Below are 41,835 nucleotides of genomic sequence, written 5' to 3'. Positions count from 1 at the left end.
GAGTGCTCGACTCCTATGGGATTAGCGGGAAGGCTAAAGAATCTCGCCCCATGGAAAGCGAGCATCCTGTTGTGGAAATCAACATCACTCTACTCCTTTATGAAAATTTGGTAAGTTAATTGACAAGGTTGTTTTTCAACAGCGTGGAAAAAAGCTCACTAAATTAAGTGAGCTTTTTTATGTTCCTATACTTTTTCTCATATTACTCCAAATTACTTCTTTATTGTTTTTCTCTCAATATATTCAACAATAATATACATCAAAGCAGCACATACACTTATGATTAATACGCTCATTAGAACAAGAGTGAAATTAAATACTTGGAAGCCATATACGATTAAATAGCCAAGACCGTTTTTTGAAACTAAGAACTCTCCGACAATCACTCCTACCCAAGCTAATCCGACATTTACTTTTAATGTTGAAATGACGGTAGGTATACTAGCAGGAAAGATGACATTTTTAAAGATTTGAGTTTTTGTAGCACCAAAACTTTTAATCACTTTTACGTAATTTTCATCTACCTGTAAAAAGGCTTGATAAATTACCAGCGCTGTTATGACAAAGCTTATAATGATCCCCATTGCGATTATGGACGAATATGAGGGGCCAAAAATGACGATAATGATTGGACCAAGAGCGACTTTTGGCATGGCATTAAAGACTACTAAGAATGGATCAAGTACCTTTGAGGCAAATGGATACCACCAAAGTATGATTGCCAGAATGATCCCAAGAATTGTTCCTAAAATAAATCCAACGAGTGTTTCAGTGATAGTTGTCATAGCATCATGATAAATAGAGCCATCTCCTAATTTTGCACGGAGTAAATCGAAAATTTTAGTAGGTGAACTAAACAATAATGGATCAATTATTTTTCGATGACTTAAAAGCTCCCAAGCTATAAAAAAGATAATTATAATTAATAGTTGGACGAAAAATATGAGTAGCTTTTTGCGTCGATTTTTTTTGATGATACTGGCGTGATAAGATTTTAGTTCGTCATTTACTTTATCCACGTTTCTCCAACTCCTTCCAAATCGCAGAAACATAAGAAGAAAAGAGTGATTGGTGTCGTGTTTCAAAAGGAGAGCGAATACGTAATTCTTCTGGTAAATTGAAAATTTTTGATATTTTTGTAGGAGCATTTGTTAGTGTAATAACCCGATCACACATAGCTACCGCTTCTTCAATATCGTGAGTTACTAAGATAGCAGTAGTATTTAACTTCTTAAATAAATTGAAAACTAATTCTTCAAGCTTTACTTTATTCTGATAGTCTAGAGCGGAAAATGGTTCATCTAATAATACAATTGATGGGCTTGTAGAAAGAGTTCTCACTAATGCAACGCGTTGTCTCATCCCACCAGATAATTCTCTTGGATACGCATTTTCATAATCCTTTAATCCAACTTCCTTTAGCAATTCTAGCGTTCGATTTTTATTTTCTTCGGTATCCTTATCTAGAATCTGAAGACCTAGAAATATATTTTCTTTAATTGTTTTCCAAGGGAATAAATAGTCATGCTGAAGCATGTAACCAATTTCTCCCGATTTTATATCATAAGGCTTACCTTTAAACTTTACTGAACCGTCATATGGTGTAAGTAATGAAGAAATGATCGATAAAAGTGTGCTTTTTCCACAGCCACTTGGACCTAATACAGATACAAATTCACCTTTTTCAACTTCAAATGTTAAGCCATCCAATATTTTAATTGCCTTTTCCTTCGATAAAAATACATGAGAAATATCATTAACTGTTAGATAACTCATTTTGTTAACCTACTACTTCTCCGTAGATTTTTCGGCAAATTTTGTATCAACTAAAACTGAGTGTGGAACTTCTTTTGGTAATACACCAGAGTTCTTCATAATCTTTTGAAGATTATTCCACTCATCTTCTTCTAATATTGGATTTGTTGAATAAGAATTTTGAGACTTATAACGATCGATAACTTTAATTGAAATGTCTAAAGGTGTATCTTTAAAGAATGGTGCAACGCTTTTTGCAATCTCTTCTGCAGAATGAGTATCAACCCATTGTTCAGCTTCATAAATTGCATCTGTAAATTTTTGAGCTGTTTTAGCATTCTTCTTCAAATAACTTTCTTTTGCGATAAAAGCAGTGTAAGGAACTTTTCCAGACTCCAAGCCGAATGAAGCAACAATTTTACCTCTTCCTTCTTTTTCCATAATACTTGCTGTAGGTTCAAACAATTGAACATACTCACCAGTACCTGAAGCGTATGCATTCGCAATATTTGCGAAGTCAATATTCTGAATAAGGTTCAAATCTTTATGTGGATCGATCCCATGTTTACTTAAGACATATTCGCCAACCATTTGTGGCATTCCACCTTTTCTTTGACCTAAAAATGTTTTGCCTTTTAGTTGATCCCAATTAAATGGTACAGTTTGATTTCTAGCTACTAGAAATGTTCCATCAGTTTGAGTCAATTGGGCAAAGCTTTTTACTGGATCATTTGCGCCTTGAGCGTATACATAGATAGTTGTTTCTGGCCCAACTAATCCGATATCTGCACCGTTTGACAATACAGCAGTCATCGTTTTATCTCCACCAGCAGTAGTTGTTATTTCAACATCCAATCCATGCTTTTTGAAGATGCCTTCACTAATGGCCACATATTGAGGTGCATAAAATAATGAATGCGTTACTTCTGCAACTCTCACTTTTGTGGTACCATCTTTAGGTTTATCTTTCGAACATCCACCTAAAATAGAAGCAACTAATAAAAACAAAATAACGAGCCATTTGATTTTCATTTAATCCCTCCTAATCGAAAATATACAATTAGCCTATGCAATAGGAGAAAATGGGTGAATGCGGAGTACTGACTGTGCTAAAATCGCCCGGTTATCTAGGGTGTACAGGATAAGCTGGTTAAAAAAGAAAAACCGCTCTTACTTCCTTTTTAGGAAATTAGAGAGGTTTTTATCTACTCTTTGAAAAATAGTTTCTAGTATCTTCACGTATTTCGTTAGGCAAAACACTTTCTAATTCTTTGTTTAACCATGACAGTGTTTTACTGCGTAAATACTCATGCATTTTTTCTTCGGCAGAGAGCATGACTAAATTAATTGTGCAGGTGGCACTAGGAGTGCAACCTTTTTCTCTAAAAAGATAGCCGTTATCTTTAATATTTTTACATTGAAATATAGGCTTAGAACCTTCAATTGCTTCAATTACATCCCAAAAAGAAATTTCTTCTGGAGATTTAGCTAGTTTAAATCCACCTTTAACTCCTGGAACTGAACTGACAATACCAGCCTTAGATAGCTTGCTAAAAATCTTTGAAAGATATGTATCTGAAACACCTTGAAAGAAGGAAAGGTCTTTTATTCCAATCGGAGAATCTTCTGGAGTGTCAATTAGATAAACAAGGCAATGAAGTGCATACTCAACTCCAACGCTATACTGCATTAAAACACCTTCTTCATAAATGAGATTATTTTTAATTAATCTTAGAAATGTTTTATTTCTTTGTCAAACATTTACTTTTTAGGAGCAATTCTAAGTTAAAAGAAGTTTGACAGAATGAAATAAACGTTTTAATATGGATAATATAAATCGGCGATTAAATTTGTCGCTAATTTATGTATTTCCAAAAACGACATTTAATTTAATTATTTTTAGAATTTACTTTTTTAGGGGGAATTAAAATGGAAAAACAAATTAATTATTCAAAATTAGCACCAGAAGCACTTAAAATAATGATGGAAATGGAAAAATTTATTAAAGCAACTGGTATAGACCATAAACTTCGTGAACTTATTAAAATTCGCGCTTCACAAATAAATGGTTGTGCATTTTGCCTTGACATGCATACTTCTGAAGCGAGAGAAATAGGAGAAACTGAACAACGTTTATACTGTATTAGTGCATGGAAAGATTGCGATTTTTACACAGATGCAGAAAAAGCAGCTTTAGAGTTAACTGAGCATATTACACAAATTTCGAATAAAGGTGTATCTGAAGAACTATATAATCGTGTAAGTAAACACTTTAACGAAGCAGAATATGTAAATCTTGTATTCATAATCAATCAAATTAACAGTTGGAACCGTATCTCTATTTCTATGGGGAATAGACCAGCTGAAAAATAAGAATCTAATGAAAAAATAAAAAATGAGCCGAAGATTGGCTCATTTTTTTCAATTCTTATTAATATTTTGTACTTTTAAAACATCGCTTTTTATTAATTTATTTTTATTAGAATAAATTTTTATAGTGTAGAGACCATTGTTATTTTTAAGATAATTTTTCTGATTTATTGTCATATTTGAGGTAGCTATAGAACTAGAGATATTAAAAACCGCTCTACCATTTATAATTTCGTATACTTCATTATGATTTATTTCTTCAATATTGATTCCAAATATTGATTGGACTTTTTTAGGTAGTAGGATTTCTATTCGAGCATTTTTTATATCGTTTTTATAACGATCTGGTACTGATAAGGCCAAATAATATTCAACTCCATAAAGTAATTGATTATTCGTAGAATCTTTGATTTCATAATACCTTTTGGATAATGATTCAATAATGGGTTCACTTTCTTTAGAAGATAGTGAATCATGCTTATCTAATTTTTTAGAAGAAGAACTAGTATTATATAAAAAAAAGGTAGTTAATAAAATTGCAGTAAATGAAAAAATCAGGGTTAATATCTTTAAGGATCTCATTTTAATCCTCCATTTAATTCGATTAATAACTGGTGATTATTAATGATGTTCAGTTAAATTTAATGATACTTTAATCTTATTCTTTAAATGTAATGAATTTCCTTTTAATTAGTTATTTGAAGATTGTTAAATAAAAAAGGCTGCCAAAAAGTCATAATGATGACTTTTTGGACAGCCCTTACATTTTACATTATTAGATTATTTTAAAGGTCCACCAAGTTCAGCTAATTTTGCATCAAAGCCTTCAAATTTTTTGAAGTTTTCTTTGAATTTAGTTACTAATTCAAGAGCTTTTTGATCATAAGCTGATTTGTCTTCCCAAGTTGTTGAAGGAACTAATACGCTATCAGGTACACCAGGTACATGGGTTGGAATTGCTAACCCGAAAAACTCATCTTGTGTAGTTTCAATGTTGTTTAAATCACCTTCAAGTGCAGCGTGAACCATTGCTCTTGTGTAAGAAAGATTCATACGTTTACCAACGCCGTATTCTCCACCAGTCCAACCAGTGTTTACTAAGAATACATTTACATTATGTTTTTCAATTTTTTCACCAAGCATTTTTGCATATTCTACAGCTGGAAGCGGTAAGAATGGTGATCCGAAACATGTTGAGAATGTTACTTGTGGAGAAGTAACACCACGCTCAGTACCTGCTAATTTACTAGTAAATCCACTTAAGAAGTGGTACATAGCTTGCTCTTTTGTTAATTTACTGATTGGAGGTAATACTCCAAATGCATCAGCAGTTAAAAAGATAATTGCATGTGGATGTCCAGCAACGCTCGGCTCAATGATATTTTGAATTGCTTGCATTGGGTATGCAGCACGAGTATTTTCTGTTAAAGTTGTATCATCATAGTCAGCTAAACGGCTATCAGATTTAACAACAACATTTTCTAAAACTGTACCAAATTTAATTGCAGAGAAAATTTGTGGCTCTTTTTCAAATGTTAAATTGATACATTTAGCGTAGCAACCGCCTTCAATATTGAATACACCATTATCTGACCAACCGTGCTCATCATCACCGATTAGCTTACGATCTGCATCTGCAGATAATGTTGTTTTACCAGTTCCTGAAAGTCCAAAGAATAATGCTACATCGCCTTCACTACCAACGTTAGCAGAACAGTGCATTGGTAATACATTATTTTGTGGTAATAGGAAATTCATGATTGAGAAGATAGATTTTTTCATTTCTCCAGCATATTCCGTACCACCAATTAAGATAATTTTCTTTTCAAATGATACAATAACAAATGCCTCTGAATTTGTTCCATCAACTACAGGGTCTGCTTTAAATGTCGGAGCAGAAACAATTGTAAATTCTGCTTCATGCGTTTGAAGCTCTTGCTCAGTTGGGCGAATAAATAATTGATGAGCAAATAAGTTGTGCCATGCAAATTCGTTAATTACTTGGATAGGTAAACGATATTCAGTGTCAGCACCAGCAAATCCTTTAAATAAGAATAATTCGTTACGATCTTTTAAGTAGTTAAGTACTTTGCTATATAATTTTTCGAATACGTCAGCAGAGATTGGTTGATTTACTGAACCCCAATCGATTAAACTTTCAACAGATGCCTCTTTAACAATAAATTTATCTTTAGGTGAACGTCCAGTATATTTGCCTGTTGAAACGCTAACTGCTCCTGTTGACGTTAAAATTCCTTCTTGTCTTGTTAGGACTTTTTCAACTAACTCAGAAACGCTTAGTTGGTTATACATTTGATTACTAATAAGTAATTCGTTTAATTCAAAGTTTACATCAACTGTCTTCATATACTAATACCATCCTTTAAATATAATTTGTCTGCCATGTAGGTATCTCGATAAATAGTATAACACATTTATTTTAATAGTGTATACTATTAGTTAGCAAAATGTGTTATGAATTTGATTAAAAAATAAATTTGAGTAAAATTTACTTATTAAATGAAGTAAGTTATTTAAATGTAAATATAATAATTAGTAATTTCCCATTAAATAGAAATGAATGTAGAGATAAAGTTATTGTAGAATTATGTCTATGTTATGATGAAAATTGTTGACAAGAAAGTGAAATTTTAATATGATACTTTTCATACGGATACTCTCTTATCCCGAGTAGGTGGAGGGATACAGGCCCTACGAAGCCCAGCAACCTCACTTTTAGTGAAAGGTGCTGAACCTGATGCAAGACTTTTTTTTATGTCTTGGACGATAAGAGCGAAAGGCAAATAACCAAGAAACCTTTCCTCATGTAATATTTGATAAGAGGAAGGCTTTTTTTTTGCTCAAAACTTAAATACAGTGGCAATTTCGTAATTTACACTGAGTTATCTTTATCTTAAATGGGAAACATAGGAATAGGAACAAACTTTTTATTCTTATGTTGAGAAAAAAGAGATCCGTCAATTCAATTTAGGAGGGGACTCAATGTCACAACGTCGTTTATTTACTTCAGAATCAGTTACAGAAGGACATCCAGATAAAATCTGTGACCAAATCTCAGATTCAATTCTTGATGCAATTTTAGCAAATGATCCGAATGCTCGTGTAGCAGCGGAAACTTCAGTTACAACAGGTTTAGTACTTGTTGCAGGTGAAATTACAACTTCTACTTATGTAGATATCCCAAAAATCGTTCGCGAAACAATCCGTGAAATCGGTTATGACCGTGCAAAATACGGATTTGATGCAGATACATGTGCAGTTTTAACTTCTATCGATGAGCAATCAGCAGATATCGCTCTAGGTGTAGACCAAGCGTTAGAAGCTCGTGAAGGTAGCATGACAGATGAAGAAATTGAAGCAATCGGTGCAGGAGACCAAGGTTTAATGTTCGGTTTTGCAGTTAATGAAACACCTGAATTAATGCCACTTCCAATTTCATTATCTCACAAAATTGCTCGCCGTTTAACTGAAGTTAGAAAAAATGAAACAGTTTCTTACTTACGTCCAGACGGTAAAACTCAAGTAACAGTTGAGTATGATGAAAACAACAAACCAGTTCGTATTGATGCTATTGTTGTATCAACACAACATGGTCCAGAAGCTACTCAAGATCAAATTGAAAATGATATTAAAGAACTTGTAATTAAACCAGTTGTACCAGCTGAGTTAATTGATGAAAACACAAAATTCTTTATCAACCCAACAGGTCGTTTCGTTATCGGTGGACCTCAAGGGGATGCTGGTTTAACAGGTCGTAAAATTATTGTTGATACTTACGGTGGATATGCTCGTCACGGTGGTGGCGCATTCTCTGGTAAGGATGCAACTAAAGTTGACCGTTCTGCTGCTTACGCTGCACGTTACGTTGCGAAAAACATCGTGGCTGCTGGCTTAGCTGATAAAGCTGAAGTTCAATTAGCATATGCAATTGGTGTAGCTAAACCAGTTTCAATCGCTATTGATACTTTTGGTACAGGTAAAGTTTCAGAAGAAAAATTAGTTGAAGTAATTCGCAACAACTTCGACCTACGTCCAGCTGGAATTATTAAAATGCTTGACCTACGTCGTCCGATTTACAAACAAACTGCTGCTTATGGTCACTTTGGCCGTACAGATATCGATCTTCCTTGGGAGCGTACTGATAAAGCAGAAGTTTTAAAAACTGAAGCAGGTCTATAATAAAATGATTAAGGCTGAATATGGCATATGCTATATTTAGTCTTTTTTGTTTTGGTTCGAATCACACTGTTTTCTTCTACATATAGGTATACTTAAAAATCATTTTTCATAGGTTTTAATGACTAAATTAAAGTTTGTAATGGAGGAACCTATGAAAGCGATTATATGTACAAAATATGGTCCACCAGAAGTTCTTCAAATAACAGAAGTTGAAAAACCAAAAATAAAAGATGATGAAGTATTAATAAAAATACATGCAACAACTGTGACCGCAGGAGATGTAAAACTACGAAGTTCCGATTTTCCGTATATGTATTGGCTACCTTCACGTCTTATGTTTGGCCTTACTAAGCCGAAAAATAAAATACCAGGTTGTGAACTTGCAGGAGAAATAGTAACAGTTGGCAAAAACGTAAAAAATTTTAAACCAGGTGATCAAGTTTTTGGATATAGTGGATTTACTTTTGGGGCAAATGCTGAATATATCTCTTTACATGAAGAAGGTGTTCTAGCTAAAAAACCAATAAATATGTCGTTTGAGCAAGCTGCAGCTGTTCCAGTTGGGGCGCTTACTGCATTACAGTTTCTAAGGAGAAGTATTATTCAAAATGGACAAAAAGTACTCATTTATGGTGCTTCAGGAAGTGTTGGAACATATGCAATTCAGCTAGCTAAATATTTTGGTACAGAAGTTACCGCATTATGTAGTACATCAAATTTAGAATTTGTAAGGGCTTTAGGGGCAAATGAAGTAATTGATTATACAAATGAAGATCTGGCTAAGAGTAAGAAAACCTATGACATTATTTTTGATACGGTAGGTAAAAGCTCCTTTTCTAATTGTAAAAGATTGCTTAACAAAGATGGCGTCTATTTATTAAGTGCTGTATGGAAGCTTTCAGTTTATTTCCAAGCAATTTGGAGTAATTTGATTGGTAATAAAAAAGCCATATTTGGTGTAGCAAATATGAACTATGAAGATTTAAACTATATAAAAGCACTTATTGAAGCGGATAAGTTAAAAGCTGTTATTGATCGACAGTACCCGCTTGAACAAATTGTTGAAGCACATCGATACGTAGAAAAAGGGCATAAGAAGGGGAATGTCGTTATTAATATTAGAGGGAGTTAAGACTGTTGACAAATTCTCTCTTTCTTAGTTGCTGTGGCTTTATGTGCTTTACTATTACCATAAAGAAATCCCTCAAAATGACCTTTTGAGGGATTTCTTTTATAGATTTTCATTTTGTTGTCTGATTTCTTCTCCAGCTAATATTATATTGGCTGTTTCAATTTTACGGTGCTCATCCACGGAATGGCCTGGATTGAGATTATTAAGGTCTGCTTGTATTTTCATTTGCTCTTCGTTTCTGATGGGGTTATTTTTTTTGCTCAATTTTATTACCTCCATTTAGATAGTAGAAAGTAGGTGAAACTCTCGTTGTTTTAGTCTTAACGAAATGACTAACTTCATTCAAATTTATAGAAGTAATCGATTTACTCGCTTAATTCATTTATTAATTTTTTAAAAGTGAGATAAGCAGGCTTAATAGTATAATCATCCTTCATAATACCAAATTGATGAAATAGGTCGTCTTTTGAACTATCGGCATCCCTTAAACCAAAAAATTCATAATGAGTAATATTTAGTTCCTGACGCAAAGAATAGATTGTTCGAATAATTACCTCAAGTACGTTCGATTGTTGCTCATATGACCTTTCGATTTGTATAAATGGATTTTTCCCGGTAGGCCACCCATTCTCTGTAATGTGGATTGGAAGAGTGGAAGGGAAACTATTACGATCCAATGTTTTTCGAAATTTACGAAGTGTGTTTTCTACTGAAACAGCAACTTCCTCTATTTTTAATGGTTCCTCAAATACATCCACATAAAAATTATGACCTACATAATCAATTGAATGAATTAATTCATCCCCACCCATTTTTATTAAATTTTCCCAAAAAAGTGGAACTGTCTTTACTCCCTCAGGAACCGAGCCGAATCCAACTTTAATCGGTAAATTACTTTTTTCAATTTCTTCTTTTACAGTTAGAACCCCTTGTACAAGCGCTTCTAATACATATGGTTTGGAACCATCCATAAACGATAAATTAGGCTCATTCGTGATTTGAATTGAATCAAGGAAGGTGCCATATTCTTTAATAACTTTACGAACAAAATGTAACCAATAGTCCAGTGATAGACTTTGATCCATAAGACAGCCAATTGTTAAATCGCCTAATAAACCTGCGTTTTTATATCGATTTAAAGCGTTAAATACTCTTTCTTCTGTTTCAGGTCCCATATAGACAGCATACATTCTTGGTAAAAGTTGAGTAACATTACCCTTTAGCTCTTTAAGAGCAGATGCTATTTTTTCATAATTATCATCAGGACCTGTAGCTAATCCTATAGGTGTACCAGCTACACTAAGGGGATAGATACCAAAAGTTAATCCAGTTGAATTCATCTACTTTACTCCTTTGTTAGATAGTAAATATCTATTTACTTATTAGATTGGTTTAATTTATATAATTGTGATATTATCGAATTGTATCTCCGGTAAATAATAAACTTTTATTTACTATATGTCAATTTTGAAATTTTTTCCTAGAAAGGTTTGTAATAAAATGAATTCAAATCCAAATCAAATTGCAGAGAAGTTTATCCAACTACTTCCTCTAGTTTTTAATAAGTTTAACAAGCAGGGCACTAAAAACTCTTTAAAGAATAAGCAGTCCGAGTTAACTCATTTACAAAGTCATATACTAGAAGAGCTGTTTCAAACAGTAGATGGAATTTCAATTACAGAGTTAGCTCAAAATATAAGCATTTCTAAACAGCAAATGACGCCATTAATTAAGAAATTAGAAGACAAAGAATATGTATCAAAAATTCAAGATCCGAATGATAAACGGAGTGTAAAAATTATACTTACTGAAAAAGGTAAAAAAGTTGTCACAAAACGATGGGGAGATTTTTATCATATTTTTTGTGAACGAATAGGTCAACTTGATGAGGAAGACTTACTTGATTTAGACTACTCGATGCACAAAATCATAAGAATACTTGGGAAATTAGAATAGAGAGTATATAGGTTTTATTTTTTGTTAAATTATAGAAATCCTTGAACATTCCTTACTAATCATTTATTATGTTTTAATATAACAACATACAAAAATTGTATAACCTCATTGATATGGTATGAGGGTCTCTACCAGGAACCGTAAAATCCTGATTACGAAAAAGAATGTAATTTTATTTACATCCTTCTTCGTAATCAGGATTTTTTTTATTTTTTACACAATTAAGAAAATGACTATGGAGGAAAAATAATGAAAACAGTCTATATAAATGCAACATTTTTTACAATGGATCAAGAAAATAAAATCTTTGAAAACGGTATGATGATTGTACAAGATCAATTCATTACTTATGTCGGAAATCATTCTGAAGAGTTAATGAAGGATGCAGAGCAAGTTGTTAATCTTCAAGGGAAATGGGTAATGCCAGGACTTGTAAATACACATTCTCATATTCTTATGACGCTTTTACGTGGTATAGGAGATGACATGCTACTAAAGCCTTGGTTAGAAACTAAAATATGGCCAATCGAAAGACAATATACAACTGAAATTGCTTCTGTAAGTGCACAGCTTGGTATTTTAGAAATGGTTAAATCGGGTACGACAACATTCTCAGATATGTTTAACCCAAATGGAATCGATCCAAATGTTGTCATGGAGACAATTGGTGAAACTGGAATTAGAGGAGCATTTTCATATTCAATATTTAGCTTTGGAACTGAAGAAGAGCAAAGATTGAATCTTAAAGGTGCTGAGCAATTTTCAAAAGACTACAAAAGGTTTGCTGATGGCCGTCTAACAACGATGGTTGCACCTCATAGTCCATATGCATGTACACCAGAAGCTCTAATCGAAAGTGCACGTATTGCAAAAGAAAATGATTTAATGATGCACATTCATGTATCCGAAACAGATTATGAAATTCAAGATATTGAAACGCGTTATGCAAACCGACCTGTTGAACATCTTCGCAAATTAGGTGTATTTAATCAGCCGACAGTAATGGCTCACGGTGTAGTTCTAAATGATGAAGAAAGAGCGATACTAAAGGAATATGATGTACGAGTTGCTCATAATCCAATTAGTAATTTAAAGTTAGGTTCTGGGGTTGCTGATGTGGTTAGTTTATTAGACGCCGGAGTAAAAGTTGGTATAGCAACGGATAGCACCGCATCTAATAACAATCTTGACATGTTTGAAGAAGTGAGAATAGCAGCACTGCTACAAAAAGGAATGTATAAAGATGCTACGAAATTCTCAGCGCAAACTGCATTAACTTTGGCTACTCGAGGTGGAGCAGAAGCTATAGGAATGGGACATACTGGCTCACTTGAAGCCAATAAAAAGGCAGACTTTATTACAATTTATCCATTTGATAAAGAGCATTTACAACCATTAAGCAATGCCTATTCTCACTTACTATACGCTGCACGTGGTAGTGATGTATGTGATGTTTTCATTGATGGGAAAGCAATCGTAAAAGACCGTATTAGTTTAACAATTGATGAAGAAAAAGTAATTGCAGAAGTAAATCGATTACAGAGTAGATTTGCTTAGAAGTAAGTATACAAGGAAGAGCAGGAAAAGGATTTTCCTGCTCTTTCAACTTTTAAAAATATCGATCATTAATAATTTTTAAGTGATGCAACTCATGACCAGCAATAATATAAGCAATAGCACGAGGTGTCGTTGGGTGATTTAGCACATTACCTTCATTTTCTAATGTTTCATTAGATAAATTCTCTAGCATAGATAAAGTGGCTTGACGAACAGTTTGATATTCATAAATAATTTGCTCTAGTTCAAGTCGGTTAAAATTAGCATTTTCATTATAGGCATTCTCATCAAACGATGGTAAAGGAGTGTGATCACCTCTTGCAATTGCCAATAGACGATAGCACATTATCCTTTCAGTATCGACTAAATGTCCAAGAACTTCCTTAATACTCCATTTTCCTTCCGCATATCGATATTCAGATTTTTCTTTCGAGATTGCTTTAAAAAAACTGATTGATTCCTCTAATTGCTTCTTCAAAATAGTTTGTAAGTCACCTTCAGGAACTAGTTCAATATAACCTTTAAAATGTGGATTATATTCGTTTGGATTTGGTCTGGACATCAATTAATCACCCCAAAGTTTTTATTTAAGATCAACAAAAAAGAACACGTAGTACAATAAGAAATTATATCGTATGGTAAAATTATGTAAATAGAAGTTTGAAAAATAAAAATATTAAGGATGATTAGATGAATATTCAACTGAAGCAACGTTTTAAGCAATTTGCAAAAAATGAATGTGAAAATTCTAGTAGATTATATGAATATTTATCATTAAAAATTGCAGAAGACGAAGAGATACATGATTTATGTGCTTTTGCGCAATGTGGTCAGCCTATTCCAAATTTATTATTAGGTGCGATTCATTATTTATTAATGAACGGTAATCATCATCGGTTAAAAGAGTTCTATCCAAGCCTAGTAGAAACACCAAAGAAATTAGAAGATTCCTATCCATATTTTCAGGATTTTTGTAGAAAATTTAGAAACGAGATTATTCAGCTTATTCAAACGAAAATTGTCCAAACAAATGAAGTTAGACGTTGTGCTTATCTTTATCCATGTTTTTCTTACATTTATCAAAAGGTTAATAAACCAATCTCGTTAATAGAGATAGGTACTAGTGCTGGACTTCAACTATTATGGGATCAATATAAGTATTCTTATAGCTCAAGTGAAACTATTTATGGGAATAAAAAATCCAATGTTCTCATCAATTCGGAGGTAAAAGATAATGGCCCAACTATTCTCGCATTATTAGGCAAAGCGCCTCCAGTTGTTGATCGATATGGAATAGATTTACACGTAAATGATTTATCAAACGAAGAAGACTATTTGTGGTTAAAAGCCTTAATTTGGCCAGAGCATTTTGAACGAAGAGAACTATTTGAAAAAGCTGTTAGCTGTTTAAAAGAAAATGAAATCAATTTAATTGAAGCAAACGGAATTAAAATACTTCCAGAAGTAGTCAATCAATTATCAAAAGATACAATTTTATGTATTTTTCATACACATGTCGCAAATCAAATACCGGTTGAGGGGAAACAAAGTTTACTAAAAACGATTGAAGATATTAGTAAAAATAGGGATGTGTTTCATCTATATAACAATATTTGGGATCGAATGCTACATCTTGACTATTATATTAATGGCATAAAATATGAAGAAATAATTGGAGAAACGGAAGGTCATGGAAAATGGTTTGAATGGAGGATTTAGTAAATGGAGATAAAAGGGATCAATCATTTGTTGTTTTCTGTATCTAATCTTGAAACATCGATTGATTTTTATCGAAATGTATTTGATGCAACTCTCTTAGTGAAAGGAAAAACAACAGCATATTTTGATTTAAATGGTATATGGCTCGCTTTAAATGTAGAGGAGGGTATACCTAGAAATGAAATTCGTCAATCATATACCCATTTGGCTTTTTCAATAGACGAAGACTCATTCGAAAAAATGTATGATAAATTAGTTCAACTTAAGGTGAATATATTGAATGGTCGTGACAGAGATAAACGAGATAAAAATTCAATTTATTTTACTGATCCAGATGGACATAAATTTGAATTTCATACTGGTACAATGCGAGATCGGATTGAATATTATAAGCAAACAAAACCACATATGGATTTTTATATTTAGTCGTTGGATAGAAAGTTTATCTAAACTTTCTTCAAAAAATATCTTGAATTAAAGATATTTTTTGATACAATATAGGTAAGAGATCGGTAAAATGAAATAGAAAGTATCGTGTTAAACAAATGGATTTATAAGATATCTAGATAGGTTATTTTTTGGTAAATATCTCGAATTAAAGATAAAAATAAAAGGAGCGATAAACAATGTTCGAAAAAATCAATAGTAAACAATTAGGTCACGCTGATCACGGTTGGTTAAAAACAATTCATCATTTTTCATTTGCAAATTATTATGATCCAAGTAATATGAACTTTGGTGTATTAAGAGTATTAAATGATGATTTAATTAAAGCACACAGAGGATTTGGTACTCATCCACATAGTGATATGGAAATTATATCGTATGTCATTAATGGGAACTTGACTCACGCTGATAGTATGGGGAATAAACATGAAATTGGACGTGGCGATATACAATATATGAGTGCAGGAACAGGTGTTTATCACAGTGAACACAATATGGGCAGGGATTTATTAAGATTAATTCAATTATGGATTATTCCTGACAAAGCCGGTCATACTCCGAATTACGGAGACTTAATTTCAGATTGGGAAAAGAGAGAAGGAAAATGGTATCATATGGTATCTCCGGTTGAAGGGAGTGCCCCAATTAAAATTCACCAAGATGCAAATATTTACTCGCTTGCATTAAATGAAAATGAAGAAATTTCTTTTGAAATGAAAAAGGATCGACAAGCGTATTTAGTCTTATTAGAAGGAAATGCCATTGTGAATGGAGAACTATTGGAAGCTAGTGATGCTGCAAAAATAATTGAAGAAGATATTAAAATAAAATCAAAAGATTTTTCACATTATTTAGTAGTAGAAATGAAAAAATAATAGATGAAAAGATCTATTCAATGGAGGGGAAAATGGAATGAAAACAAGTATTAAATGGGATGGTAAATTAGCTTTTTCAGGAATAGCACCATCAGGCCATGAAATCAAAATGGATACTGCCGAGTCTTTAGGTGGAGACAATAGTGCACCTACACCAGTTGAACTTTTAATTAATGCGGTCGCAGGTTGTACAGCAATTGATATCGTATTAATCCTTGAAAAAATGAGATTAAAACTAACTTCATTCGAAATTGAAGTAAATGGTGAACGAGCTGAGGAGCACCCTAAACGTTTTACTGACATTCACTTGCATTATATATTAGGTGGAGAGTTAGATGCAGAAAAAGTTCGAAAAGCGATCAAATTATCAAAGGATAAATATTGCTCAGTAGCTCATTCTTTAAACGCTAACATTACGGCAAGTTTCACTTTAAATGGAACGAAGGATGAGGAAGTACTTTAATAAAATGTAGCTGTCCCTAAAGTAAAACTACTTTTGGGGCAGCTTTTTTAATTGCAATTTAAAAAACCAGCACATTGCTGGTTTCAGTGTGTAGAGAAAGTACTTTAAACTTGATTTTCAGACTGATTGCAAGCGCTTGTCTTTCGAGGCGCGAAGCCTAGTGAGGAGCGGAGTTACCCTAGACGGTAATGAGCACCGCAGAAAGGCGAAGTAACGAAGAAAGCGAGCGTTTGGCGGGCAGTCTGAAACCAGCAGATTGCTGGTTTCTTTACTTACTCTTCATTATCTAATTGTTTTTTTACATAAGTAGGAAGCATAAAGCACCCAACATGTAGATCGGTATTATAATATTTTGTTTCGATCCCTAGCTTATTCCATTCATCAGCTTTAATGTCTTTAATTGGATCGTATTTTTTTGAAGCAAATCCGAATAACCAATGACCGGATGGATAAGTTGGCATATGGAATTGATAGACTTTTGAAATCGGAAAAGTTTCTTTAATTTTGGAATGTGCACGTTTCATTTCGTGCGCGTAACTAGCGTAATATGGACTTTCGTGCTGATTAATTAGAATACCTTCTTCACTTAATACCCGTTTGCAATTGTTATAGAAAGCAACTGTAAAAAGCCCTTCACCAGGTCCAATAGGATCAGTTGAATCTACCAAAATCAGATCGTAATAACCTTCATCAGCTTCTTGTACGAATTTTAGGCCATCTTCAAAATATAAGGTTAATCGATTATCTTGATCTAATTTTGAGGCTGTTAAAGGTAAGTATTGTTGGCATAGCCTTACTACTCGTTCATCAATTTCTACCATATCAACAACTTCCACACCTGGGTATCGTAGTACTTCACGAGCAGTTCCACCGTCGCCACCACCGATAATTAGTACTTTTTTAATATTTGGATTAACGGCCATTGATACATGCGTAATCATATCATGGTAGATAAATTCATCCTTTTCAGTCACCATCATATAACCATCTAGAGTAAAGAATGTTCCAAATGTTTCACTTCTAAAGAAATCGATTTGTTGAAATTCACTTTTTTCAGAATGAATATGTTCTTGAACCTTTATGGAGAACTTCGTATCCTCTTGGTGATTCTCTGTATACCATAAATCCATTAAATTTTCCTCCAAACTTCGATCGACGACCTTTATGATATAAGGATCATCATCATCGTTGATTGTGATCGTTCCTTCTGATTTTAAATAAAGATAATGCTGAATTAATTCAGTTGAAATTAGTTCACCCGGTATACAAAGTGGGATACCAGGAGGGTAAATCATGATGGATTCACCACTTATTAATCCACTAGCATCATGAATTGAAATAATACGTTTTGGATGATAGTACGCTTCTCTAGGAGTCATGACCATTTTAGGATTTTTTAATGCAACACTTATATCTGTTTCAAGTTTCGGAAGTTTACCATAATATCGGTCACTAATATCTCTTAATGCATCAATTAAGGTTTGAATGGTGTCTTCATTATCACCTAGCGAGATAATTGCTAAAATGACATTAGGTTCGGCAAGTTCGATTTGAATTTTATATTCTTCTGCAAGCATGTCATATACTTTAAAACCAGACATGCCTAAATCTGAAACTTTAACGACGAGTTTTAACTCATCGTAATCGAATACTCCAACTCCATTTCGATATGTATCTTGCGTAATACATTTTAATCCTTTTATGGAGTTAATTTCTTCTTTAGCTTTTCTTGTTAAATTGAGTAATTTTTCAAAACGCTCTTGACCTTCTAAGACTAATTTCTTTCTTGCAACATCGATTGAACACATAAGTAAATAGGAAGCAGATGTTGTTTGAAATAAATTAATTGTAGATCGAACCCTATTTTTAGTAATGATCCCATCGTTATGTAGTAGAACTGATGCTTGTGTTAAAGCACCACCAGTTTTATGCAAACTAAGGGTAACAAGGTCAGCACCAAGAAGGGCAGCGTTAGTTGGTAAATCAGGGTGAAACGAAAAGTGAGCACCATGAGCTTGGTCTACTAAAACAGGAATCCCCTTGGAATGACCGATGTCGATAATTTGTTTTAGATCTGAAGTTGCTCCAAAATAGGTCGGATTTATAATCAGGATGGCTTTAACATCCGAATTTAAGTCTAGGGCATGAAGAACAGATTTTACAGAAACACCATTTACAATTCCATACTCATAATCGATTTCTGGTTCAATAAATACTGGTTTAGCACCTGCTAAGATTAATGCATTTATTGCGGATTTGTGTACATTCCTTGGTAGGAGAATTTTATCGCCATGTTCAAGGGCGCTCATAATCATATATTGAACGCCAGAAGTCGAACCATTTACTAACATATAAGCGTTATCTGAATGAAAGGCATCTGCTAATAAAGTTTCGGCTTCTTGGATTACACCTGTTGGATGCGATAAGTTATCAACACGCTTTGAAGAATTGACATCCATTTTAAGAGCCATATCACTCCAAAGCTCTCTTAATTCCTCGAGTGAATTACCTCTTTTATGCCCAGGAACATCAAAGCTTGTTATATCTTCCTTAGCATAACGGACTAATTCAGTTAAAAGCGGTGTTTTACTATGATCCATCATCCATCAATATCCTCCACATCAGGACCATTCCATAAATTTTTACCGTAAAAGATTTCGTCCATCTCATACTTCACTTTTTCTTCTATTTGTGAAATTTCATCCGCGTCTAATTTTTCTTTTGTGTAGCCAAAAAGGTAATTATCTAAATTAAATTGTTTCAACTTACATTTCGTGTGGAAAATATTTTCTTGGAATACATTCACATCAATCATTTGATACATGTCCTTTATTTTTTGAGGAATGTAATTTTGGATTGAGTTTATATCATGATCAATAAATAATTTATAACCGCTAACATCACGAGTAAATCCTCGAACTCGATAATCAATTGTCATAATATCTGCATCAAATTGGTGTATTAAGTAGTTTAAAGCTTTTAAAGGAGAAATTTCTCCACAAGTAGATACATCAATATCTGCTCTGAATGTACTAATTCCATCATCCGGATGATATTCTGGGTAGGTATGAACAGTAATATGACTTTTATCTAAAGCTGCTACTACTAGCTCCGGTAATGGACCAGGTGATTCGGAAAAAGTTTCAGATGAAGGGTTATCAACCGGACCTTCTGAAACGAGAATTGTAACACTTGCTCCTTGAGGATCATAATCTTGTTTTGCAACATTTAAAATGTGAGCTCCGATTATATGCGTAACTTCAGTTAAAATTTTTGTTAAACGGTCAGCGTTATATTGTTCATCGATGTACTGTATATATGCTTCACGTTCTTCTTTTGTTTTTGTAAAGCAAATATCATACATATTAAAACTTAAAGATTTCGTTAAGTTATTAAAACCATAAAGTTGAAAATTATTTGACGATGAAATATTCATCTATTGTCCTCCTAATTTTGCAAAATTAAAAAAGTACGTACGAAAAAGTAAAAGCGACTGTACAATAGTCGCTAGTGTAACTACTCAATATATATTGTTTGTTTTTGAATTATTCATTATTCACGTAAGTTGATGATTGAGGAGTTACTAATCAATCTTATCCTTTGTTGTTTTATTTAAAATATTCAGATAATAAAAAACATGAAAATTTTTTTAAGCCTTCTTAGATATGAGGATTGGTGGTTGTGGTGTAAAGATTAGTTCAAATTCCATTACTAATTTTTTAAAGATACTATTCCAATCCTGTGTTAATGCATAATCTCTTGCTTTTTTTGACATATGCTTCAACATCTCGCTTCCATGTAAGCAATCCTCAATTGCCTGGCAAAATGAAGATGTATTTTGTGGCTCACAAAGGACACCAGTTGAATAATCTCTAATTATATTTTTAACTCCGCCTGCATTTGCACCAATGACTGGTGTTCCACATGCCATTGCTTCGAGTACTACATTTCCAAATGTTTCAGTATCAGAAGGAAAGACCATTAAATCAGACACACCATAAATCTCAACTAAGTCCTTCTTTTGAAGATAGCCTGTATAAATAATTTGATCAGTACCAGTTTTCTTGATCATTTCTTCTTTTTTTGGACCATCTCCTACGATTAACCAAGTTAAATTTTTGTTAAAACGTTGTTTAGTATAGTTTATTATTTTCGATAAGGTTTCTAAATCTTTTTCAGGTGCAATTCTTCCGACAAAACAAACCGTATATTTAGACGTAATATTATATTTTTGTTTAATCTCATTATGATTCAAAGTTGGACGAAAGATTGAACAGTCAACGCCATGTGTCCAAATTGAGAGATTATTAAATCCCTTTGTCACTAAATGATTGAATGTATCCTTGGAGGGAACAAATATTTTTTGAGTAGGTTTATGAAACCAGTCTAAATACTTCCATAAAATATTTTCTAAGAATGTTAAGTTATAGTACTGAAGATAATGATCAAAATTTGTGTGGTATGAAGCAACCAAAGGGATTTTCATTTTTTTAGCAATATGAAGACCGCTCAATCCAATTGTAAATGGCGTAGCGATATGAATAATATCTGGATTAAATTCTTTAAGCGTCTTTTTCATTTTAGAAAGGTTTGGAAATGAAATTTTACATTCAGGATAAATTTTAAATGGCACAGACTTTAATCTTGTTACATCTTCAGTTGAAGATAAACCGTAATCCTCAGGAGCAAACACATGGTATGAGTGGCCATGATCTTTTAAATAATTTGTAAATCGATTTAAAGTTTTGGCAACACCATTCACTTGAGGAATATAGGTGTCTGTAAAAATAGCTACTCTCATAACTTCTCCTCCTTACAAATGATAGATAAAAAATTGAGAAATAAATGTAGTAAAGATACCAAGTAAAATTCCGAAAAACACATCTGATGGATAATGTAAGCCAAGATAAATTCGAGAGAAAGAGACACACAAAACTAAAGGTAGTAAAATAAATGCTGTAAATGGTAAATAAATCATAATTGGAAGTGCAACAGAAATAATTGCCGTTGTATGACCAGAAGGGAAGGAATGATCTTTTAAAGGATTTTTTAACACAAAAGTACCTTCTAGTTTAAGATAAGGTCTTTTACGTGGATAAAAACGTTTAAGAAAATGAACAGGAATATGGCTAAGAGAAAGGGTACAACAACATAAAATTGATGCTTCATGCAATTCACCTTTGGAATAAAGTAATAAAATTAATGCTGATGCAATTGTAAAAGTAGCTCCACCAAGATGTGTAATATTACGGAAGAAAAAATTCAAGTAACGCTTCTGGAACAATGAATTAACGCGATAAAACAGTTGACATTCATAAGTGTGTATCTTTTGAAGAATAGCGCTCATTTTTCATCCTCCATTAATGCAGATATTTGTAACTTCATTATAAAAAGGGTTTATGGATTTAAATAGAATCTTTTGTAAATGAATAATTTAGATATGTAAATTTTTATTAAACGGATAAGCGGGGAGGGTTAAGGTAGCTGGGACAGTCACATCTGTCTGAGAGTGCAAAAGACAGCTAATTCAAGATAAAATATTGAGCAGAAAGCAAAAAAAATGAAAGAATTAACCCTAAAATAAATTCAGGGAAAATAAAAAGAGAAGGCATAAATTCCTTCTCAGTGTGGAAATACAAAACTTGATTTTTATATTGTTTTATAGAAAAATCCTCAATTTCAATTATTTTGACTGATTTTCTTCTTCTACCTTTTTATAGAATTGTCCTTTTTCAATATATTCTCTACGAATTCGATCCATATCAATGATGTCTTCCTCTGTTAATTCACGTACTACTTTAGCAGGTCTACCAAACGCTAATGTGTTAGGAGGTATTATTTTTCCTCCAGGAACTAAGCTACCTGCACCAATCATTGCACCTTCACCGATTTCAGCACCGTCTAAAACGATTGATCCCATACCAACTAATGCATTCTTTTTAACTGTACAACTATGTAAAATAACACTATGTCCAATTGTTACGCCATCTTCTAAAATTAGAGGGCATTTTGGACTTTGGTGGAGAACAGATAAATCTTGAACATTTACATCATTTCCAATGATTGTATCATTAACGTCGCCACGAATTACTGCACCAAAAAATACACTACTATTTGCTCCAATTGTGACAGAACCGGTAACAGTTGCAGTTGAAGCGATAAAAGCTGATGGTTCGATTTTGGGTTGCTTCCCTTTGTATGGTAATATCATACTATACCGTTGCCAAGAAAAATGAGATGATTGTTTAGTTGAAATTGTCTAAACAACAAGGCAACGTAGTTCACCTCCATAATATTTACTTCAATATGAGTATAACTTATTTAAACAATATGTAATAAATGAAAAATAGGGAGGAGTGAAAAAATGTCACTACCTAAAAATCCGATCCAATTAATGCCGAAAGTTTATAAAGCTGTTTTTCCTTTAGTGCATCAGGAATTGAACTATTGGAGAAATTTTGCAATGACAATCCCAGATCCAGAACTTAGAAAACAAGCATTAATGAGTATCGATACAAAAACATTCCATTGTGAAGGTGGTGCAATTTTAGCATTACTTTCTGAAAAGAATTTGAAACCAGTAATAGAATTTATCGTTGCATATCAAACGATTAGTGATTACTTAGATAATTTATGCGATCGAAGTACTTCGCTTGATCCAGTTGATTTTGAAGCACTACATGAGTCAATGATTGATGCAGTAAAATGCCAAAAATCCGATCAAATGTATTATCGCTTCCGAGAAGAACAAGACGATGGTGGATATTTAAGCGCACTAGTTTCAAAGTGTCATAGTAGTTTAAATCAATCGAAGCATTATGAGGGAATTAAAGAGTACTTAGTTCAACTTGCTGATTATTATTGTAAGTTACAAATACATAAGCATGTAAAAAAAGAAGAGCGAGTGCCTAGATTAACAAAATGGTTTGAAAAATATCAACCAGAACTTTCTGACTTAGAATGGTATGAATTTTCTGCGTGCGCAGGTTCAACTCTTGGGATTTTTTGTTTAGTTTCTTATTCATTTAATGAAATGATTACTGAAAAATTATTTGAACAAGTCTATAAGAGTTATTTTCCTTATGTACAAGGACTTCATATACTACTAGATTATGTAATTGATCAAAAGGAAGACGAGGAAGGCGGAGATTTAAATTTCTGCAGTTATTACCCGTCTAAAGATGTCATGTTAAATAGGATTGAGTATTTTTCAACGAAAAGTGATCAAGCCTTAAAAGATTTAAAAGACTATCGTTTTCATCGAATGATATGCCAAGGGTTACTAGGCATTTACTTAGCCGACAAAAAAATGGCAGGACCTGATGAGATGAAAAGGATAAGAAGAGGGATTGTTAAGAACGGTGGCTTAACATCATTCTTTTTCTATGGAAATGCTAAGTTATATTTTAAATTAAAAGAGTTAAAGGCGAGTAATAGAAGAGTGAAGGAATCGGTTTAAAAGGTAAGCACCACGCTGGCAAATAACTATGAAAACTGAGTGTTTGTACTCAGCAAAAAAAGGATCGTTAATTTCAAACGATCCTTTTTTGCGTTTATTAATTTATAGCTTCACTTTTTTTATTTAAAGTTTCACTCTTTTCAGAGAAAAATAACTTCATAAGTGGTGGAGTTACAATTGTTGTGATTAATACCACTATAACAAGGATCGCAAACATTTCCTTAGTTAATAGATTATTTGCTAAACCTGTTGATGCCATAATCAGTGCAACTTCCCCACGTGACACCATGGCTGAACCAATACCGAGTGAATTTTTAGTTGGAAATCCCGCTAGTTTTGCTCCTAGTGCTCCACCAATTAGTTTCGTTAAAATAGCAATGATACTTAAAATAATAATAGTTGGAATCGAATGACTTAACCCCGTAAATTGAACTGATACTCCAATTAAAGAGAAAAAAACAGGTACAAATACAGAGTAAGCAATCGTTTCGACCTTTTCAAAAACTTCTTGTTTAAACTTAGTAACAGATATCGAAATTCCAGCGATATAAGCTCCGATTATTGCAGCAATCCCTGTTTGATCTGCAAAAGCTGAGAATAAGAAGCAAACTATTAATGCAGCAGAGATTAGCGTTTCTGATACATTTAGTTTTATAAACTTTTTTAGGAACCAAGGGACAATCTTCCAACCGATTAATATGGCAAATGTAAAAAATATAAACTTTTTCAATAAAAGAATTGGTAAACTAACGGCGCTACCACTGAAACTCATTACAAATGCTAATGCTATGATGACAACAATATCATCAATTACGGCAGCACCTAAAATTGTTGCTCCATCTTTTGTTTTAAGTTTACCCATTTCTTTTAAAGTAGCCACCGAAATACTTACACTAGTTGCAGAAAGAACCAGCCCTAAAAAAATAGCTTCAAATTGACTTAAGTTTATGGAGATTCCATAAAGATAACCTGAGAGTAATGGGAATAGTATTCCGAGTACCCCTACATAAGATGAAGCTTTCCCAGTTCGTTTAAATTCATTAAGATCAGTTTCTAGACCTGCAATAAACATAAGTAAAATGACGCCAATTTCGCTCATTTCATGTAATGTTTCTGTTTCAGTAATGATTCCCAGAACAGCTGGCCCTAGTATAATCCCTATTAATAGCTTTCCTAAAACTGCAGGCTGACCAAGCTTTGTACTTAAATCCCCAAAAACTTTAGAGGCAATTAATATAATCGCAAGTTGCACATAAAGCATAAATTCATCTCCCGTCTGATCGCAAAAAAAGAACCTGCCACGATAGGGTAAGTAAAGTATTACATACTTATCCCTATCGTGACAGGCTCCTCCGAACAATGCATTAAATTTAATCTAAGTATAAACTATATTTGAATTAGAAAACAAGCCTAAGTATTAAAGTGGTAACAATTACATAGAAAATTAGTTTAATAGAATTAATAAGATAAGTGAAATAAAATAAGCAAAATGAAGGAATATAAACGATATGGCACTTTTAATTTTTCGAAAAAACAACATATGTTTTAGTACAAAAGAGTGTAAAAAAATTAAAATCATACTCCCGAAGAAGCCATAAAAATACCCATAAATTACCCAAAGAGTCATCTGATTTACTTGTGAAGATTCTGTATGAAATCCTCTATATAATGAAACAAGGTAAAAAATTGACCAGTAATTGATGAACGCAATTAATCCAATTAATAATAATATCCAATTCGAATTCCGTAAAATGAACTGAAAAACATTACGAAATATTTTATTCAAATTGTTTAGGTTTGTAGTCAACTCTTCACGCCCCTAGAGTTGGTTTATCTCAATTAACTACGAACTTGTTTGTATGAACAAATCAATTAAGTGGTTATATCTTTACATAATATTCAGTTGATTCCATGAATACGCCGTAATTAGATATTATTAATAATTTTTTGTGAATTTGGGGATATGTTCTTAATAAAAAAATGAACGTCTGTTTAATAAAATTCATTACTAAACAAGTTATTTAAACAAAGGCTCTGTTAAAGAAGATTGTTGATATTCTTATTGAACTAACTGGCAGTTTAGTTGAACAATGAAAGAGGAGAAAACAACTTTTTATAGAATTAATAATTGTAAAAAATTGGTAAAAATTATTTTTCGAGATGGACATACAATTATTTTAAATTTTTATACCGGAGGCTTTTATGGGAGAAGAATTATTTAATTTAGGAGGATCAAGTGAAGAATAAAAACACATTAAAAATGGTAAACTGGGTTATTTTTATCCTAGTTATGTTTGTAGGGGCTGTTACAGTAATCCTCACAGTCTATGAATTAAATACTAGACCTCTTACCACTTTTGGTGAAGAGGCACAATCTCGTATGGAATTTCGTTGGGGCTTATTACATACAATCATTTCGATTGCGATACTAGTCATTTCGACTTCATTAGCAATAGGTTGGAAACGATTATTTCCTTTTAACGTACCTGTTGCGATAATAATGGCTGGCTTTTGTTATGAATTATTTTTTCTAACATTCACCGTTGGATGGATTGGTATTCAAGGGATGGTTGGTTTTTTTATCGCTTTCTTTATAGGGATGATTTTAATAATATCTTATTTCGTTTCCAATCTTATTGAACGTAGTAAGAGCATTAAAGGTTAACTTATTCCATTTTCTTATTCAACTAACTAATGCGCTAGTTACATAAGAAAAAGCAGAATCTTCTACATGGAGATTCTGTTTTTAAAATAAAGGTTAAGTATTACGATTATACTTTGTTGCTCTTTTAAGTTCTTCAACTTCATCATTAGACAATTTTTCTTTACCAGTAAAGTGATCAATTATTTTATACAATCATTAGTGAGAGGAGGTTATTTTAATGACTGAAAATACGAAACAGGATGGTTTATTAAAAGGTGTAGTAAAAGGTCTCATAGAAGGATTAACATTTGGTTCGGTTTTAGATCCAGATATGAGCCAAAAAAAAGTTGAAGAAACACGTGAATTTTCTACAAAAGAAAAAACAGTCTTTTTTAGTACGTAAAAATCAACATTTTATTTTAACAGAGCCTAAACAAAAAAAGAGGCCCAATAAGTATAATGACTTAAGGGGCACTCTTTTAAATTTAATTTTTAGTTGGTTCAATTTGAGTAAATATATCTCGATGAACTCTTTTCATTTCTTCAAAAAATTGCTCACGTTTAATATTATTATTATCTAATATTTCTTTAAATGAATTTGTTTTACCTTTTTGAGCGATGATATTTTCCAAAGGTTTATTTGAAAGTTTTGAGACAACTGCGATAAATATTAATTTCTTCATTTCCATTTTATGTTGCTCTACAGCTTTATTTATATTAGCTTCAGGTTGGTTTAAATAATTTGAAATATACTTAACAACTTCTTTTTTGTGGTTTTCTAACATTTTATTTGCTTTGTGATGGTGATGATGTCTATGATGCTCACCATCATCAGTTGTCGCATCATGATCATGATGTGGATGGACATAATAATTTGCTGCCGCGATGTTTTCGGCATTTACTGTGATTGTACTAAGTGTAAAAAGACTAACTACTGCACCTGCAAAAATTGCTTTTTTCATTTTGAAAACCTTCTTTCTTTTTTTTGATTTTTTTATCTTTACCAATTTTTCAAGAAAAATTTACCATTAATGAAATTTTAATGAATTTTTAAGGTGTTTATAATGGTTATGAGGGGATCAGAATAAAATTCTATAATTGTACTTTTGAATAATTGGGGAGACAACATAAAAAAACTGTCTAAAATTAGACAGTTTTTTTTTTAAGCTCTTTTTTCAATTGCTAATATAAAAGGAGGATTATTTGCTTGATTAATAAATCGATAAGTTAATACATGAGCCAAGTCTTGGGGGATGTTTTGAGCAAAGTTCATTAATGCATCTTTTTCAATTTCTCCGCCTTCATGTCCATGATAAATCACTACTACGATAATCCCTTCTGGGGCCATCATTTCAAGTATTTGTTCTATTGATGAAATGGTAGATTCGGGTACTGTTACAACTGATTTATCACTACCAGGTAAATAACCAAGATTAAAAATTGCACCTTTTAATTTCTCGTGTAACGAAGCTGGGATTGCTTTTTTTACTTCTGCATGACTTGTTTGCAAAAGTGTAACTTGATTGCTTAAATTTTCATTATTTATTCTTTCAGTCGTCTTTTGAATCGCTAGTTCTTGGATATCAAATCCGTATACATGACCAGTTTCACCAACCAATTTTGCTAAAAATACTGTATCATGACCATTACCTATTGTGGCATCAATGGTAATATCACCTTCTTTAACAGTTGATTGGAGAAGCTTTCTAGCATACGGTAAAATACGATCTAGAATCATGTTAATTCTACTCGATTATTTGCGTATTTACCTTGCCAGCTATTTCTGCGTTCAAACTCACGATCAATTGCATTTAGTACTTCCCATTTCTTTAAGCTCCACATTGGTCCGATTAATAAGTCAGGTGGACCGTCTCCAGTAATACGATGTACGATTACATCACTTGGAATGATTTCAAGTTGATCAACGACTAAGTTAATATATGCGTCAAAATCCATGAATTCAACTAGTCCTTTTTCATATTGCTTCATCATTGCAGTACCTTTTAATAGGTGAAGTAAGTGAATTTTAATTCCTTGGATATCAAGTTTAGCAACTTCCATTGCAGTTTCCATCATCATTTCTGGAGTTTCAAGAGGTAAACCATTAATAATATGTGAACAAATACGGATGTTGTGCTTTCTTAATTTTTCTACGCCTTCTACGTAGGTTTTATAATCGTGTGCACGATTAATAATATTTGCAGTTTTTTCATGAACAGTTTGTAATCCTAGTTCAACCCATAAATAAGTTCGTTTGTTTAAATCTGCAAGATATTCAACAACATCATCTGGTAAACAATCCGGTCTTGTTGCGATTGATAAACCAACAACACCTTCTTGCTCTAAAATTGGCTCGAACTTTTGTTTTAATACTTCTACTGGTGCGTGAGTATTTGTATATGCTTGGAAATAGCCTAAGTATTTTCCGTTTTGCCATTTCTCATGCATTTTATCTTTTATTTTATGAAATTGAGTTACAACATCTTCAGCTCGATCTCCTGCAAAGTCTCCTGAACCAGATGCGCTACAAAAAGTACAACCTCCAAACGCAACTGTACCATCTCTATTTGGACAATCAAATCCTGCGTCGATTGAAACTTTAAAAACTTTTTCACCAAAGTGTTGTCTTAAGTGATAATTCCATGAATGATATCTTTTATGATCTATTGTATATGGAAAAGGATTGTTTTTTGTCATTCCTCATCCCTCCCTTAATTTAAGTCAATATTATCGATTTTATCATGCTCTATTAAGAAAACCAAATGGAAAAACCTTTCTTATTTGTAAAGAAATTATTGTACTCTGATTGAAAGGTTCGGAAATACTATCCTTGAGGTAACCTACATATCGGATACTTCATTAAAGTCTCAAAGGAGGTATTTTCTTGGGAATAACAGATCGCAATTTCGGACAAGAACAAGTACAACAAGCGCAACAAGCCTATGATTATGCAGTGCAACAATTAGAAATTGGCATGCGACAAGAGCATTTTAACGGAATCGAGTATTCTGAAGCACAGGCAGGGCTTGAACAAGCAATTATGCAGTTAGAAAAAGTTGAAAACCTTGCAAATTTAGAAAATAGAGATGAATTTAATCGTTTACGTAGACAATTAACAAAGCTACAACATCAAATGATTATTACTCCGCACTAAAGGAGATTAGAATATGCAAGAATACGTTCAAGAATATGCAATCCTTGGGAGGAATCCAAAAGTGGTAAAAAAGAAATCAAAAAGTAATAACCCTGAACAAACAACAAAGAATCAAACGAAAACAGAATTCTCAGGTGAACTTTCAGCTGTAGATCAAGTCAAAATGAATAACGCTAAAAAAGGTCAACCACAAAGATCAAAGCAGGGGTAAGGTAGAAAAAGGGAAAAGGAAGGCATGCCTTCCTTTTTTTATTTCATTTGGTAATTTTTGGGTTATGTGGTGCTTTTCTAATATTTTCTAGGTTTTTTGGCCTTGTTATCTCTCCTCACTCAAAGCATGCCTCTTGAAAGTAGGTCGATTCTCCTCTACAATTAATGAGTTAATGAGATAAAAATAGATAAAAAGGGACAGCTTTGAGGGGAGTAAGGGATGCCAAAAAAACTATGGTTTTTGTTAATCGGTATGATTTTAAATGTAACAGGTAATTCTTTTTTATGGCCATTCAATACAGTATACATCCATATATATTTAGGAAAGTCCTTGTCTGTTGCGGGGCTTATTTTAATGTTTAATTCATTGGCCGGTGTATTTGGTAATATGCTAGGAGGCTGGCTTTTTGATAAATTTGGGGGATATAGGTCAATCCTTACTGGTATTAGTATTACGTTTTTGTCAATATTAGGTTTGGTTATTAATCATTCTTGGGCATATTATAGTTTTTTCTTCGTAATATTAGGATTTGGTGTTGGTATTGTATTTCCATCAATGTATGCAATGGTTGGAGCGGCATGGCCAGAGGGTGGTCGTAAAGCTTTTAATGCAATTTATGTAGCTCAAAATCTTGGCGTGGCGATTGGTACGGCGTTAGGTGGAGTTGTTGCTGCCGCTAATATTAATTATATTTTCTCCGCTAATTTGCTATTATATATTATTTTCTTCTTAGTCGCTTTATTTGGATTTAGAGATATTGGAGTACCTAATGAAATAAAAGAAACTTCTCAAGTGGAAAAAGCAGAAAAACAAAAATTTTCATTTACTCCTTCAATGAAGGCTTTGATGATTGTTTGTTGTGCGTATGTTTTATGTTGGTTAGTTTATGTGCAATGGCAAACTACGATTGCTTCAGAAATGCAAAATCTACACATTGGCTTAACAAAATATAGCCAATTATGGACTGTAAATGGTTTACTTATTGTTATAGCTCAACCTGTAATATCAACTGCTATTCGCAAATATGATTTAAGTATGAGAAAGCAAATGTTATTTGGAATTGGATTCTTTATCGTTTCGACTATTTTTGTAAGTACTGCTGAACAGTTCTCAATGTTTATGACTGGTATGATCATCTTAACGATTGGAGAAATGTTCGTATGGCCTGCAGTACCAACAATTGCAAACATGCTTGCTCCAAAAGATCGTATAGGAATGTATCAAGGGATTGTAAATAGTGCAGCGACGGTTGGAAGAATGTTAGGACCTGTTATAGGTGGAGCACTCGTTGATACATTTAATATGAGAGTATTATTTATCATTTTAGTTGTCTTTTTATTAATAAGCATGGTTTTCTCTGTGCTCTATGAAAGATTAGCTAAAAAAGTAGTAAAAGCTGAAAATCAAACTTTTGCTTCTTAAAAATAGGCGATGTATAATTGACCTTTTTCTTTGGTTATAATAAAATGGTATAAATTAAATCTAAATGATCGGCAATGATTGGGAATAGTAGTGAATATGAAGAGGTTTAGAGAGTTGACGGTTGGTGAAAGTCAATCCATTCTATTCATGAACTCGCCCATAAGCCACATTTGTGAACGGTTTTAACCAAGTAATAAATGTCGTGTTCCACGTTACGGAAACAAGTGAATGTATTTTTACATTAATTTGGGTGGTACCGCGGGAAATCCTCTCGTCCCTTTTGGGACGGGAGGATTTTTTTATTTGTAGACCGCTAGGGCCACAGCCGAGCCATTTATACATGAAAAAAGGAGGCAATAATATGAGTTTTAATCATGGTTCTATTGAACAGAAATGGCAGAAGTATTGGTTAGAAAATAAAACGTTTAAAACGACTGACGATACAAGCAAGCCGAAATTTTATGCACTTGATATGTTCCCTTATCCATCTGGAGCGGGATTACATGTGGGTCATCCAGAAGGGTACACAGCTACTGATATCCTTTCAAGAATGAAAAGAATGCAAGGCTATAATGTACTTCATCCAATGGGGTGGGATGCATTTGGTCTACCTGCAGAACAATATGCTTTAGATACTGGGAATGATCCAGCTGAATTTACTGAAAAGAATATTAATACTTTCCGTAATCAAATTCAGGCACTAGGATTTTCATATGATTGGGATCGTGAAATTAATACGACTGATCCTAATTATTACAAATGGACGCAATGGATTTTCCTAAGAATGGTTGAAAAAGGATTAGCTTATGTAGATGAGATTCCAGTTAACTGGTGCCCAGCTCTTGGTACAGTTTTAGCTAATGAAGAAGTAATCAATGGGAAAAGTGAGCGCGGAGGACATCCGGTTGAGCGTCGTCCAATGAAGCAATGGATCCTAAAAATCACAGCTTATGCTGATAGATTATTAGAAGATCTAGAAGAATTAGATTGGCCAGAAAGCTTAAAAGAAATGCAACGCAACTGGATTGGCCGTTCTGAAGGTGCTGAAGTTTACTTTAATGTTGATGGATTCGATGAAAAAGTAACAGTATTTACAACACGTCCTGATACATTATTCGGTGCAACTTATGTAGTATTAGCTCCAGAACATGATTTAGTTAATCAAATTACAACAGCTGATCAAAAAGATGCTGTTGAAGCATACATCGATTCAGTTAAATCGAAAAGTGATCTAGAGAGAACTGATTTAGCCAAGGATAAAACAGGTGTTTTCACAGGAGCATATGCAATTAACCCTGTAAATAACGAAAAGCTTCCAATTTGGATTGCTGATTATGTACTTGCAAGCTATGGAACTGGTGCAGTTATGGCAGTACCAGGACATGATGAGCGCGATCACGAATTTGCAGTTAAATTTAAATTACCAATCGTTGAAGTTGTTGAAGGTGGAGACGTTCAAAAAGAAGCTTACGCTGGAGATGGCAAACATGTTAACTCTGATTTCTTAAACGGTTTAAATAAACAAGAAGCTCTTGAAAAAATAATAGATTGGTTAGATTCTTCAAAATCAGGTGAGAAAAAAGTTACGTATCGTCTACGTGATTGGTTATTCTCTCGTCAAAGATATTGGGGAGAGCCAATTCCAGTAATTTTCTGGGAAGATGGTACTATGACAGTTGTTCCTGATGAGGAATTACCATTAATTCTTCCAAAAACAGAAGATATTCGCCCAAGTGGTACTGGAGAGTCACCATTAGCGAATATTTCTGAATGGGTTAATGTAGTTGATCCAGTAACAGGTAAAAAAGGAAGACGTGAAACAAATACAATGCCACAATGGGGCGGAAGTTGCTGGTATTACTTACGTTATATTGATCCAAATAATAACGAAGCAATCGCAGATTCTGAATTACTAAAGCATTGGTTACCAGTTGATGTATATATTGGGGGAGCAGAGCATGCAGTTCTTCACTTACTATACGCTCGTTTCTGGCATAAATTCCTTTATGATTTAGGTGTAGTTCCTACAAAAGAGCCATTCCAAAAGCTATTCAACCAAGGAATGATCTTAGGGGAAAATAATGAAAAAATGTCTAAGTCTAAAGGGAACGTTGTAAATCCTGATGATATCGTTGCTAGCCATGGTGCTGATACATTACGTTTATATGAAATGTTCATGGGGCCATTAGATGCATCAATCGCTTGGTCAGAAAATGGATTAGATGGTTCTCGCCGTTTCTTAGACCGAGTATGGCGTTTATTTGTTACAGATAATGAAGAGCTTTCAGATAAAATTGTAGAGGGTGCTACTTCTAGCAGTCTTGAAAAAACATATCACCAAACAGTAAAGAAAGTAACAGAGGACTTTGAAGGTTTACGCTTTAACACTGCAATTTCACAAATGATGGTGTTTATTAACGAAGCATATAAAGCTGACCAATTACCAAAAGAAATGGTAGAAGGTTTTGTAAAATTAATAGCACCAGTAGCTCCTCATATCGGTGAAGAACTTTGGAGTAAGCTAGGTCATAGTGATTCAATTGCATATGCTACATGGCCAGCATACGATGAAGCTAAACTTGTAGAAGACGAAATTGAAATCGTAGTACAAATTAATGGTAAAGTAAAAGCGAAATTACTTGTTGCAAAAGATGCTTCTCGTGAGCAAATGGAGCAAATTGCATTATCAGACGATGCAGTTAAGGAACAAGTTGAAGGCAAAACTGTTCGAAAAATCATTGCTGTACCAGGTAAATTAGTAAATATTGTTGCTAACTAAATAGTTAATTCGAAAAAACCTCTTTTGAGGTTTTTTCTTTGTTTACTATTGATTTTTTACCACCCAAGTCCTTTTATGGGTAAGTAAATTTCGAGATATTACTTTTCTACTAACTTATGCACCCTTTTTGCGAGTTAGTAAATTTCATCAATTTGCTTAATTACTAATTCATCCTCGCCATCAAGGTGGAAAGAATGAAACGTACTTTTTGCATAGAAAATAATTAGTTGTTAAGATGTTGCTATAAAGAAAGGATGAGCAATGATGAATACGATTTCTGCAAATGAAGTTAAAGAGCGTTTAGAATCAGGAGAAACGCTATTTTTAGTAGATGTACGAGAGGACTATGAGGTTGAGTATGGGAAAATTCCGGAAGCAGTTCATATTCCAATGGGGCAAATTCCTAGCAAATTAGATGTTTTTAATAAAGAATTTGAATACATTTTTATTTGTAAGGCAGGCGTTCGAAGTGAGAATGTTTGTGAGTATTTAAATGAGCTAGGCTATAAGGCGATCAACATGGAAGGTGGAATGATGGCCTGGGAAGGCGAGATCAAATAAAAAAATTTATCTGTATCGATATTTTGTCTACCTACCTGAAATCCAACGTTTTTGTTGGATTTTTTTATTTATTTGGTTTAATTTAGGCTAATGTTTTTTAATATAAGGAATATTAAGCACGTGAGTTGTGACATATATTAAAGTAGAACCTCATATATTTTTTCATTGAGGTCTTTGCTTGTTAGAAAGGAGGGGGTTGATTTGCCTAAAACATTAAAAATTGATATTACCGATAAAATAATTGGTAAATTTAAAGATGGGCATATGGAGTTGTATTCTTCAAAGTATTTAATTGGAAAGTTTTACTTTAAAGACTTAAAACAATCTTTCCAATTGGCAGATGGGTATGTTGAAGAGGATGGACGATTCTATTTATTAGTGAACTTGCAACACGAACAATCGAACGCTCGCCTTTGACCTTAAATTAGGGACGGTGGATTTGTGCCAAAGAAAAATATAATAATTGAAAAGCATAAGTTAAAACTAGAAAATCAGTTTGATTGTTTTTCGAATACAACTATGGCAATAAGCTTGGCGAATAACAGTTTTACTTTTATAAAGTTTCTTAAGAATCAATCCTTATGCTTTTCGATATGTAAAGATTATAGGACCTAGCGAAAAAATGTATTCGTTCGGTCCTTTGTTTATTTCTTAAAAATTAGTTTGAGAGTAATCCGCAGCTGATGCTCCTGCTAATCTACCAGTTACCAAAGCAGCGGTAATATTATAGCCACCAGTGTAACCGTGAATATCTAATATTTCTCCACAAAAATAAAGGCCATTCATGATTTTAGATGACATTTCTTTTGGATGAACTTCCTTTGTTGAGACGCCACCACCTGTAACGAAGGCTTTTTCAATTGAAAGAGTTCCGTTTACTATAAATGAAAAGCCCTTAAATAATTGGACAAGCTCTCTTAATTTCATCGTAGCAATTTCATTACAAGGAGTTGCCTCATCAATTCCACATTTTGAAAGCAGAAATAGTAAATATCTTTCAGGTACATAACCTTTAAGAACGTTCTTAATCGCTTTTTTAGGTTCTTCTTTTAGAATTCTGTTTACGTCTTGAAATAATGACTCCTCGTTTTGCTCTGGGAAACAATCAATCGCAACTGATACATTTTTTGTTTTAAACTTTTGTTGTACTTTATATACAAATTGGCTACAACGTAGTGCGGCAGGGCCCGAAATTCCAAAATGAGTAAAAAGCATGTCCATTTTATGGGCGATCACTTTTTTGCCTTTTGGATTTAATACACTTAATTCAATGTCTCTTAATGCAAGGCCTTGAAGTGATTTATTTTGAATAAAATCTTCACTTGAAGTTATAGGTACTTCTGTCGGAAAGAGTTCAGTTATTGTATGACCAGCTTTTTTTGCCCAAGCATATCCATCACCTGTCGATCCTGTGTGTGGAACAGATTTACCACCTACTGCAAGGACAACACTTTTTGAGTGAATGACTGTTCGATCATCCAATATGATTCCGACTACTTTACCATTTTCATAGAGTACGTCTTTAACAGTTCGATTGGTCTGAATATCTACATGATGTTTTTTTAGTTTTTGCATTAATGCATTTAATACTGATTTTGAGTCATTTGATACAGGAAACATTCTCCCGTGATCCTCTTCTTTTAATGCGACTCCCATGTTTTCAAAAAACTGTATAATATCCTCGTTATTATAGATAGAGAATGCACTATATAAAAATCGGCCATTTCCAGGTATATGTTTAATAACTTCCTCTATAGGTAAGCGATTTGTTACGTTACAACGACCACCACCTGATATAAGGAGTTTTTGTCCTAATTTAGTTCCTTTTTCAAGTAAAAGTACTTTAGCTTTGTTTTCAGCAGCGCTAATTGCAGCCATCAGACCAGAAGTTCCGCCACCAATTACAATCACGTCATAAACCATTATTTCACTACTTTCGTTACAAATTTCTTTTAGTCAGTTTACCATTATTTCAAGTAAGCTCCAACTTCTTATCATTTTTTAATTTTTTCTTTGTATATGATATGGTAAGATAGATTAGTTAGTTTGATCGAGAATTGGTAGGAGGCAGTTTATGTCAGATTCAAAATTGCTACGAGGTACCTTCATATTAACTGCTGGTACGTTTTTAATAAAATTTCTAGGAATGATTTATACATTCCCTTTTTATGCGTTAGTTGGTTCAAAAGGGTCTGCATTATATAATTATGGTTACGTTCCATATACTTTGTTTATCAGTATAGCTACTGCAGGTGTTCCGTTAGCTGTAGCAAAGTTCGTTTCGAAGTACAATGCTATTGAAGAATATGAAACAAGTAGAAGGCTTTTTCATGCAAGTCAGCTACTCCTAATATGTACAGGTATATTTTCGTTTTTAACGTTATATATCATAGCACCTTATATTGCACCTCTTATGATTCCAAAGGATACAAAAGGTAATAGTGTAGAAGATGTAGTTTCAGTTATGCGAATAGTAAGTACTGCATTAATATTAGTACCTTCTCAGAGTTTATATAGAGGTTTTTTCCAGGGGCATCAATCAACAGGCCCAACTACTGTATCCCAGTTAATTGAACAAATTGTACGTATTGTATTTACGCTAGTTGGAAGTTATATCATTCTAAAAGTTATGGGTGGAACCATTACTCAAGCAGTAGGGTTATCGACGTTTGCAGCTACAATTGGTGCTGTAGGTGGTATTTTAAATTTACTATGGTATTGGAGAAAGCGAAAAGTTCATTTAGATGAACTTCTTCCAAAATCAAAAGGATTAATCTATCCTACTAAATTAGAAATGTTTAAAGAATTATTTTCTTATTCAATTCCATATGTCTTTGTTGGACTTGCTATCCCGTTATATCAATTAGTGGATCAGTTTACTTATAATAGAGCAATGGAAGCAATAGGATTAAAAGATATTGCAGAGAATACTTATGTAATGTTTTCATACACAAGTCACAAACTAGTTATGATTCCTGTTTCATTAGCAACGGCATTTGGTTTAACACTTGTTCCTGCTATAACTGAAGCATTCGTAAATAAAAATCATAAAAAGCTACAAAGTCAAATTACCCAAACCTACCAGGTTGTATTCTTCCTAACTCTTCCTGCTGTAGTAGGTATCTCAGTTTTGGCTGAACCAATTTATAGTGCATTTTATCAAAAAAGTACACTTGGTGGAAGTATACTAGGCTTTTATGCTCCAGTAGCTTTATTGTATTCACTTTTCACGGTAAATGTAGCGATTTTACAAGGTTTAGATAAACAAAAATATGCGATTATTGGTTTAATAGGCGGAGTAATATTAAAAATTGTTTTAAATGTACCATTAATTTATGCATTTAAAACATATGGCGCGGTATTAGCGACCGGATTAGGCTATTCATTTTCAATCGTATACAATTTCTATTATATTCGTAAAAATGCGCAGTTCTCTTTCAATAAAGTGTTTAGAAGGATTATCTTTATGATTATCTTATCTGGCTTAATGGCCGGAGCGGTTTATGCTGTAGAATACTTATTAGGATTCTGGTGGACTTATAAAGATGGTCGAATGATTTCAATGTTCCTTGTCATCATTGGAGCAATTGTAGGGTCTATTGTTTATTTAGGGGTTGCGTACAAATTAAACTTATTTGAAATTATTTTAGGAGCTCGTTTAAAGAATCGTTTTAAGTTTGGAAAAAGAGGATAAAAATATATGGTGAACCTTCTTTTTAGTGGTTCACCTTTTTTTACACATTAAGAGTGTTTAAATTGACAGCGGAGAGGAAAACGACGTAGAAGCTGATTTTCAAGAATTAAATATAAATGCAACTACGTCTCTGACTTCGCTAAAAAAGCTCGCTAATCGGCGAGTTTTCTTAAACTTTTATTTAGAAAGAAAAGGTGCTAATGAATGAGAATTGATAAAATTTTAGCCAATATGGGATATGGCAGTAGGAAAGAAGTAAAGTCTTTATTAAAACAAGGTGTTGTAAAAATTGGAGATAATGTTGTAAAAAGCCCAAAAGAGCATGTTGATATTGAACAGCAAGTTGTAACGGTTAATGGTGAGGTAGTAGAGTATAAAGAGTTTGTTTATTTAATGATGAACAAACCACCAGGTGTTATATCTGCTACAGAAGATTCGGAGCATGAAACTGTAATCGGATTATTAGAATATGAAGATATCATTTTCGAGCCATTTCCAGTTGGACGTTTAGATAAAGATACTGAAGGATTGTTATTAATAACGAATGATGGTCATTTAGCACATCAATTACTTTCTCCTAAAAAACACGTACCAAAGAAGTATTATGCTACGATTGATGGAGTAGTAACTGAAGCTGATATTAAAGCATTTGAAAAAGGCGTAACACTAGAGGATGGTTATTTAACGAAACCTGGTTATTTAACAATTCTTAAATCAGGAGAAGAATCTGAGATCGAATTAGTTATTATGGAAGGTAAATTCCATCAAGTGAAAAGAATGTTTGAAGCAGTAGGAAAGAAAGTTACTTACTTAAAAAGACTTGAGATGGGTCCTTTAAAGCTAGATGAAGATTTAGAGTTAGGTGAATATCGAGAATTGACTGATGAAGAGATTGACCTATTAAAGTCGGTTAACGAAGAGAAATAAATTTAATAGAGAGCCAAAAGAAAAACAAAAACCCTTGATTAGACGTCAGACAAGACAATCATAGGTTTTTGTTTTTCTTTTTTTACGAAGAAGCTTTTACTTTTTTCCCTGTTACGGCCCATTTTCCCCTACTTGGACTATAAACTAGATTATTAAACTCTAAAATGTTTAAATCTCGTTGGATTGTTCTAGGTGTAATACCAAACTCCTCCACTAGGTCTTTTGTAGAAACGGTGCCATTTTCACTAATATACATGTAAATGGCTTTAATTCGAGTCAGCATTCGAGAAGTTCCAGAATTCAAAAAACCACTCCTTTACCTACCGCATTGTTTCATAACAGGTTAGTTAAGTATATTACTAGTTAAGCTTATATTTTCATTTTACTCTTTTTCAGTAGTTTCATAACGAAATTTATGAAAATAATACAAAAATTTAATGAAAATTTGCGCAAACGTAATCATTTTGCAAGTTTAAGGTAATATATTCTACAAAGAGTGTCATATTCCTTCTTTTTTCGTTCCATTTATGAATAAATTATGTTTAAATTTTAAAAGATGTTAAACTATTTATATTAAAGGAGGTATTTCTATGACACAAATTAATTGGATGGAAGAAGTTTTAAAACGTAAAGAAGATTATTTAAAACAAACGATTGAACTTCTTAATATTGAAAGCGTTTATGATGAAGCGACAATTACAAAAGAAGCACCTATGGGTAAAGGTATTAATGAAGCACTTACATACATGTTAAATTTAGGTGAAAAAGACGGGTTTATTCCAAAAAATGTTGATGGATATGCTGGTCACTTAGAAATGGGAAGCGGAGAAGAACTAGTAGGAATTCTTTGTCACTTAGATGTTGTACCTGCTGGAGATGGCTGGTCTCATGATCCATTTGATGCAATTATTAAAGATGGAAAAATTTATGCACGAGGCGCAATTGATGATAAGGGTCCTACAATGGCTGCTTATTATGCAATGAAGATTGTTAAAGAATTAGGTTTACCAATTAATAAACGTGTACGTATGATTCTTGGAACAGATGAAGAAAGCCAATGGCGTTGTGTTGATCACTACTTTGAAAAAGAAGAAATGCCAACAATGGGCTTTGCACCTGATGCGGATTTCCCGATTATTTACGCTGAAAAAGGGATATTGGATATTAATTTCAAACAAGTGCAGTTAAATGAAGATAACGAGAGTGAATATAAATTAGTTTCATTCTCTTCAGGTAGAAGAGTAAATATGGTACCTGATTATGCAAAAGCTATCGTTTCAGGACCTAACTTTGATCAAGAAGCATTTACAAAACATATTAGTGAGTTAGGATGTAAAGCTGAAGTTACTGAAGAAAATGGAAACCAAGTTTTAGCAGTAGAAGGCGTTTCAGTACATGGAATGGAACCTGATAAAGGTAAGAATGCGGGTATTGCATTAGCAAGCTTTTTAAATCAATTTGAATTTAATGTTAATGCTGATCGATTCTTAAAGTTTATCGTTGAAAACTTTAAAGGTGACTCTCGCGGTAAAAACATGGGCGTTGCGTTTAATGATGATATTACTGGTGATTTAACAATTAATTTAGGAATTATGCAATACGAAGAAAATAATGGTGGTTCATTTGGCTTAACTTTACGTTATCCAGTGACAACTGATATTGACTTTGTTATTTCAACACTTACTGAACGTGGAAGTAAATATAGCTTTGAATTTAATGAAATTAAAAATTCGAAGCCTCACCATGTTCCAAAGGATCACCCATTAATTCAAACTTTACAAAAAGTATATGAAGAGCAAACGGGTGAGGAAGCAACATTGTTAACAATCGGTGGTGGTACTTACGCACGTTCATTAAGTGCAGGTGTAGCTTTTGGACCATTATTCTTAGGGAAACCGGAAGTGGCTCATCAAAAAGACGAATATGCTGAAATTGATGATTTATTAAAAGCAATTGCAATTTATGCACAGTCAATTGCTGAATTAGTTAAGTAATGATAGTTTTAGACTGATTAAACGACCGATTTATTGAGACAATAAGGTGAAGCGAGCGTTTATCGGTTAGTGAGTAAGGGGAGATGATTTCCTCCCCTTTTTTATGTATTTTAGGAGTTGAGAATAATTTTGAACACATTAAAAGCACGTAAAAATAGCATCTTACTAATTTTTAAGAGCTATTATTTTTGTTTATTTTTTGCAATAGGATCACTAGGGCCTTTACTTTCTTCTTACTTTAAAAATGTGTTGGATTTATCAACTTCACAAATTGGAATATTAATGTCTCTAACACCAATCGTTGCTATTTTTTCACAGCCTCTATGGGGTATGGTTAGTGACATGACGCTTAATCCTAAAAAAATGTTGCTTATAGCGCAAATCTCCACAATCGTAATTGCACTTTTCTATTCTACAATCACTTCGTATGGCATGCTTTTATTTGTTGTCATCATGTTATCAATGACACAAAGTGCTTTAATTCCTCTTTCAGATAGTATTGCTCTGAATTATGTC

Annotated in this window: 42 protein-coding genes, 2 riboswitches and 1 other annotated feature (1 of these 45 cut by a window edge); of the genes, 22 read left to right on the top strand and 20 right to left on the bottom strand. The window is 33.1% G+C overall.

The features are described 5' to 3' along the window. Nucleotides 1-212: 212 nt before the first annotated feature. From COE53_RS17450 to COE53_RS17435, 4 genes are all read right to left on the bottom strand, one after another. Complete coding sequence (locus COE53_RS17450) at nucleotides 213-1,019, bottom strand: ABC transporter permease (RefSeq protein WP_069034756.1); 807 nt, start codon at nucleotides 1,017-1,019, stop codon at nucleotides 213-215. Further along, nucleotides 1,012-1,776 carry an ABC transporter ATP-binding protein gene (locus tag COE53_RS17445; protein WP_069034755.1) on the bottom strand — a complete coding sequence of 255 codons (765 nt, stop codon included), beginning with the start codon at nucleotides 1,774-1,776 and terminating at the stop codon, nucleotides 1,012-1,014. The genes COE53_RS17450 and COE53_RS17445 overlap by 8 nt, the downstream gene beginning before the upstream one ends. Nucleotides 1,777-1,788: 12 nt before the next feature. Continuing rightward, a complete protein-coding gene (locus COE53_RS17440) occupies nucleotides 1,789-2,781 on the bottom strand; it encodes an ABC transporter substrate-binding protein (RefSeq protein WP_439097795.1) in 993 nt (330 codons plus the stop codon). 175 nt (nucleotides 2,782-2,956) lie between these two features. Continuing rightward, nucleotides 2,957-3,445: an RrF2 family transcriptional regulator gene (locus tag COE53_RS17435; protein ID WP_069034753.1), complete on the bottom strand. Its 489-nt coding sequence runs from the start codon at nucleotides 3,443-3,445 to the stop codon at nucleotides 2,957-2,959. A gap of 239 nt (nucleotides 3,446-3,684) precedes the next feature. Between COE53_RS17435 and COE53_RS17430 the strand changes: the two genes are divergently transcribed. After that, nucleotides 3,685-4,128 carry a carboxymuconolactone decarboxylase family protein gene (locus COE53_RS17430; protein ID WP_069034752.1) on the top strand — a complete coding sequence of 148 codons (444 nt, stop codon included), beginning with the start codon at nucleotides 3,685-3,687 and terminating at the stop codon, nucleotides 4,126-4,128. A 48-nt stretch (nucleotides 4,129-4,176) separates the two neighbouring features. Here the strand turns inward: COE53_RS17430 and COE53_RS17425 are convergent, their stop codons facing one another. Together COE53_RS17425 and pckA are read right to left on the bottom strand one after the other, a co-directional pair. Beyond that, a complete protein-coding gene (locus tag COE53_RS17425; RefSeq protein ID WP_069034751.1) occupies nucleotides 4,177-4,707 on the bottom strand; it encodes a hypothetical protein in 531 nt (176 codons plus the stop codon). 198 nt (nucleotides 4,708-4,905) lie between these two features. After that, nucleotides 4,906-6,492, bottom strand: a complete 1,587-nt coding sequence (gene pckA, locus COE53_RS17420) for a phosphoenolpyruvate carboxykinase (ATP) (protein ID WP_069034750.1) — start codon at nucleotides 6,490-6,492, stop codon at nucleotides 4,906-4,908. A gap of 312 nt (nucleotides 6,493-6,804) precedes the next feature. Next, nucleotides 6,805-6,919, top strand: a riboswitch (SAM riboswitch). Nucleotides 6,920-7,128: 209 nt separating this feature from the next. Here pckA and metK point away from each other — a divergent pair. Beyond that, nucleotides 7,129-8,325, top strand: coding sequence for a methionine adenosyltransferase (gene metK, locus COE53_RS17415; RefSeq protein ID WP_069034749.1), 1,197 nt, complete (start codon nucleotides 7,129-7,131; stop codon nucleotides 8,323-8,325). A 151-nt stretch (nucleotides 8,326-8,476) separates the two neighbouring features. Beyond that, nucleotides 8,477-9,457, top strand: coding sequence for an NAD(P)-dependent alcohol dehydrogenase (locus tag COE53_RS17410; RefSeq protein ID WP_098948460.1), 981 nt, complete (start codon nucleotides 8,477-8,479; stop codon nucleotides 9,455-9,457). A gap of 99 nt (nucleotides 9,458-9,556) precedes the next feature. Here COE53_RS17410 and COE53_RS24075 read toward each other — a convergent pair whose 3' ends face one another. Next, entirely contained in the window at nucleotides 9,557-9,721 is a 165-nt protein-coding gene (locus COE53_RS24075; protein ID WP_180242440.1) for a hypothetical protein, read from the bottom strand. A 101-nt stretch (nucleotides 9,722-9,822) separates the two neighbouring features. After that, nucleotides 9,823-10,797: a glycoside hydrolase family protein gene (locus COE53_RS17405; RefSeq protein WP_098948459.1), complete on the bottom strand. Its 975-nt coding sequence runs from the start codon at nucleotides 10,795-10,797 to the stop codon at nucleotides 9,823-9,825. A gap of 160 nt (nucleotides 10,798-10,957) precedes the next feature. Between COE53_RS17405 and COE53_RS17400 the strand changes: the two genes are divergently transcribed. After that, complete coding sequence (locus tag COE53_RS17400; RefSeq protein WP_098948458.1) at nucleotides 10,958-11,413, top strand: MarR family winged helix-turn-helix transcriptional regulator; 456 nt, start codon at nucleotides 10,958-10,960, stop codon at nucleotides 11,411-11,413. Between the two features lie 75 nt (nucleotides 11,414-11,488). Then, a riboswitch (purine riboswitch) is annotated at nucleotides 11,489-11,588 on the top strand. A gap of 74 nt (nucleotides 11,589-11,662) precedes the next feature. Then, entirely contained in the window at nucleotides 11,663-12,970 is a 1,308-nt protein-coding gene (locus tag COE53_RS17395; protein WP_069034745.1) for an amidohydrolase family protein, read from the top strand. A 52-nt stretch (nucleotides 12,971-13,022) separates the two neighbouring features. Here COE53_RS17395 and COE53_RS17390 read toward each other — a convergent pair whose 3' ends face one another. Beyond that, nucleotides 13,023-13,532, bottom strand: a complete 510-nt coding sequence (locus COE53_RS17390; protein ID WP_254664614.1) for a DinB family protein — start codon at nucleotides 13,530-13,532, stop codon at nucleotides 13,023-13,025. Between the two features lie 128 nt (nucleotides 13,533-13,660). Between COE53_RS17390 and COE53_RS17385 the strand changes: the two genes are divergently transcribed. The 4 genes from COE53_RS17385 to COE53_RS17370 all read left to right on the top strand — a co-directional run bounded on the left by COE53_RS17385 (nucleotide 13,661) and on the right by COE53_RS17370 (nucleotide 16,474). Then, nucleotides 13,661-14,689, top strand: coding sequence for a DUF2332 domain-containing protein (locus tag COE53_RS17385; RefSeq protein ID WP_069034743.1), 1,029 nt, complete (start codon nucleotides 13,661-13,663; stop codon nucleotides 14,687-14,689). Between the two features lie 3 nt (nucleotides 14,690-14,692). Continuing rightward, entirely contained in the window at nucleotides 14,693-15,115 is a 423-nt protein-coding gene (gene fosM, locus COE53_RS17380) for a FosM family fosfomycin resistance protein (protein WP_069034742.1), read from the top strand. A gap of 200 nt (nucleotides 15,116-15,315) precedes the next feature. Then, a complete protein-coding gene (locus tag COE53_RS17375; protein WP_069034741.1) occupies nucleotides 15,316-16,011 on the top strand; it encodes a pirin family protein in 696 nt (231 codons plus the stop codon). Between the two features lie 37 nt (nucleotides 16,012-16,048). Further along, complete coding sequence (locus tag COE53_RS17370) at nucleotides 16,049-16,474, top strand: OsmC family protein (RefSeq protein ID WP_069034740.1); 426 nt, start codon at nucleotides 16,049-16,051, stop codon at nucleotides 16,472-16,474. A 272-nt stretch (nucleotides 16,475-16,746) separates the two neighbouring features. On the opposite strand, the gene speE is transcribed toward COE53_RS17370, so the two are convergent. The 5 genes from speE to COE53_RS17340 all read right to left on the bottom strand — a co-directional run bounded on the left by speE (nucleotide 16,747) and on the right by COE53_RS17340 (nucleotide 22,685). Next, entirely contained in the window at nucleotides 16,747-19,077 is a 2,331-nt protein-coding gene (gene speE, locus COE53_RS24210; RefSeq protein WP_217493008.1) for a polyamine aminopropyltransferase, read from the bottom strand. Continuing rightward, nucleotides 19,074-19,910 carry an adenosylmethionine decarboxylase gene (gene speD, locus COE53_RS17355; protein ID WP_069034739.1) on the bottom strand — a complete coding sequence of 279 codons (837 nt, stop codon included), beginning with the start codon at nucleotides 19,908-19,910 and terminating at the stop codon, nucleotides 19,074-19,076. The genes speE and speD overlap by 4 nt, the downstream gene beginning before the upstream one ends. A gap of 213 nt (nucleotides 19,911-20,123) precedes the next feature. Beyond that, entirely contained in the window at nucleotides 20,124-21,275 is a 1,152-nt protein-coding gene (locus tag COE53_RS17350) for a glycosyltransferase family 4 protein (protein WP_069034738.1), read from the bottom strand. A gap of 12 nt (nucleotides 21,276-21,287) precedes the next feature. Next, complete coding sequence (locus tag COE53_RS17345) at nucleotides 21,288-21,821, bottom strand: phosphatase PAP2 family protein (protein ID WP_069034737.1); 534 nt, start codon at nucleotides 21,819-21,821, stop codon at nucleotides 21,288-21,290. 336 nt (nucleotides 21,822-22,157) lie between these two features. Then, a complete protein-coding gene (locus tag COE53_RS17340) occupies nucleotides 22,158-22,685 on the bottom strand; it encodes a gamma carbonic anhydrase (RefSeq protein ID WP_069034736.1) in 528 nt (175 codons plus the stop codon). 153 nt (nucleotides 22,686-22,838) lie between these two features. On the opposite strand from COE53_RS17340, the gene COE53_RS17335 reads away from it, so the two are divergent. Continuing rightward, complete coding sequence (locus COE53_RS17335; RefSeq protein WP_069034735.1) at nucleotides 22,839-23,933, top strand: tetraprenyl-beta-curcumene synthase family protein; 1,095 nt, start codon at nucleotides 22,839-22,841, stop codon at nucleotides 23,931-23,933. Nucleotides 23,934-24,030: 97 nt separating this feature from the next. Here COE53_RS17335 and COE53_RS17330 read toward each other — a convergent pair whose 3' ends face one another. Next, nucleotides 24,031-25,194 carry a cation:proton antiporter gene (locus COE53_RS17330; RefSeq protein ID WP_069034734.1) on the bottom strand — a complete coding sequence of 388 codons (1,164 nt, stop codon included), beginning with the start codon at nucleotides 25,192-25,194 and terminating at the stop codon, nucleotides 24,031-24,033. A 975-nt stretch (nucleotides 25,195-26,169) separates the two neighbouring features. Between COE53_RS17330 and COE53_RS17320 the strand changes: the two genes are divergently transcribed. Both COE53_RS17320 and COE53_RS24070 read left to right on the top strand, forming a co-directional pair. Then, complete coding sequence (locus tag COE53_RS17320; protein ID WP_091023716.1) at nucleotides 26,170-26,598, top strand: RND transporter; 429 nt, start codon at nucleotides 26,170-26,172, stop codon at nucleotides 26,596-26,598. 217 nt (nucleotides 26,599-26,815) lie between these two features. Continuing rightward, entirely contained in the window at nucleotides 26,816-26,980 is a 165-nt protein-coding gene (locus COE53_RS24070; protein WP_180242442.1) for a hypothetical protein, read from the top strand. An 82-nt stretch (nucleotides 26,981-27,062) separates the two neighbouring features. Here the strand turns inward: COE53_RS24070 and COE53_RS17315 are convergent, their stop codons facing one another. The 3 genes from COE53_RS17315 to mnmL all read right to left on the bottom strand — a co-directional run bounded on the left by COE53_RS17315 (nucleotide 27,063) and on the right by mnmL (nucleotide 29,274). Further along, complete coding sequence (locus COE53_RS17315; protein ID WP_069034731.1) at nucleotides 27,063-27,539, bottom strand: hypothetical protein; 477 nt, start codon at nucleotides 27,537-27,539, stop codon at nucleotides 27,063-27,065. 200 nt (nucleotides 27,540-27,739) lie between these two features. Then, nucleotides 27,740-28,315: a tRNA 5-(aminomethyl)-2-thiouridylate-methyltransferase MnmM gene (gene mnmM, locus COE53_RS17310; protein ID WP_069034730.1), complete on the bottom strand. Its 576-nt coding sequence runs from the start codon at nucleotides 28,313-28,315 to the stop codon at nucleotides 27,740-27,742. Further along, nucleotides 28,312-29,274: a tRNA modification radical SAM protein MnmL/YtqA gene (gene mnmL / locus COE53_RS17305; RefSeq protein ID WP_069034729.1), complete on the bottom strand. Its 963-nt coding sequence runs from the start codon at nucleotides 29,272-29,274 to the stop codon at nucleotides 28,312-28,314. The genes mnmM and mnmL overlap by 4 nt, the downstream gene beginning before the upstream one ends. A 193-nt stretch (nucleotides 29,275-29,467) precedes the next feature. Between mnmL and COE53_RS17300 the strand changes: the two genes are divergently transcribed. From COE53_RS17300 to COE53_RS17275, 6 genes are all read left to right on the top strand, one after another. Then, nucleotides 29,468-29,731, top strand: a complete 264-nt coding sequence (locus COE53_RS17300) for a DUF2524 family protein (protein ID WP_069034790.1) — start codon at nucleotides 29,468-29,470, stop codon at nucleotides 29,729-29,731. Between the two features lie 61 nt (nucleotides 29,732-29,792). Next, a complete protein-coding gene (locus tag COE53_RS17295; protein WP_254664619.1) occupies nucleotides 29,793-29,942 on the top strand; it encodes a glycogen biosynthesis protein GlgD in 150 nt (49 codons plus the stop codon). Between the two features lie 219 nt (nucleotides 29,943-30,161). Continuing rightward, nucleotides 30,162-31,364, top strand: coding sequence for an MDR family MFS transporter (locus COE53_RS17290; RefSeq protein WP_069034727.1), 1,203 nt, complete (start codon nucleotides 30,162-30,164; stop codon nucleotides 31,362-31,364). A 65-nt stretch (nucleotides 31,365-31,429) separates the two neighbouring features. Then, nucleotides 31,430-31,646: a binding site (T-box leader), on the top strand. Between the two features lie 79 nt (nucleotides 31,647-31,725). Continuing rightward, entirely contained in the window at nucleotides 31,726-34,143 is a 2,418-nt protein-coding gene (leuS, locus tag COE53_RS17285) for a leucine--tRNA ligase (RefSeq protein WP_069034726.1), read from the top strand. A 264-nt stretch (nucleotides 34,144-34,407) separates the two neighbouring features. Beyond that, complete coding sequence (locus COE53_RS17280; RefSeq protein ID WP_254664613.1) at nucleotides 34,408-34,704, top strand: rhodanese-like domain-containing protein; 297 nt, start codon at nucleotides 34,408-34,410, stop codon at nucleotides 34,702-34,704. A 201-nt stretch (nucleotides 34,705-34,905) separates the two neighbouring features. After that, nucleotides 34,906-35,121, top strand: a complete 216-nt coding sequence (locus tag COE53_RS17275; RefSeq protein WP_069034724.1) for a DUF2553 family protein — start codon at nucleotides 34,906-34,908, stop codon at nucleotides 35,119-35,121. A 234-nt stretch (nucleotides 35,122-35,355) separates the two neighbouring features. On the opposite strand, the gene COE53_RS17270 is transcribed toward COE53_RS17275, so the two are convergent. Beyond that, a complete protein-coding gene (locus COE53_RS17270; RefSeq protein ID WP_069034723.1) occupies nucleotides 35,356-36,627 on the bottom strand; it encodes a BaiN/RdsA family NAD(P)/FAD-dependent oxidoreductase in 1,272 nt (423 codons plus the stop codon). A gap of 151 nt (nucleotides 36,628-36,778) precedes the next feature. Between COE53_RS17270 and COE53_RS17265 the strand changes: the two genes are divergently transcribed. After that, entirely contained in the window at nucleotides 36,779-38,398 is a 1,620-nt protein-coding gene (locus COE53_RS17265; protein ID WP_069034722.1) for a putative polysaccharide biosynthesis protein, read from the top strand. 204 nt (nucleotides 38,399-38,602) lie between these two features. Next, nucleotides 38,603-39,325: a pseudouridine synthase gene (locus COE53_RS17260; protein ID WP_069034721.1), complete on the top strand. Its 723-nt coding sequence runs from the start codon at nucleotides 38,603-38,605 to the stop codon at nucleotides 39,323-39,325. A gap of 82 nt (nucleotides 39,326-39,407) precedes the next feature. Here COE53_RS17260 and COE53_RS17255 read toward each other — a convergent pair whose 3' ends face one another. Continuing rightward, the gene (locus COE53_RS17255) at nucleotides 39,408-39,608 is read right to left on the bottom strand and encodes a DeoR family transcriptional regulator (protein WP_056473526.1); all 201 of its coding nucleotides are present in this window, start codon (nucleotides 39,606-39,608) and stop codon (nucleotides 39,408-39,410) included. 307 nt (nucleotides 39,609-39,915) lie between these two features. On the opposite strand from COE53_RS17255, the gene pepV reads away from it, so the two are divergent. Both pepV and COE53_RS17245 read left to right on the top strand, forming a co-directional pair. Beyond that, nucleotides 39,916-41,319, top strand: coding sequence for a dipeptidase PepV (pepV, locus tag COE53_RS17250; protein WP_098948457.1), 1,404 nt, complete (start codon nucleotides 39,916-39,918; stop codon nucleotides 41,317-41,319). A gap of 129 nt (nucleotides 41,320-41,448) precedes the next feature. Next, nucleotides 41,449-41,835: the 5' portion of an MFS transporter gene (locus tag COE53_RS17245; RefSeq protein WP_175495631.1), read on the top strand. It continues 801 nt past the right edge of the window; 387 of the gene's 1,188 nt are visible here — the first part of the coding sequence; it begins with the start codon at nucleotides 41,449-41,451; the stop codon falls past the right edge of the window.

Origin of the sequence: Bacillus sp. AFS029533 (assembly GCF_002585125.1) — a bacterium.
GTDB lineage: Bacteria > Bacillota > Bacilli > Bacillales > Bacillaceae_G > Gottfriedia > Gottfriedia luciferensis_B.
This window is presented reverse-complemented; position numbering and strand designations above follow the sequence as displayed.

Excerpts from the sequence above, each read along its gene's own strand:
- COE53_RS17385 (WP_069034743.1), top strand. The coding sequence starts at position 13,661 with ATGAATATTCAACTGAAGCAACGTTTTAAGCAATTTGCAAAAAATGAA.
- COE53_RS17445 (WP_069034755.1), bottom strand. The coding sequence starts at position 1,776 with ATGAGTTATCTAACAGTTAATGATATTTCTCATGTATTTTTATCGAAG.
- COE53_RS17265 (WP_069034722.1), top strand. The coding sequence starts at position 36,779 with ATGTCAGATTCAAAATTGCTACGAGGTACCTTCATATTAACTGCTGGT.
- COE53_RS17430 (WP_069034752.1), top strand. The coding sequence starts at position 3,685 with ATGGAAAAACAAATTAATTATTCAAAATTAGCACCAGAAGCACTTAAA.
- mnmL (WP_069034729.1), bottom strand. The coding sequence starts at position 29,274 with ATGACAAAAAACAATCCTTTTCCATATACAATAGATCATAAAAGATAT.
- COE53_RS17435 (WP_069034753.1), bottom strand. The coding sequence starts at position 3,445 with ATGCAGTATAGCGTTGGAGTTGAGTATGCACTTCATTGCCTTGTTTAT.
- COE53_RS17330 (WP_069034734.1), bottom strand. The coding sequence starts at position 25,194 with ATGCTTTATGTGCAACTTGCGATTATATTAATTGCCTCTAAAGTTTTT.
- COE53_RS17270 (WP_069034723.1), bottom strand. The coding sequence starts at position 36,627 with ATGGTTTATGACGTGATTGTAATTGGTGGCGGAACTTCTGGTCTGATG.
- COE53_RS17425 (WP_069034751.1), bottom strand. The coding sequence starts at position 4,707 with ATGAGATCCTTAAAGATATTAACCCTGATTTTTTCATTTACTGCAATT.
- speD (WP_069034739.1), bottom strand. The coding sequence starts at position 19,910 with ATGAATATTTCATCGTCAAATAATTTTCAACTTTATGGTTTTAATAAC.
- COE53_RS17410 (WP_098948460.1), top strand. The coding sequence starts at position 8,477 with ATGAAAGCGATTATATGTACAAAATATGGTCCACCAGAAGTTCTTCAA.
- COE53_RS17315 (WP_069034731.1), bottom strand. The coding sequence starts at position 27,539 with ATGAAAAAAGCAATTTTTGCAGGTGCAGTAGTTAGTCTTTTTACACTT.
- leuS (WP_069034726.1), top strand. The coding sequence starts at position 31,726 with ATGAGTTTTAATCATGGTTCTATTGAACAGAAATGGCAGAAGTATTGG.
- COE53_RS17280 (WP_254664613.1), top strand. The coding sequence starts at position 34,408 with ATGAATACGATTTCTGCAAATGAAGTTAAAGAGCGTTTAGAATCAGGA.
- pepV (WP_098948457.1), top strand. The coding sequence starts at position 39,916 with ATGACACAAATTAATTGGATGGAAGAAGTTTTAAAACGTAAAGAAGAT.
- COE53_RS17390 (WP_254664614.1), bottom strand. The coding sequence starts at position 13,532 with ATGTCCAGACCAAATCCAAACGAATATAATCCACATTTTAAAGGTTAT.
- COE53_RS17260 (WP_069034721.1), top strand. The coding sequence starts at position 38,603 with ATGAGAATTGATAAAATTTTAGCCAATATGGGATATGGCAGTAGGAAA.
- COE53_RS17255 (WP_056473526.1), bottom strand. The coding sequence starts at position 39,608 with ATGCTGACTCGAATTAAAGCCATTTACATGTATATTAGTGAAAATGGC.
- COE53_RS17350 (WP_069034738.1), bottom strand. The coding sequence starts at position 21,275 with ATGAGAGTAGCTATTTTTACAGACACCTATATTCCTCAAGTGAATGGT.
- COE53_RS17335 (WP_069034735.1), top strand. The coding sequence starts at position 22,839 with ATGTCACTACCTAAAAATCCGATCCAATTAATGCCGAAAGTTTATAAA.
- mnmM (WP_069034730.1), bottom strand. The coding sequence starts at position 28,315 with ATGATTCTAGATCGTATTTTACCGTATGCTAGAAAGCTTCTCCAATCA.
- COE53_RS17345 (WP_069034737.1), bottom strand. The coding sequence starts at position 21,821 with ATGAGCGCTATTCTTCAAAAGATACACACTTATGAATGTCAACTGTTT.
- COE53_RS17375 (WP_069034741.1), top strand. The coding sequence starts at position 15,316 with ATGTTCGAAAAAATCAATAGTAAACAATTAGGTCACGCTGATCACGGT.
- fosM (WP_069034742.1), top strand. The coding sequence starts at position 14,693 with ATGGAGATAAAAGGGATCAATCATTTGTTGTTTTCTGTATCTAATCTT.
- COE53_RS17340 (WP_069034736.1), bottom strand. The coding sequence starts at position 22,685 with ATGATATTACCATACAAAGGGAAGCAACCCAAAATCGAACCATCAGCT.
- COE53_RS17405 (WP_098948459.1), bottom strand. The coding sequence starts at position 10,797 with ATGAATTCAACTGGATTAACTTTTGGTATCTATCCCCTTAGTGTAGCT.
- speE (WP_217493008.1), bottom strand. The coding sequence starts at position 19,077 with ATGATGGATCATAGTAAAACACCGCTTTTAACTGAATTAGTCCGTTAT.
- metK (WP_069034749.1), top strand. The coding sequence starts at position 7,129 with ATGTCACAACGTCGTTTATTTACTTCAGAATCAGTTACAGAAGGACAT.
- pckA (WP_069034750.1), bottom strand. The coding sequence starts at position 6,492 with ATGAAGACAGTTGATGTAAACTTTGAATTAAACGAATTACTTATTAGT.
- COE53_RS24070 (WP_180242442.1), top strand. The coding sequence starts at position 26,816 with ATGACTGAAAATACGAAACAGGATGGTTTATTAAAAGGTGTAGTAAAA.
- COE53_RS17370 (WP_069034740.1), top strand. The coding sequence starts at position 16,049 with ATGAAAACAAGTATTAAATGGGATGGTAAATTAGCTTTTTCAGGAATA.
- COE53_RS17395 (WP_069034745.1), top strand. The coding sequence starts at position 11,663 with ATGAAAACAGTCTATATAAATGCAACATTTTTTACAATGGATCAAGAA.
- COE53_RS17400 (WP_098948458.1), top strand. The coding sequence starts at position 10,958 with ATGAATTCAAATCCAAATCAAATTGCAGAGAAGTTTATCCAACTACTT.
- COE53_RS17290 (WP_069034727.1), top strand. The coding sequence starts at position 30,162 with ATGCCAAAAAAACTATGGTTTTTGTTAATCGGTATGATTTTAAATGTA.